This is a genomic window from Coleofasciculus sp. E2-BRE-01, from assembly GCF_040221695.1.
Lineage (GTDB): Bacteria > Cyanobacteriota > Cyanobacteriia > Cyanobacteriales > Coleofasciculaceae > Coleofasciculus.
This window is the reverse complement of record NZ_JAVKEA010000005.1, coordinates 1-57,671: the sequence shown is the minus strand read 5'-3', so window position 1 is coordinate 57,671 and position 57,671 is coordinate 1. Positions and strand designations below refer to the sequence as shown.

Genomic DNA, 57,671 nt, shown 5'->3' with positions numbered 1-57,671 from the left:
GAAGCGGTTAACTGAGGCGGGTGCGGATGGTTTAGTCTTTTTCAATCGATTTTACCAGCCGGATATTGATATTGAGGAGTTGGAAGTTTCACCCAATATCTTGTTGAGTACACCGCAAGCGATGCGCTTACCCATGCGCTGGATTGCGATTTTGTATGGTCGTTTGTCGGTGGATTTTGCTGCTACCAGTGGGGTACATAAAGGGCAGGATGTGATCAAAATGATGATGGCAGGGGCAAAAGTGACGGAAATCGTTAGTGTGCTGCTGCGTCATGGGATTGGCAATCTGCAAGAGATTGAGCAAGAGGTACGCCATTGGATGGAAGAACATGAATATGAGTCCATCAAGCAGATGCAGGGTAGCATGAGTCAAATTAACTGTCCTGATGAAAGTGGCTTTGAACGGGCGCAGTACATGAAGGCGATTCAGACATACAAGCCTCAATTGGTGGGGTTTGCACCGTAGGATAAACGCCAATTCATTAATTAGATCCCCGATTTCTTGAAGAAGTCGGGGATTTGATAGGAATAAATAATCCAGGAAACCGTAGGGGCGCATAGACGTGCGCCCGACTCAATTGCCAGATCTGATTTAAAACTGGATTATTTACCGTCAGTTATCCGATCAAGGGTTAGTTTTTCGGTGTGGTTCAAGGATTCTTCGGATTTTTTAGCTTTTTCGGCTTTTTCAGCCATCGAGTCTAATTTACGGCTTGCCTTTTTCCGTCCATGTTCAATCGCCTGTTTTCTTTTCTCGGTTTTGCCGATCAATTCCTTGGTTGTCTCTAAGCCCTCAAATGCCTTTTCTGACGCCTTTTTCGCTTGCTCACTCCCTTTGTCTAAATCGACAGATTTCTCAGATTGGGGATGGGCTGGGGTTAATTGGGCTATAGGCGTTAGAGGGGTGGCTAAGGCGTCGCTATTATTGTCTGCGATCGCTAATCCGAAAACTAGGCAAATTGGAATTAAAAACAAGGCTAGGATTTGACGCAGTTTGCTGAGGTGTAATTTCATTTTTAATAGCGGCATAGATAGTCTTTAATAGTCTTTAAAGGCAACAGGGAGCTAGGAAATGGTCAATACCCGATACTTGCACCTTTGTCAATAAGCCCCGACACTCGCCAAGAACTCAAGTTCTTGGCTAAAAGCGCAAGTCGTCTCAAGACGACTAAAACTCTTATTCAGTCAGCTAAGGCTGACTTGAGCTTTTGGTTGCTTGGGTTTCAACCCTAAGCGGTTGGTGAGACTCTGGGCATACTTTCCCATAGTGGCAATAAACCCCGACAATTTTCTTCATACTAAAGACAGAAAAACGACAATTTTGACCCTTTGATTCGCTGAAGGAAACCTGGTTTGTCGGGGCAGGTTTAGGGAATTACGTTTTGTGATTGAGGATAACGTTATCTCAAACCCTATCTCCCTCCGCTTCCCCAGCTTCCCTATCATCATCCTGTGAAACGTCAGCCCTTATCTCGTCCCCCAATTCTCAACCCACAAACGGTTTGGGGATTAGTATTTATCGGCGCGATCGCACTTTCTCTCTACCAGGCGGGTATCTGGGAACAGGATATCTTGAATCCAGGTGGATTTTCCTTATTGGGGCGATTTCTCCAAGCTAGTCTACAGCCGGAGTTAAGCCCGGAGTTTCTCCAATTAACCTTAGAGGCGACGCTTACCACGTTAGCCTATGCTGTCTGTGGTACGTTTCTCAGTGTAGTGCTGGGAATCGTTGGCGGAATTTTCACCTCTGAGGTGTGGTGGTTGGCGGTTTCTCCGGGTTCAATGGAGAGACATTCCTCTAAGATTTGGGTAAGTTTGCGGGGATTGTTGGCGGTTCCCAGGGCGATTCACGAGATGCTGTGGGGATTGTTTTTTGTGAATATTTGGGGACTTGATCCCTTAGTCGCCATTTTAGCGATCGCGCTTCCCTTTGGGGCAGTAGTGGCGAAGGTTTTTGCCGAAATTCTGGATGAGACGCCCCGTCAACCGCTAATCACGCTGCTGAATAGTGGGGTTACACCCCTAACAGCGTTTCTCTATACGCTGATTCCCCAAGCCTTTTTAAATCTTCTCTCCTATACGTTTTATCGCTTTGAATGTTCGATTCGTTCGGCGGCGGTATTGGGAATTATCGGGGCTGGGGGATTGGGATATGAGATTTTCCTGAGTTTACAGTCGCTGCGTTATCAACAGTTGTGGACGTTTTTCTATGCCCTATTTATCTTAAACGGGATGGTTGATTTGAGTAGCGCTTGGTTACGCGATCGCTTAGGCTGTAGCAGTCGGCTGGATTTAAATGCTGATCACGGTTCTACGTCTCAAAGGAAATTATATCAGCGTGATCCGTTGATTACTCTGGCGGGTATCGGGGGGGCGCTACTCATCCCCTTTTGCTTTTGGTATGTCCATCCTGACTTTACTCAACTTTGGTCACCCCGCACTGGGAAATTATTGGCGGATGCGATCACGGTATCCTTTCCACCGGATATCAGTTGGGAACAATTGCCAGAATTAGTCCGATTATCAACCCAAACCCTATCCATGTCTATTCTCGCGATCGCACTGGCGGGTATGGGTGGCATTTTACTCTCATTTCCGGCGACTCGTAATTTTTTCCTACCTGGAGGATTACTCAATCCCAGTCGTCACGGAAGAGGGCGAGGCGAGAAGATTTGGGTATGGATTACCTTTTTACTCACACGGGCGATTTTATTGGTATGTCGGGCAATTCCGGCACCAATTTGGGCGTTAGTGGCGCTGTTTATCTTCTTTCCAGGTATTTTACCGGGTGCGATCGCGTTGGGGTTGCACAATTTGGGGATTTTAGGGCGGCTGATGGCAGAAGTGACAGAAAATCTCCCCCAACCTCCATTACAAGCCTTAAAAGCTCAGGGAACCCCCGCTGCGTTAGTGTTTTTATATGGGGTGCTACCGATGACATTACCCCGTTTTCTGGCGTATAGTCTGTACCGTTGGGAAGTCTGTATGCGAGAAACAGTAATTGTGGGTTTAGTGGGGGCGGGTGGATTAGGGCGGTTATTGAGTGAACAATTGAGTAGTTTTGACGCGCCCGGTATTGTTACCACTATCGCCTGTTTAATTATGCTGACAATTCTCGTGGATTGGGTGAGTGGAATCAGTCGGCGATCGTTGCGATGAACTTGTTGGATCGCCGAAATCCTTGATATTCCCTAGGGTGGGCATTGCCCACCAGCATACCAGTCAGTACCATTCAGGTTGGGACATTCTTGACTGTTGCCTGTTGCCTATTGGGAGCAACTGATATCCTAACGCATCTCCATAGTGCTATAGTCGTTGACTATCATGCTTTTTGTATATACAATGTACACACATAGCTAACATCATCAAACTATAAAGTAAGAGCAACTATGGCGTTTCTTGATAAAACCAATAAAGACAAGCGCTCCCTTGTCGTCAATATGAGAGTTGAACCCAATCAGCTTGATCTGATAGACACAGCGGCATCTGTTTGTGGCAAGACTCGGAGTGCTTTTATGTTAGACGCAGCCTATCGAGCAGCAGAAGAGGCATTGCTAGATTGGAGATTGTTCCGCCTTAATGATGACCAGTGGAAGGCTTTTAATCAAGCTCTTGATATGCCACCCGAGAAAAACGAAAAGTTACATCAATTGCTTCAGGTAAAATCTCCTTGGGAATAATTATTATTCTGTGGTAATTACCTCATGAAGTATACCCCACCGGAACATATTCAACCAACCCATGATCTAGAGTCATTTGATTGTGGCGAGACAAGCTTAAATCAATGGTTAAAAACACGCGCTCTTAACAATGAAACCCTTGGTTCATCACGCACTTATGTAGTCTGCTGGGAAAACAAAGTAGTAGGATACTACTGTCTAGCTAATGGTCAGGTTTCCCATATTGAATCTCCAGGCAAAATCAAAAGAAATATGCCCGATCCAATCCCAGTCGTAGTAATGGGTAGACTGGCTGTTGATATTCGTCATCAAGGAAAGGGGATTGGTATGGGAATGATCAAAGATGCCGTAAAGCGTACTCTACAAGCATCAGAGATACTAGGGATTAGAGCGATTCTAATTCATGCCCTTAACGAGAATGTGAAAAATTTTTACGTGGAACGTTGCGGCTTTATGCCTTCTCCAATTCATCCTTTAACGGTCATGGTAAAACTTTCTGACATAAAAAAGAATCTTATTTGAAATGTATTATATTAACGCGATCGCACGATTGGTATAATCGGGGAGTTCAGGCGTTTTTCCATCCTGATCCGGAACCGCTTCGACAAAAACCTCTTTATAGTCCATCTGAACATTACCAAAAATAGTAGCAAAGGCTACGTCAGCCGCATCGCGCCCAATCCCAATCCGAATTAAGCCATTACAGGGGGCGAGTCGGGTAGGGTCAAATAAATACCAGCGATCGCCTAAATACGCCTCAAAATAGGCATGAAAATCTTGCGGTTCTAAATTATAGGCATATCCCGTCACAAATCGAGCCGGAATATTCAACGCTCGACAAAACGCAATTCCCAAATGGGCAAAATCTCGACAAACCCCTGCTCGTTCTGTCGCGGTATCATAAGCCGAGGTATGTTGATTCGTGCTACCCGATAAATAGGTGACATTATCGTAAATCCAGTTACAGATTGCCGTAACTCTGGAATAGTCAGGAATCAAATTACCAAACTCATTCTGCGCCAGACGCATCAGCCGATCTGACTCACAGTAACGCGATGGGTAGAGGTAATGTAACGTTTCTAACGGTAACTTATCCGGAGGATTTTCTGGAATCGAACTGGGGTCTTCATCCCGATAATATAAATCCACAGTTGCTTGATAGGACACCTGTAAGTCACCTTGGGGTACATGGACTCGTAGATATCGGTTTTCCATCCGAGGAGAAACATACTCCTCATAATCCATGGATGGTTCAATTCGCAAGCTTTCTTGCAGAATTTTTTGATGTTTTTTCTCAACGACGCTGATATTAAAAATAAAAGTGCTACTTGCCGCAACACTATAGTTTAATTGACAACCCAGCTTGAATTTCATAATTAATTAATTTAAACGAGGATTTGTTTGGTTTTTTCTATAGTACAGTAAATCTTCCATTATTTTATAGTTAAAGTCATCTAACTCAAGGAATAGTTTTATCGTGAACTCCATAGACTATAGTTTTGTCAAAACCAATTCTTTATTGAACAAATCACAAATAGCAAATGACATTCTAAGTACTTGGACACAAATTCTGTATCCTGTACTAAGAAATGTTAACAACTCTCAAACCCTTACTGTTTCCTGTTCCCTGTTCCCTAATCTCAACCGTTAACTTTAAGGCAAGTCCGACTCCTGATTAATAAGCTTGATGAGTCGGCTGTTTTGATGCTGAACCCGAACAGCGAAGTTGAGGATTATCAGCTAACACAGCAATGATTCCCAGCCTTTTAGTTTCTAAGGTAGTATCACTAAGCAAATCAACCACCTCTACTGCCAAAACGTCCTGTATTCGCTCTCTTAATAGAGGTTTAATGGCAGCATTCAAATCTGAGCGCACCTGCTGAGTTAGCGCTTCCTCTCCTTGATTGGCGAGTAACTGCTCGGGCTGAGTCACCGCATCTTCCAGAATCAGCGTAACTCTATTACCCTCAATACTGCTGGTTATTTTGCTCGGTTGATGCCCAAGTTGCTCACGGTACAGGGATTGTATGGCTTGAGAAAGGCGGCGTTCCAACTGCCCACGGGTCGGAAGTGCTTTTTTTGACATAAGACATAATATAATAACGGACGTAACGTAGAGGATGATAGCGATGAATTGGCTCAGATGGATGCTTGGAAATTAAGCGTACCACAAAATGTCACACCTGAAGCAGCAGGTAAGCATTGGCGTTAACTGAAGTTGAAAGCAAATTTTCCCGACACCCGACACCTCATACCCGACACCCCATAACCGACACCCGACACCCGACACCCGACACCCCGCCCCCTCAGCTATCACAGTAACAGTTGTTACAAAATCTTGACATTAGCTTTGTTAACCTGAGTAACAATGCCGAAAAAGGAAACAAAATGCCGTGGGAGCATCGGTTTGTATTCAGATTATCGAGGGGAATCCCCATTTGCGATCGCTGCTAGGTTGGCACTTGCAACAAGCAGGCTATTGGGTTTATCAATCTGCCACCCTCTATCAAGCCAGAGAGACATTCTATAATCGCCAACCCACTCTCGTCATTCTCGACTCTGACTTACCCGATGGTGATGGGGTAGAGTTTTGTCGCTGGATTCATCAGCAGCGACATTCGTTAATTTTAATGCTGTCTGCCCGTAATCATGAGGTTGATATCGTCCAAGGGTTAAAAGCGGGTGCCGATGATTATCTAACCAAACCCTTTGGGATGCAGGAATTTCTGGCAAGAGTTGAGGCGCTGATTCGGCGTATCCGGATGACGGCTGTACCAATGACGCTGGAATATGGTGATCTCAAAATTGATTTAGTTCAGCGCCGGGTGTGTTACAAAGGGGAGTTTGTTGATTTAACGCCTCAGGAATTTAGTTTGCTCTACGTCTTAACCCAAGCGGAAGGATTACCATTAAGTCGTTCGGAATTACTCCGTCGAGCGTGGCCCGATGCTATTGATAATCCCCGGACGATTGATACTCATGTCCTCTCACTACGCAAAAAAATTGAAACTGATCCCCGACAACCAAGTTTAATTCAAACGGTGCGGAATGTGGGTTATCGGTTTAATCCAGAAATGCTTGAACGCAGTCAATCAACTGGAGGAGAAGCAGATCATAATTATCCAACGTCTCGACCAGATGTTGCACCCGTAGCCGCGAGTACCGCTGGGCGACAATAGTGTTCTGGGTGTAGGGGTACAGGGGGTTTGGAAATCGACAGAGATTTTAATGACTCCATTAATTTGGAATGGTTCCGCCAGTTAGGTGGTGGTAGCCTGTGGACTGGTTGAGTGCCGTCACTGCCAGAGTGAAGCAGGAAGTAAGCATCAAAGTTAGGTCTGACTAAGGTTGACCTGCTTTGAGTAGGTCTTTCATAACGGATAAGGGAGTTCGGTCAAAATTGAGTAAGGGCGGGTTTTGTACAAACGTTATCATCAATCGCGATAAGAAAGTCCCTAAACCCGCCCCTACAAACCAGGTTCCCTCGAAGGTTGGCTTAAAACTCTTCCACTCCCCACTCTTGTGCCGCTTGCGCTTCGGCTTTGACTAAGGAATCTCGTAACAGGTTCCAGTCCAAATTAGTCGCTGATGTATCTTGCATGAGTTGACCAGTCTGGAGATACAATACCCGATTACAGAAGAGTTGAGCCATGTCTAACTGATGATTCACCATTAAAACCGTAATCTGATCCTGCTTTGCCATGTCAGCCAAGACACCCAAAACATGAGAAGCTGTCCCCGCATCGAGGGCGGATGTTGGTTCATCCAGTAAGATAATTTTGGGTTGAGAAATTAAAGCCCGTGCGATCGCAACCAGTTGTCGTTGTCCTACGGAAAGTTGTAATTCTTTGCGTTCCAGCCAATCTTCTGGGATGTGCAGCCTTTTCCGATAGGTTTGAATCCGTTGTGCGATCGCGGATTTTCCTAGTTGCTGTAACACCAATGGGTAAGCTAGCGCTTCCCGTACCGTCATTCCTAATAGCTTCGGTTCTTGGCAAACCAGCATAATTTGCCGTCGTAACTGCAACACGGGAATCGTCTGAATATCTTGATTCTCCAGATAAATCGTACCACTGGTGGGATTACTCAATCGGTTCAACAGCCGCAGCAGTGAACTTTTCCCCGCACCAGAGGGACCAATTAAGGTTACGCGATCGCCTCTAGCCACGTCAAAGGAAATATCGCTGAGAATCGTGGTTCCTGGAATCGCGCCTTTAGCTGATGTAACTAAACTCACTTGTTTGAGTTGGAGTTGAGCCAGCGTCGGGGATAATGAATCATCAGATACCGTGGGCGAGTTCATGGTTACCTTATCTTATTGTTCTCCTGATTCATCTATTTCTCTTATTTCTCGGATTTCTTTAACGTTTCCCAGTTGTACCGTCGTTTCCGCCCGGGCGATCACATCTTTCGCTAGTCTCTCACTAAAGCCAACTGTAAACGCGATCGCAAAATAAAATAATTCTTCTTTTCTCCCTTTCGTGTCTGTTGGATTCGTATCTAGGGGAATCAGTCCAGAACTAATTAGGGTATACATAAAAACGCCAAATGATGCCCCAATAATAGGCTTCACCGCCCCAATTAAAAAGGGGATGACTGGATCGAGAATTTCTCGAAACTCTACATCAAACTCCTTCAGGCGAATTAAAATACTGACCACACTCCCCAAGGCTCCCGATGCGCCAACCACAAACACTCGGAAAATAATTTGAGAATCTTCTGGTGATAAAGAAATTGTTTCTAAACCAAAGGGCAAACTTATCGTTAATTGTTTATCCGGTTGATTTTGTTCATCCATCACTTGAAGTTGATCCTTAACCTGCTCCTCAAGGGATGTCAAGGTTGATTCAATCTCACGGACTTGTTCTGCCATCGGAGTTGGACGGCTATCTGCACCTAATGAGTTTAAGGTTCTGGGTGGTTCCTCTATACCTGCTAATGTCTGTTTTATTGCTTCACGTTCATTACTGATAGTCTCCAATGATTGACTAACCTGTGACAGATCTGAAGTGGGCGTTCCATAGTTTAAAAAAGAGCGTCTGAGGATAAGAAAAAATGGTTCGTGTCTCCGTAGCGATCGCAACAGCCTAATTCGGGTCTGTTTGACCAGAGAAATACCCGCTTTGTCATCCACAACCGATTTAACCGCTGGAATTAAAACCTCAACGATACTGGTAAGTTCTAGAACTCTGGGTTCATGTCCTCGGTCAACTTGCTTCTTTTTTATACTTAGTCTTTCAATCCGTTGAATAAAAACTAAAATATTAGAAATCTCATCAAGAATTTTTTGGCGAGATTTTGATGATTTATCACTGATTTTCTGTTTATTAATTAATGCATCAACTAACTCCATAATTTCTTGCTTTTTTATAGCAAAATCATGCATATAGTCTTGAGTTGAATTCATTTTATATCAGAATAAAAAACTGATAGATTAGTATTTTCAGATAGCACCGACATCATCCATGTCTGAAAGCTCCAGATGTAGGGGCGGGTTTGACCGATAACGTTTTGTCACTGTCCCGTTAACTTGACTAAACCCGCCCTTCTACGGGATCAGCTAATTGCTAAAAACAAGGCTGAATAAGGTTTTAGATTAAGCTAATATCAATAACCGACGTGCGCCCATAAAACCGATAAAATCTACTGCACTTAAAAGTATCACGCCCCTCCAACCGTTGGATTGGTTAAAATTTTCAAGCCATCAAACCTTGACTAAAAACCGTCCAAATTGTCCAACCATCTACGAGTAATAGCAATAGCGTCAATCCTAACAAAATGAGATACATCCAGGGTTGTGCCAAGGGACGGATATCAGTGGTATCGATACCCGTATACGTTTCCACTAACTGAACTAACCGAGCAAAACCCACCACACGCATAGGTAGTAAATACGCCTGTTCCGATGACTGGCTTACAAAATAGTAAACCAATCCCCCTTGTCCCGTCGTCCGCATTTTTAAATCTTTAACATCCGCCCAAGGTAACTCCCAACCCTTACGGAAAAAACGAGGAACCCATTTAGGATAAGTCACCTGAATTTTCTGATCATCTACAATAACTCGTTCACTCAACGCCCCATACAACGCTAATAACCCCAAGCCAATTCCTCCCCACAGCAATGCTGGCGGTACGGGAGCATCAGACACTTGGGCTAAAAAGGGTAAAGGTACCGTTAGCGCCACGTATAAACTCAAAAGAGTAATCCGAATTAAGGGAGAGAGGCGAAACGTAGAAGGACTAGGTTGAACGTCTTGTTCTGATTTTGATAGAGTTTCAATGTTTGATGACATAGACTTAAACGTGCCTATAAAAATATTTTTTTCCAAATTTCACACACCAGCTAAATCAACTAGCCTTTTTAGCTTGTTATTGTACCATTTTAAAGTGCGACACTATGCTCCAGCAAGACTTTACGTAAATTAAGCGGTCATGCATTTAAATTGGGAATGGGTAGCGAGCAAGATGCTCGCACTACAATGATTCCCATGAATTTACTCTCAGAAAGCATTGTCAAGCTAAAATTGATCTGAGATTTACCCTTCACGGAGTAATCATTAATGGTAAGGTTAACAGATCATTGTCACATTGTCAGAAATGACGAAATACTGAATAGCGAACCCATTATCAAAGGCACCCGAACACCAGTCAGGGCAATAGTGGAAATGTGGCGTATCGGAGTTTCGCCGGAGGAAATTCCTCAGCGGTTGCCGCATCTTACGCTATCACAGGTATTTGATGCACTCAGCTATTATCTGGATTATCATGCAGAAATCAATGAATACATTGAGCGTAACCGTATTCCAGACGAACTAATTGATCCACGAGTTCGGAACGTATGACTGATATTTTTATTCATGTTTATTTGGACGAAGATGTTGACGTATTGGTCGTCAGTCTTTTGCAATCTCGTGGTTTCCAGGCAACAACAGCGCAACAAGCAGGACAACTCGGTGCAACAGAGGTTGCTCATAATCCTGGATTCCACCACAGCAGATGAAATGGAAAACCAAATTCTTTACATTTAACGATATAGACTTAAAAAAATGATCTGAATTAAGGGCAAGAGGCAAAACGTAGAAGGGCTAGGCTAAACTTATTGTTCTGATTTTGATAAGGTTTACATATTTGAGGACATCAGTTTAAATTTGTCTTTCTTTCCAAAATTCACAAGTAAAGAGGTGAGGGCGCAAGCCTTGCGCCCCTACAGCGTTTTTTAACTCCATGTAGTACATCCAATTTCTCTCAATACGGCTCGGATAAGTTCTAAGTTAATTTTTTCTTCCCCAGCTTCCTCATCTCCCTCATCTTCCTTCCGATGTCCAAACAACATCCTCCCCTTGTCCCCAAAAGCCGTCATACTTTGTCACTCGCACATCCCCTAAAACCTTAGTCTGACAGGCTAAACGACGATTAGCCGTGGGAGAATGGGGCGGCAGAGAACGTCTTGCCTTATCCTTCCAGTTCGCTTCTGAAACCTCCCCTTCTACCTCAACGGCACAAGTGCCACAACTACCAATTCCCATACAGTTGATAATTTTGGCATTGCCGTTGTAAAGCGCTACACCATGCTCCAGTAAAACTTTGCGTAAATTACTGCCTGGGTCACATGAAAACGTTTTTCCTTGAGCTGTTACGTTAGGCATTGATGATTTATCTATCGTAGTAGACTACACCCTTACTTTTTCTAGTTTACATTTCTTGACAATTTACACAACTATCTTTACTTATGACTTCCCAAACCCCCACCCCCATCTGGATTTATGACACAACGCTGCGCGATGGTTCCCAGCGTGAAGGACTCTCCTTATCCATCGAAGACAAACTCCGCATCGCCCGACAACTCGACCAATTAGGGATTCCCTTCATCGAAGGCGGTTGGCCCGGTGCGAATCCCAAAGACGTGCAATTTTTCTGGCGACTCAAAGAAGAACCCTTAACCCAAGCAGAAATTGTCGCCTTTTGCTCAACGCGACGCCCTCATAAAACGGCGGCTGATGATCCGATGCTACAAGCTATTTTGGCAGCAGGGACACATTGGGTGACTATCTTTGGTAAGTCTTGGGATCTCCATGTCACTGAAGGGTTAGGGACTACCCTGGATGAAAACCTGGCAATGATCCGTGACACCATAGAATACCTCCGCAGTCAAGGGCGGCGAGTGATTTATGATGCCGAACATTGGTTTGATGGGTACAAAAATAACCCAGATTACGCCCTGAAAACCCTAAAAACTGCTATGGATGCGGGGGCTGAATGGTTAGTCTTTTGCGATACCAATGGTGGAACTCTACCCCATGAAATTGGTCAAATTGTCCGAGATGTCATCGAAAGTTTAGAACTCAACCCTGAAAACCAAGGAAGGGGGGGTTTTGAACCAACGTTATCACCAACAACAGAACCAGATGAGACGCGCCATGGCGCGTCTCTACATTCACCTCGATTGGGTATTCATACCCACAACGACTCCGATACCGCTGTGGCGAATGCGTTGATGAGTGTGGTGGAAGGCGTCTGTATGGTTCAGGGAACGATGAACGGCTATGGTGAACGCTGTGGTAATGCGAATCTGTGTTCTTTGATTCCTAACTTACAGCTCAAGCTAGGGTATCACTGTATGCAAGAGGAACAATTAGCCACACTGACTCAAGTCAGTCGTTCCATTAGTGAAGTCGTCAATCTTGCCCCCGATGACCATGCAGCATTTGTAGGTCGGTCGGCATTTGCCCATAAAGGCGGGATTCACGTTTCTGCTGTTGAACGAAATCCACTCACCTACGAACATATTCCGCCCCAACAGGTGGGGAATCAGCGAAGGATTGTGATTTCTGACCAATCCGGACTCAGTAACGTTCTGGCAAAAGCCAAGAGTTTTGGACATGAACTCCATAAACAAGACGCTGCCTGTCGCCAAATCTTGGGACGCCTGAAAGAGTTGGAAAATGAGGGCTATCAATTTGAAGCCGCCGAAGCCAGTTTTGACTTACTGATGCGAGACGCCCTGGGGCAGAAGCAGCAGCACTTTGAACTGAAAGGGTTTCAGGTTCACAGTGACATGCTTCAAGGTATCGATACGCCTTACAGTAATGCGATGGCGACAATTAAGGTTACGGTTAATGGTGAGGATATTTTAGAAGTGGCTGAAGGTAATGGACCCGTGTCAGCGCTGGATGCCGCGTTACGGAAAGCGCTGGTGCGATTCTATCCAGAGATAGGAACCTTTTACCTGACTGACTACAAAGTGCGGATTCTGGATGGTGCGGCTGGCACATCAGCAAAAACTCGTGTGCTGGTGGAATCGAGTAATGGCAAGCAGCGCTGGACGACAGTGGGTGTTTCCGCCAATATCCTAGAAGCGTCTTATCAGGCGGTGGTTGAGGGAATTGAATATGGTCTGTTGTTACAGTCTGCCGTGAAGACAGCGGTTGAACAGAAGGTGTGAACTATAGGAGAATCTAAGCCAACTGACTTAGATTCTCTTAACCCATAAAGAAATCCTAACCTTTATAGCGACAGCTATAATTTTTTCTCCCCCAGCTCCCAGACGTGCCATGGCACGTCTCTACACTGCTTCCCTTAACGGCAGCCATTCTAGGGGCAATGGTAGTGATTTCCGTACATTTTTCCAAAAAGGGGTTGCGTAAATCTCCTCGGATGGGTTATAAGGGTAGGGTAATGCTTCCTTGCCGAGAGCCAACTCTACGAACCGGCAAAAATAAATAACAGGAAGCGTTTTTTTGATCCAAGCATTTGCAAAAGTTATTTCGAGAAAATTGAGAGTATGACTCAGCAAGTTACTCACCCCATGGTGAAGATGCAGCGTCAGGTGCGTTCACTCGTGGAATCCAAGATAATCAAACCCAGCGACAGTATATGGAAAATCGCCCTGCTTTATGGCGACGACTGGTCGTTCTGGAAAAAGGAACTCATTGAATTTGGCTTCACCATGCAAGATCCAATTGGTGACTTACTCGCCGTGGAAGCATGGGATGAAGAATAGATGTCCTGACGTTTTTGAACCGTTAATCGCGAAGCGATCGCGCCAGCAGAAGCTCTAGCGACAAGCGTCTAAGGCGTTTGCAAGCTCCTTCGCCGTTTGGTAGCGATCGCACACTTTGAGTTGGCATACCCGGTCGATTACTTCCCGTAACGCGGGAGTAATCGTGGGGGCTTTGGACAAGTCAAATCCATAGCCTAAACTACGGCGGCGATAAAATTTCAGGGGAGTCATCCCAGTTAACAGAAAAATCAGGGTCGGACCAATGGCATAGAGATCGGATTGAGTGACTGGAGTCCCTCGGTCTTGTTCGGGGGAGCTATATCCTTCAGCACCAATTCGAGTTCCTGGCATTGTCCCGATCTCCTTCACGGCGCCAAAGTCAAGGACAACAATGCTATTGTCTCGATGACGTACTATCAGATTCGCGGGTTTAATATCCCGGTGAATTAAGGGCGGATCGCTGGAATGGATGTAATCAAGAACATCACAGGTTTGAATCATCCACTCAATGGCTTGATTTGGGGTAACGGGTCCAGCCATCAAAATCCGTTGCTCCAAATCTTGTCCGTGGATGAGCGCCATTGCCAAATATTTTTTACCCCCTTCGACAAAAAAGTCATAATACTGAGGAATTCCGGGATGATGCAGGGCTTGTAAGGCACGCGCCTCTCGCTCAAACAGTTCTTGGGCTTTAGCAATTTGTGCCACATCCGCATTCATTTCTTTGAGGACGAGTAACGTGGGGCGTCCCTCGATTTTGCCTGTACTATCCCAGGCGAGATAGGTTGTCCCCATTCCTCCCTGTCCCAGAGTTCGTAACACTTGATAGTGGCGGATAACTCGTTGTACAGGGACTAAAGGTTGACCACAGTGAATACAAAATAAATTACCGGGAGGATTGCCCAGGTGAGTGCAAGACGGTTTAGATTTAGGCGTTGGCGAGACTAAGCCAGAATTTGGCACAGAAACCGGGTTCAGTTCAAATTTGAGCATCGGTCCTTCTCGAGCCAGCCGAATCAAGCCCTGATGCGGGAGTATCTCTCGTGATACCAGCACTCCATTCAGAAACGTGCCGTTGGTGCCCTGATTAACCAACTGCCACTTATGTCCAGATTGGACGACGGTGACTCTCAATTCGAGGTGATGCCGAGATACTAACGGATTGTTTAGAATCACGTCATTATCGGGCGATCGACCAATACGAATTGTAGACTGGTTGTGGAATTTCCACTGTTGTAATGGAGTGGATGCCTGCGGATGTAGAAGGGTCAGCGTGACCATAGTCCTCAGTTTTTTGTCCTTAACTCACAGGGCTTGCTTCAATGTATTCGCGGGAGTTCTTTGAGCCAACCTCTGGCTCTTGAAGTCCGGTTTAGTATCCGTAGTTGGCTATCTAGACGGATTACTGATAATCGTTGCATAGAAAATAATCTAGTCCTTTTTAAAGGTAGTCGCTCCCGTCCTTTTTTAGGATAGGAATTCCTCTAAGTCCTTGATGAACCTACCGATGCACCTGCCATAGCAGAAGATAGAAGGTTCCAGGGCAGAAGCCAAAAGGTTTCTTACTGGTACGTAATCGTTTCAGCCATTTAATCTGTCCTAACCTTTATGGCGACAGCTATATATAAAACTAATACAATTCCCCCATAGCCGGACATTGAAGTTTACTTACAGCTTCGACTAGGGCTGTTGGTAGCCTCCCAATACTGCTCGCATAAGCTCTAATTTAATTTTTTCTGCCAGACGTTCCACCGGAACGCCTCTACATGCACCCCTGCTCCCCTATCCCTTGCAGTATTGTCTCAATTCCTTGTTGGTTCATGCATTCGTAGGTAGGAACTTTAACACTTGCTCTAAACGTAGACCTCATGAGTCTTAGGCTGGTCATGTAGGCTTGCAAAGAATATTCGAGCGTGGCAAGAATAAAGTCTTACAAGCCCCCGCATTTATGCGTGGGGTTCATGACCAACTCCGTTGCTGAAAATTAGGTCGCACTTTTACTCGGATGAGTATCGCTGTGATGTTGTCGTGACCATTCTGCTCATTGGCTAGGTCAACTAACTGTAGGATACCCTGCTCAAGGTTAGCGCGAGAACTGAGCAAAGGAGCCAGGTGGGTCTGCCAGTTATTCTCGATAAGTTCATTATCGGACAACCCATCGGAACACAGAACGAATAAGGTATCCTCATTCAGTTCCAAAAAATTGATGTCAGGAGTAACAAACTGGTCGCTGCGTGGTCCTAAAGCTTGAGTAAGTTGATAAGCATCCGGGCGAGAATAGGCGATCGCTTCTTCTACGCCGCGTTTCATTTCCCGTTGACCGACTTCATGGTCTACGGTGAGTTGCTCTAAACCACCTTTGCGGGTTAACCGATAGAGACGGCTATCGCCAACATGGGCGATCGCGACGTTGGTATTCTGAATCAACATCATTGCCAAGGTTGTCCCCATGCGACCACTGCCTGATCGGGCATTTTGTTGGTTGACATCATAAATGTCCTGGTTAGTTAGGCGCACCGCTTCGCGAATTGTCTCTTCGGTCGGTAACTCATCCTGCCAATGGTCTTGAAAATACGCCTCCAGCTTCTCCACCGCCATAGAACTCGCCACTTCTCCGGCAGCATGTCCACCCATTCCATCACAGAGAATATAAAGACCGCGAGCGTCTAAGGTTCGACCTATGGGGGTTTCGTGCTTTTTCACCTGCGCCTGAATACCAAAGCAGTCTTCATTGTGATCCCGTTGACGACCAATATCTGTGCAGCCAACATCGTCAAGGCTGAGTAATTGCATGGGTAGAACAACCGTAGGACCACCATCGTCGTAGCTACCCACGTCTGCTGTGGGCATTTCCAGAAAACTCATCGCTTCTTCAGACAAGGGTTCAGCCATATCTAAGGTAACTGCCGTTGCCTGTTCTTCTTGTGCTTCTTCTTCCGCGTGAGCGATCGCTTCTAATTCGGATCGCAATTGGTCAATCGTGGTAATTTCCTGGGTACACATCTGCCGAAATACTGTCCCCAATGAGGTCAGTTGAGTCCGTTGTGACTGGTTAAATAACAGCCGCCACATTTGCCCTAAATCCTCTAACAGAGGTGGTTCATCTTCAGGATCAGGATAGAGGCGCTCTAGCCCCAACACCTGGTCTTCATCGACTCGTAAATTGGTAATTTCTAATAGACTTTGGCAACAATTCCAAGGTTCAAGTGCCTGCCAAAGTCTTGCCATTTCATCGAGCCAATACAATAGCTCTAAGGTCGATAACGCTTCACTTCCCCACAAGTCACTGAGAAGCTGCCAGCTTGAGCGATCTTCGAGCAACATCACTGATTGATTATCCTGCTGCCATGCATCATGAACCTCTGGCACAGTCGGATAATGGTTTTGTTTCAACGCTAAATAGGGTTGTGCGATCGCGGGAATTCCCAGGATTGGTGAAGATTGGGACGGGGATTGCTCTGATTGTTGTTCCAGTAGGGCTTCCAGAAGGGATTTCTGAAAGGGCTGGCAGTCCAACACTTTGACAAACGTTTCCGATCCGGCGGGGGCATCCGCTAAGGTGTCGGGATTTAGGGGTTCGATGAGTCGGTAACGTTGTTGAGCATCCAGATAGGCGATCGAGTGAACATTGTAAGCAGAACTTGCCTCAGACGTCGCTGTCGATGAGGCTTGAGTCTCTGGATCGGGTTCAACCGTTGATTGTGCCATCAATGTCTGACTCTTTGGCGTTTCGGGTTGATCCGTTTCCTGAGAAAAAGCCTCAGAATCGGTTTTGGCATCATCGGGAATTTCGGCAGAGGTTACTTCACTTTCCTTCGTTTGTGTCCCCTGGGCTGATGACTCTAGATCCGCTGGGCTAGCGATTGACTCAGAATTAGTTGAGGAACCTTCTGGATCAGGGGTTGAGGTTACGCCATACTCTGGCTCTTTGGCAATCATTGCCCACCAAACTGTTCCCGTAAACGCACCGCAATTATGACAGGTTTCAGCATTAACGGGAACTTGGGTATCGCATTCAGGACACACCTTATGGATCAAGGAAGTTCCACATCGCTGACAAAATTTGTGAGTATTCGGGTTTTCAAAATGACACTGGGGACAAATTAACATAACGGAACTTCCTCAATTCCTATCGGGTTTCTAAGGCTGGGATTATAAGCTAGCTGCCATCTAGTTTGCCACGCCAGAATCAAAGGTTGCAGCTTTTAAGGGAGTTGTGATCGAGTGCAAAGGCGCAGGAGAGCCGTATTGGCAAGGGAGTTACCTTAAAGTGGGTTTAGTGTAGAGACGCGCCATGGCGCGTCTGTATAAGGGATGTCTCCCAAACGTTATCGGTAAAACCCGCTCCTCCTTCTGGCATCATGTCTGGAACACTCAAAACTTCACCAGTTTCTGGAGACAGACAAGTTCCGGGGGCGTTAGATCACGCCACTGACCCGGTTGTAAGCCATCCAGACGCAGATGAGCGATCGCGACCCGGATTAATCGTAAGGTGGGAAATCCCACGGCTGCTGTCATGCGCCGTACTTGACGGTTACGCCCTTCGGTCAAGGTGATTTCTAACCAGCAAGTCGGTACACTCTTGCGAAAGCGAATTGGGGGATCGCGGGGGGGTAGATCGGGTTCTTGGGGTAATCGCTGCACTTGAGCTTTTCTGGTCTGATAATCTTTAATCACTACACCCTGGCGCAATTGATTCAAGGCAGCTTCATCGGGGATACGTTCCACTTGCACCCAATAGGTACGGGGATGTCTAAAGCGCGGATTAGAGAGACGGTGCTGCAAGCGTCCATGATTGGTCAACAAGAGCAATCCCTCGCTGTCTCGGTCAAGGCGTCCGACGGGGTAAACCTCCGACACCGGAATATAGTCTTTGAGCGTTCGACGGGGACTGTCCTCCCTATCCGTAAACTGACTTAAGACATCGTAGGGTTTGTAGAACAAAAGGTATCGATACACATTTTCAATCTTAACCGTTGTCAGTTAGAACCTTCATCTGGGGACGGGGGTAAATAATCATTGAACCGTTGTTGGTCATAGAAGTAAAGCGTGCGAATAGGATAGGGAATATTAATGTCGGCGTGATCAAAGGCTTTTTTAATCGCCATAATTGATCGAGTTTGCACCTGACGGACTCGTTGCTGCTGGGGTAAAGTCCAATAGCGGACAACGAAATCAATGGAACTGTCGCCAAAGCTGACTAAATCGATTTCTGGTGAGGGCTGGGACAAGACACCTTCCACCTGAGTAATGGTTTGCTCGAGCAGTTCAGCCGCTTCAGACAAGGGGGTATTATAGTCAACTCCAACACCTAAATCCGTTCGCCGTCGTCCGTAGGCGGTTCTGACTTGCACCGCACTGGTAAATACCGTTGCATTCGGCATGAGAATGCGTTCGCCTTGATAGGTACGAATTTGGGTGGTACGGATGTCAATTTTCTCCACCGTTCCTTCATAGTCGCCAATAATCACCTGATCATTGAGACGAAACGGTTCTTGTACCAGTAATAGCACTCCAGCTAAGAAGTTTTTGAAGATATCTTGAAAGGCAAAACCAACAGCGACTGAACCCAACCCCAGCGCTGCGATAATGTCACCTAGCCGTAAGCCAGGGAAGGCAATAACACTAGCGGCTAAAATGCCAAGAACCCACGTTGTCACATAACTTACTTTCGCCAGCAGCAGTTGCAGCGATGAGTTGCGGATTGTACGCTCTCCTATTTTAGCGGTGACTTGCTGGGCACCTTCGGCGGCGTAGCGAGTCAACAGGAGAATGATCACTCCGCCGATAAGCCCGGGCAAAACCTCAATAGTAGAGCCAAGGAGATTGAGCAAGCTGGATTGGATTTGTTGAATAAGACGGTTCACAGGTCGATCATAGACATATTTCTCTTGTTAACCTAGCAGCTATAGGGCATCGGGTTTATGCCAATGGCAAAATTTTGCTAAAATTCCGCTAAAATGCTGAGATAATCAGGTTAAATCTAGCGTCTCATTCTGGCATGAGCCAAGGAGGTTTCACTGGTAGTGGGTATTGTCTCTCTTTATCTGGTGTCTTGCCTGAGAGTAAATAGTAGGTAACACTTGCTGCCAGACAAAGCGGCTGGAGGAAAACCTGGGTTGGTCAAGACTAGGCATTCCTAATCCGCGCCTTATCCTTATTAATTAATGAGAGTCTAAAAACATGGGATCTCTTCTTTCATATTTTTTCGCACTGTTTTTAATCGGCGGCGGCTACTATCTCGGTTCAATCAAAGTCATCAATCAGGGCAATCAGGCGATCGTTGAACGATTCGGGAAATATAAGAAAACCCTACAACCCGGTCTCCGGCAGGTTTGGCTGGTGACTGAGCGCATTGCTGTAGAGGAAACGACCCGTGAACAAGTCTTAGATACTGAACCTAAACAGGCAATCACGAAAGACAATATTTCTGTGGAAGTCGATGCGGTGGTGTTCTGGAGAATCAACAACCTCTATAAAGCCTACTACGATGTTGAAGATGTCAAAGAGGCAATTACAAATTTAGTGCTCACGACGTTACGGTCGGAGATTGGCAGAATGGATTTAGATGAAACCTATTCATCCCGTTCTGAGATCAATGAGAATTTGTCTGTTTACATCAAGGAAGCTGCCGATAGCTGGGGGGTAGAGGTTATCCGTGTGGAAGTCCAAGGAATTAAACCCCCTCGGACTGTGTTAGAGTCCTTGGAACAGGAGCGAGCCGCAGAAAGTAAGAAAAAAGCGGCGATTTATGAGGCAGAGGGGGAAAGAGAATCCGCGATCGCTCAGGCGGAGGGGACAGTAAAATCCCTAGAGATGATCTCAAAAGCGCTGCTCGAAAAGCCGAACAGTCAAGATGTACTCAAGTATTTGATTGCCACTCGTTATGTAGAAGCAAACGAGAAATTGGGAGAAAGTAGCAACTCCAAAATCGTATTCATGGACCCCAAAGCCTTGACTGAAGCGATGACTGATTTAATGGAGACTCCAGAATTACCGATCAAGAGAGATGGCGGAAATGGCTCGAATTAAGTCTTCGGCTCAATAATTCAACCGAGGCATTTCGTTATCGAACTTGGTAACGAAAGTATCTTTACTTCCCCTGCTTTCCCCAGAAGGGCGGGTTTAGTTAAGTTATCGGTTTGTTGCCATAAGTTATCCGTCAAACCCGCCCCTACACCTCCTACTTTTCACCTTAAGTTGGCACCAATGGCGGCGGGTGCGAACCCCAATTGTAGGGGCGGGTTTAGGAACTACAATCAGCTATCCAGAAATAACTGAACAACAAAACCCGCCCTAGCTCACCCATAAATGAAGCACAAAACCCGCCCTTATTCATACGTCATAAAATGGAGGATGGACAGCTAAACTCTAGTCAGCGTCATCCTCTTCAGATGTTGGAGTATTCATCTCTTCTTTAAAACCTTTAAGCGTTTTTCCTAATGCGCGACCCATATCAGGGATCTTCTTGGGACCGAAAATTACTAGAGCGACAATTCCGATAATCGCTACTTCGGGCCATCCTAAGCCAAACATACTCGTCTACTCCGATCAACTCTGCTTACTTATATTGACATTCTTTCTGACTTCCTGATCTAGCAAAGGATCTGTAGCAAGTCGGGGATATCCATAATCGCTAACGGGATTTCCGGGTTCTTCGAGCCACCTTACACCAGCTAAGTCTTCGCTCTCCACCATCACACCATTCTTCCAGAGTTCATACTCGCTAATATCAATCTCCTCATTCCAGACAATTCCATATCCCTCTCGCTCAACCTTAAAATTCTTAAACAAAGCGGGTTGCCGGAGTGGAGAAAACATGGGGATATCTAAAAGATGACGAATATCGTATTTTTTAATCTCTTGATTGGTAAATTCAACAATTAAAGTAGTATCATTAGCGGCTTTAGCTTTGTGAATTCGGGGATATTTCATAGTATTACAAACCCTAAACTTACTTCATTACTTCACTTCAAAGGAGGTAGCTTACGGAATTCCTGGGTGTTCCACATTTGTAACAAATCTTGCTGATACAAATTTGCCCACTCTAACACTAGCTTTTGCGCCCGATTGGGTAGATCTCCTTCAATGATCTCAAGCGACTCAATACCGACTAAAGCGTTATATTCGCCATAAATTGCATGAAAATGGGGTGGAGGGTGATCACCAAAGAACACCTTGATAACAATTCCGTAGAACCGTGCAACTTCTGGCATAACCACATCTAGCAAGTAGCTGACCACTTCATTGTATCAAAGCCCTACCCTTACGATATCTACGCTGTGCGATCGCGGTTGACAAATGCTACAACCTATGAGTATACAGAGACAGGGATTAAGCTAAGACGCGCCATGTTCGGTAACGATAAAAAGCAGACAGATTAAGATTGTGACGATCTCAACGGAATCAGAAGCTGATATCCTATATCTACCACCCGATCCTGCCTGGTTTAGCGTTAATTGTTTAGGTTCAAGGAATGTCAGTAACCACCAAGCCTTCCCTGCGAGAGCAACAACACCCCCTCATCCACCAATTAGCCGACTGTATTGAAGCTAACTGGCGGCGTTACCTGGATTTGTCGCCCTATCAGCTACCCGCTGAGTTGGGTTATGTAGAGGGGCGTCTAGAGGGTGAGAAACTCACGATTGAAAACCGTTGTTATCAGACGCCACAGTTTCGCAAACTGCACTTGGAACTGGCAAAAGTGGGAACAATGCTCGATATCCTCCACTGTGTCATGTTTCCCCGTCCAGAGTATAATCTACCCATGTTTGGCTGTGATTTAGTCGGCGGACGCGGGAAAATCAGTGCCGCGATCGCAGACCTTTCTCCAGTGAATGCTCAGCGTATCTTACCTGACATTTACCGCCAACCATTACAAGCCTTACCAACTCCTCATTTCCAAGACGTCCGGGAGTTACCAGAGTGGGGCGATATTTTCTCTGAATTTTGCATTTTTATTCGACCCAACACCCCGGAAGAGGAACACCAATTTTTATCGCGAGTAGAGAATTTTCTCCAAATTCATTGTACTCAGGCGGTTAATGCGACACCTGTTTCGGCTGAAGACCAAGCAGAAGTTTTAGCGGGTCAGCATTATTATTGCACCAAACAGCAGAAAAATGATAAAACCCGTCGTGTGTTAGAAAAAGCCTTTGGTACGGATTGGGCAGAGTATTATATGACAACGGTATTGTTTGACTTGCCATCGGTGTAATTCGTCATTTGTCATTTGTCATTTGTCATTCGTCATTCGTCATTTGTCATTCGTCATTTGTCATTCGTCATTTGTCATTTGCGATAATTGAACGGTTAGGTTGGGGCGGGTTTTGTTACATCAGGGTGAAAACGAAATGTTAGTAGTAAAACCCGCCCCTACAAAAGATGTTTCATCGGAACGCCTATTCTCCCCCTGCTCCCCCTGCTTCCCCTGCTCCCCCAGCTCCCTCTGCTCCCTCTGCTCCCCCATCCTATTAGACGTGTCTTACTCCTAGCGTCTATAACTGAAGGAGGGGCGCGAATTCTAGAGATTAATCCTATTTATCTTAGGACGATATGGGGTATAAACCAGGGATGGACGAAGGACTACTTTCAAAACCAATAACTCGTTGGGCGATCGCGCTGGCTGTGGGTGGAACTCTGGCGACTGGAATTGCTGCCGTTTACAGCCTAAATCGGACTCAACTGCGTCCAACTCAATCACATTCACAGCCGACGGCGACACCTGCAATCGAAGCTGTAACTGCCTTAGGACGCTTGGAACCCGTTGGCGAAGTGATCACAATATCCGCTCCCACATCACTGGAGGGCGCTAGTGTAGTGAAATCATTACTGGTTTCGGAAGGCGATCGCGTGCGGGAAAATCAAGTGATTGCGATTATGGATAACCGCGATCGCTTGCAAGCGGCTGTCGATCTGGCTAAAAAACAAGTTGAAATTGCTCAAGCGAATCTAGAACGAGTGAAAGCAGGTGCTAAAGCGGGTGCAATTCAAGCCCAACAGGAAACCATTAATCGCCTGGATAAAGAATTAGAGGGAGAAACAAAAGCCCAACAGAGCAAAATTAATCGCTTAGAAACTGAACTGAGAGAAACCACCAAAGCTCAAGAAGCCACGATTCAAGCCCAACAAGCCACCGTTAAAGGTCAAGAAGCTACGATTAGACGACTCGAGGCAGAAAAACGTAACGCTGATAACGACTTTGCTCGCTATCAGCAGTTAGCCGAAGATGGAGCCATTTCTACCTCAGAATTAGAAAGCCGCCGTTTGAGGGTGGAAACAGCCCTAGAACGCCTGAGTGAGGCACAAGAAAACCTCAGTCAACAGCAGGCGAATCTAATTCAAGCCGAAGCAAACAAAGCTCAAACCATCGCTAATCTTAACGAACAGCTTGAAGAAGCCCGAGTCAACCGCAATAAAACAATCGCCATTCTAGAAGCTCGGATTAAAGAAGAAGAAGCCCGCCTAGAAGAGATTAAAGAAATTCGTCCGGTTGATATTAAACAAGCCGAAGCTGAAGTGGAAAGTACATTAGCTGCCGTTGAACAAGCCCAAGCTGATTTAGACTCATTAGCTTACGTGCGGGCTTCAGAAGATGGTCGAATTTTAGATATTAATACTTGGGCTGGGGAAACCATTAAAGAAGGGGAAGGAATTGTCGAACTGGGAAAAACAGACGAGATGGTAGTGGTTGCCGAAGTCTACGAAAGCGATATTAGCCAAGTCCGTCTCGGACAACGTGTTGCCATTCGTAGTGAAGGCAAAGCATTTGAGGAAAAACTGCAAGGGAATGTCAGCCAAATTGGACTACAAATTGGCAAAAAAGATATTCTGGATACCGATCCGGCTGCTGATGTTGATGCCAGAGTCGTGGAAGTGAATATTCGTCTCCGTCCAGAAGATAACCAAAAAGTTGCTGGCTTAACTAATTCAAAAGTTATCGTAGAAATATTCCTTGAATCAGAGTCGAATTAGTTTACAACTTAGTCAGGGTGGGTTTATTTGCATTTGGGTTATGTCAGAAAAGATAGTAGTAAAACCTGCCCCTACACAAAATTGAAAACTTAAAGCTTAAATGAAAATTCCTCTTGCTTGGTTACAACTAAGCCGCGAAAAAATCAGATTATTGGTCGCGATCGCGGGAATTGGCTTTGCTGATATTTTAATGTTTATGCAGCTTGGTTTCCGCGATGCCTTGTTTGAAAGTAATGTAACCCTACATAACAAGTTGAAAGGTGACATTTTTTTGATTAGCCCTCAATCCACTGCAACTATCGCCATGAAAAGTTTTCCCCAGCGGCGATTATATCAAGCTTTGGGTTTTGAGGGCGTTCAGTCTATTAGTCCACTCTATATGGATTTTGGCTTATGGAAAAATCCGCAAACTCGAGCAACTCGCGCCATTATGGTTTTGGGATTTAATCCAGCTAATCCAGTCTTAGAACTACCTGATGTTAACCAAAATTTGAATAAGATAAAAATAGAAAATGGGGTTTTATTCGATGATACTTCTCGACCCGAATATGGTTCAATTGCTCAACTATTTCGTCAAAACGAAGAGGTAACGACAGAAGTAGAAGAACGTCGTATCCGGGTGGTAGGATTATTTAGTCTAGGGGCTTCATTTGCGGCTGACGGGAATATTGTCACCAGTGATCTTAATTTTTTGCGGATTTTTCCACGACGAGATAAGGGACTGATTGATATTGGTATAGTTCAATTACAACCTGGAGCAAATCTCAAAAATGTTTTAACTGACATGAGACAGGAATTTCCTGATGATGTCACAATTTTGTCCAAGCAAGAATTTATCGATTTTGAAAAAAATTACTGGCAAACCAGTACCGCGATCGGTTTTGTCTTCACTTTGGGGACAGTAATGGGGTTTGTTGTTGGTACGGTGATTGTTTATCAAATTCTTTATACCGATGTTTCCGATCATTTACCCGAATATGCCACACTCAAAGCGATGGGCTATACCCATCGTTATTTATTGATGGTGGTTTTTCAAGAAGCGCTTATTCTGGCAATTTTAGGATATATTCCGGGAATGGTGATTGCGTCTGGATTGTATGGTTTAACAAAAGCCGCAACTCGTTTACCAATGACAATCACCTTGACTAAAACGATAACGATTCTAATTTTGACAATTATTATGTGTTGTGTATCGGGGGCGATTGCTGTGCGAAAACTGAAAGCAGCTGATCCGGCTGATATTTTTTAGAGGGTGAATAAGGGAAAAGTTGGTCAGTTATTGGTGGAGAAGGGCGGGTTTTGTTTTTCCGTTATTGGTGGATAGCTAAATTTAGTCCCTAAACCCGCCCCTACAATTGTCCCTAAACCCGCCCCTACAATTGTCCCTAAACCCGCCCCTACAATTGTCCCTAAACCCGCCCCTATAATTGTCCCTAAACCCGCCCCTACAATTGTCCCTAAACCCACCCCTACAATTGTCCCTGAACCCGCCTTTAAACCCTTGCTGTTCCCTGTTCCCTGTGACACACCGAGCGAAGCGTTCGACTGAGCGCTCACGCCGAAGTCCGAGGTGTTCCCTAATCTCAACCGTTAACTTTAATTATGTCCACCATTTATGACTTATCACGTATTACGTAAATCTCCTGTTGTCTCGATTAAAAATCTCAACCATTACTTTGGTAAAGGTTCTCTACGTAAACAAATTCTCTTTGATATTAACCTAGAACTATTATCTGGAGAAATTGTCTTAGTTACGGGTCCTTCGGGTTCAGGGAAGACAACCTTATTAACCCTAATTGGCGGCTTACGTTCACCCCAATCGGGTCAAGTTCAGGTTTTAGGACAGGAACTTGTCGGTGCGACAGAAGCAAAACTGGTACAAGTGCGCCGTCATATTGGTTATATCTTTCAATCTCATAACTTGCTCAAGAGTCTTACGGCGTGCCAAAACGTGCAAATGTCAGTGGAACTTCACCCGGATATTTCTCCCGTCGAGGCGGTAGCGAAATCAACAGCACTATTAACCACAGTCGGTTTAGCCAATCATCTTAATCACTACCCCGATAACCTTTCTGGCGGACAAAAACAGCGAGTTGCGATCGCGCGGGCGTTAGTGAGTCGTCCTCAGTTAGTTCTAGCCGACGAACCCACAGCAGCTTTGGATAGTCAATCTGGACGGAATGTAGTGGAATTAATGCAACAGTTAGCCAAAGAACAAGGATGCACCATTCTACTTGTCACCCACGATAATCGGATTTTAGATATTGCGGATCGGATTATTCATATCGAAGATGGACATATTCACCGAAGTAATCAGCATGTTCTTGAGCGAAGCGAAGGGTCATAAATAATACATATAAAATTGAAAAAAATGTGGCATCAGTTATTTGAGTTAAGAACAACGTTGAAGTTTGAGCAAGTTTATCTCATGATTGAGAGCCAGGAAATGAGTTCAGTGCATCCGCGCCCGATTTGTTCTTAAGGTCACATTAACCCCCTCACTGGATTGCTGAAGCACCAGTAAAGGAGTCGGTTTAGCTTTTTGATCCCAGTGAATTGAAACAATTCGTCCTTGAATCGTGGGTTGCCAGCTTTCATCCTCTGGACTGAGAAAAGTTTCGATACAATCAATAATCTGGCTAATCGTGGCTGAGGTGGCTTGAGTGGGTAATTTAGTCAACTTGATTTGAATCCGGAACAGCACTCGCATGGTACGTTTACCGCTGCTTTCCGTCTCGTACTTGACATCAAACAGTTCATCAACTTGCCTCCCCGTGGTACTAGCAATCCCGACCGCGCCTTGAGTCGCCTGATTCGGTCGTAGCGCCACACTGATGATTTGTTTAACCTTGATTTTGATTTGATTCACAATGGCAAAATGGAACACCTCTTCTTCCATCCGCAATCGCAGATAGTCTAAATTGAACTCGCGAGAGTGAACCAAATCCGGATTCGTTTCCATTTTACGGATCGTGTTGAGCGCCAACTTTAACTTTTTCTGGAGATCTTTGGTTTTAAACTGCTCAAATTTCAGCTTTTTCGTCGCGGCATTCAATTGCATTTTGCCATAGACCAGTAAGCCGATCATGAGTAAGAACAGTCCCATGGAGACAAACATCCAGGGTGATCCGAAAGACTGATTGTTTGGGGGTGAAGGAGAGACAGCCGTGGGTGACGGCTGAGAAACTTGAGCTAATGTAGATTCTCTAGGGATAATCGAACTGGACATAATGCCTGCTGGAGAAAACGTAAGAGTTATTTCTAGAATGCCTTCCAGGGAGTGCATCGGGTGCAATCTCGCCCTTGCTAAATCTGCTGGGGTATACCGACAGCCATTTTTTGTCGGTGGGGAAAACACTGTACCGAGTCGTAAACTCTTGCGAAAGTCCCCTAGGACTCCGCCATGAATGTTAGATTGTTCTGGATTTGTGTGGTTGATTGATTTGTTGCTTCAATTACAGATGCACCCATGCAGATTTTGAATTACAGTCCTGGAAAAAGGTAGCAGCAAACAGAGGTGTTCGTGCTGAATGTTACCCTTAGTGGCGCCAGCGTGCCCGGTAGCTGCGAGCATCAATGTGGCACAAATTAGGAAATCGAATATAGCGACCTAAACCACCGGGCCACCACGGTTCCAGAGACCAATAAATCTGATTACCACTTAACCCTTCACACACAAAATCCATGGCATCTCCCACCAGATGCCGACTATACTTGGCACCCCCAACTGCTCGATTAATGTGAGGGGGGCGATACCAACTGGTGACGATAAAAGGTCGCCCAATGCGATCGCGTGCCCGTTGTGCCAGTTTCGCAATGCGAATCATAGCATCCACTGTAGCTTGGTTCGGGGGCATACGTGTACCTCCATGGGTGGCTTCTGCCCAGGTAAAGTTACCATCGGGAATAATTGGTGCTAATAGCTGAATATTGTAGGGTGTCCACCGTTCAGGACGTTTGGGAATGACTACAGGTGTGGGCTTGGGCGGTGCTTCTTGGGCTTGGCGGCGGGCTTCATTCATCCGTTTTTGGTCGTCCAGGAGAGATTGCACTGCCTGATTTCGGGTGGGCAAATCTCGCCAAAGTTGTACTAGACGGATTAATGCTTCCCGTTGGTTGTCCTCTTCTTTATAGTCTTTGGGTATCTTGCCGACAAAGCTGATCAGTTCTCGATCCAGTTCTGCTGCCAGTTTTTGCATCGCGGTGGGATCAGTGGTACTCGCTTGGAGGATGTCTGGATTAATGCCCAGATGACTTAATACCGTGGCGCGGGAGTCGAATTGATTCCAGAGTCGAAAACCTTCGGTGAGGGCATTGCGTTGGCTACCTTGTCCCTGGTAGAACTTCGGTATACGCTCGACAAAGGCAATTAGCGCCGGATCAATAATATCGAGATCTTCTTCGGGGGAGGCACTTTTTTCCAAAGACGCGATCGCTTCTTCTCGGGTTCGCAGTTGACGCCATAGTTGACTTAGGCGCAGCAATGCCTCCCGTTGATGGGGATAACCGCTATAGTTGGCAGACACCCGTCCCATAAATTGCTTGAGGGGAATATCCAATAGGGATTCATCCTCACGCGCTGATTCTACCTGATCCGTTGGCACTAACGAAACAATAGCAGCATCCCGTGTATCCAGTTCCCGCCACACTCGCACCCCTTCGACCAACGCATCCCGTTGATGAGCTAATCCCCTATAATACTCTGGCAGTCGATCCACAAGTGTCAGTAAGGCTTTATCCAGATAGGCAAGGTTTTGGGGCAGGTTTTCACTGCTAAAGTCGGCGGCTAAATCAGCTAGATAGGCTTGTTTGAGGGACTCAAAGTTACTCGGTTCTAAACGTGCCATATACGGTTGACTGGCTGGCGGTACATATCCTCTAGCCACGTTTTGCAGGAACTTGTCACTATAGCGTCCCTGTTCGGACAGCCATAAATCATTTCCCCGTTGTCTCTGAGCAATTAAACTATCAGTTAGCGATCGGATAGCATTAGCAGCATATTGTACTTGTTCGGGGAATGTATCCACCTGATCGGGTGATACCCGATTGGCAGGCGAGATGCCTAATCCCGTTTCTCCATCAGCAAACGTCGGAGACGAATGAACCTGATAAAGAGCCGCCAAAATTGGCTTGTGAATTCCCGCTCGTTCGGCGGCTAGAAGGTAATAATAATTCCGTTGGTCTGGTGAGAGTATTGCCATGACGAATTTTGATAATCCAAGATATAGCACCCATTACACAATAATCTATGGCTTTTTCATCGATGAACTCCGCAATAGCCGCCCATTGCTGGAAAACGCTACGTCTGATTGCCACGGATATGGATGGTACGCTAACACGACAGGGTAAATTTAGTGCCGATTTGCTGCAAGCGTTGGAACATTTAAGTGCAGCGAATATCCCGGTACTGATTGTTACAGGGCGTTCCGCAGGTTGGGTCAGTGGTTTGGTCAATTATTTACCCGTACAGGGCGCGATCGCGGAAAATGGCGGATTATATTATCCAGCCGATAAAGAGCAACCTGTCTTTTTATCCACAATTGCTGATATGACCACCCATCGCCAACAATTAGCGGATACCTATCAATGCCTCAAATCCGAATTTTCCCAGATTCACGAATCGGCTGACAATTGCTTTCGTCTCACCGATTGGACGTTTGATAATCGCGATCTCACCATCCATCAGCTAGAACGCCTTAACGCCCTATGTACGTCAATGGATTGGGGTTTTACCTACAGTTCGGTACAGTGTCACATTAAACCCAGATCTCAGGATAAAGCCACTGGATTAATCCAAGTGTTACACGACTACTTTCCCCAGTATCAACCGGAACAAGTGCTGACAGTCGGTGATAGTCCTAACGATGCTAGTTTATACAATCCTCTCTATCTGTCAAACCCAAAAATTGAACTGATCCCGGCATCGGCGGGTGGGCTACGCTGAGATTCGGATAGCCTATTAGCCGCCCTACTACATTTTGTCAACCCTATCAACGTTAAATCAACGTTAAATCAATGACTAACCTACGATACAAAGTTAAACTAAAAGAATTGCTTAAAGAAACTAAAACGTCTCAAAGAGAGTTAGCAAGGAAATTAGATACAGATGTCATGGTTATCAATCGAGCTTGTCGTGAAATTCAACCTTCTATAACTGAAACGCATCTTAAGATTGCTGATTATTTTGGAGAAGACATTAAGGACTGGTTTGACGTTATCATAGATTGACACCAACACTCTTTTTTATCTTAGCAGGGGGTTTGGGGGAGTTGTAAGACCCACGCTGTAATTTTAATTCAGCGTTGGGATACACAACTCCCCAAGTGAATTTTAGGGATTCAATATCCCTAAAATTAACATTTAATAGTACGCCACTAACTAATAAATGTTATATAATAGAGGTATGCTGACATTTAACTATTGTTACCGAATCTATCCAGATACCTCTCAAGAACAACAGTTGATTGAGTGGATGGAAACTTGCCGCAGTGCCTATAACTATGCATTGAGGGAAATAAAGGATTGGTGCAATAGTCGCAAATGTTTGATTGATAGATGTTCCCTGGTGCATGAGTATATCATCCCAGCAGATACCCCATTTCCCGGTGAACTACGGCAGCTTAATAATTTACCTAAAGCTAAGAAGGAATTTCCTAAGTTAAAGGATGTTCCTTCTCAAGTTCTCCAACAGGCAATAAAGCAACTGCATAAAGCTTGGGATTACTTTAAATCTCGCGGGTTTGGCTTTCCTAGGTTTAAGAAGGTTGGGCAGTTTAAGTCGTTGCTGTTTCCTCAATTTAAGGAAAACCCAGTAACGAACCTTCATATCAAACTACCAAAGCTAGGGACAATCCCAATCAACCTACATCGCCCTATTCCATCTGGGTTTACAGTAAAACAGGTGCGAATTACAAGGAAAGCCGATAAATGGTATGCGTCAATCAACATTCAATGTAATGTCAGTGTCCCTGACCCTAATCCTCACGGACACCCAATCGGGGTAGACGTAGGGTTAGAGAAGTTTTTAGCAACCAGCGACGGCGTTGTTGTCAAACCACCTAAGTTTTTTAAGACACTACAAAGCAAGCTTAGATTGCTGCAACGTAGACTGTCTAGGAAACAAAAGCGGTCTAAAAATTACGAGAAACAACGGCTCAAGGTTGCTCGACTTCACCACTATATTGGTAACATCAGGAAAGACTTTCATTTCAAACAAGCTCACGCCCTTTGTGATGCTGGGGATATGGTTTTCATGGAAGATTTAGACTATAGAGTTAGCGCCAAAGGGATGTTAGGTAAGCAGATGCTTGATGCGGGGTTTGGTCAATTCCGTACCATTACCCAATATGTGTGTTGGAAGCGTGGAAAGTTTTTTGCTGTTGTTGATGCCAGAGGCACTTCTCAGGAGTGTCCTGAATGTAAAGGTGAAGTCAAAAAAGACCTGAGTGTTCGGGTACATGATTGCCCTCACTGCGGTTACAAAACCGATAGGGATGTTGCCAGTGGTCAGGTAATCAGAAACCGAGGAATAGAGCAAATTAGTACCGCTGGGCTAGCGGGAAAGGAAACTGCCTGTGCAGTCGATCTACCGGGGGTTGAGGCAACTCAATCTAGGCAAGTGGCGAAATCCCAAAAGGGAGTAACCAGGAAATCTTCAAAGTGATTTGAGGAAGCCTACACCATAATCTTTGATTTGGTGTAGGAGGATGTCACTTAACCCACAGCTATTTCCCCTATCAGTAGGCGTTGCTAATGTTCTGGATTATACGGATGAGCTGGATTATAAACCCGCTTATGTAACCGTCGCTACAGAAGGCGAGGGATTTTGTGAGTTAGTAGAGTACCTGCATCAGGTAGGAGGCTAATTGCTGCCTGACTCTTGACAAATGACAAATGACAAATGACAAGGTGTAGGAGTAACATTTATGGTGCTGGTTGTCCAAAAATACGGTGGAACCTCGGTGGGGTCAGTTGAGCGGATTCAAACCGTTGCCCAACGCCTATTAAAAACAGTTCAAGCCGGTAACTCATTAGTCGTCGTCGTGTCAGCCATGGGTAAAACGACGGATGGGTTGGTCAAACTGGCGCACGAAATCTCCGCCAATCCCAGCCGTCGGGAAATGGATATGTTACTCTCCACTGGAGAACAAGTTTCCATCGCGCTGCTAGCAATGGCGTTGCAGGAATTAGGACAACCCGCAATTTCCCTGACTGGCGCACAGGTGGGTATTGTCACGGAAGCCCAATATAGCCGCGCCCGAATTTTTAGTATCCACACCGAACGGATTTCTCGGCATATCAACGAGGGTAAAGTGGCTGTGGTAGCGGGGTTTCAAGGGATCAGTAGTCTGACTGACTTAGAGATTACCACTTTGGGACGCGGCGGATCAGATACCTCAGCCGTGGCGTTAGCAGCATCATTAGGGGCAGATCGGTGTGAGATTTACACGGATGTCCCGGGTATTTTAACCGCCGATCCGCGCTTAGTCTCCGATGCTCAACTCATGGACGAGATTACCTGCGATGAAATGCTGGAATTAGCAAGCTTAGGGGCGAAGGTACTGCATCCGCGTGCGGTGGAAATTGCTCGAAATTACGGGATGCCTTTGGTTGTATTATCCAGTTGGACGGATGATCCGGGGACAAAGGTGATTTCTCCTACGCCACAACCCCGTTCGTTAGATGATTTAGAAATTGCTCGATCGGTGGATGCGGTAGAATTTGATACCGATCAGGCAAAAGTGGCAATGCTGCGGGTTCCCGATCATCCGGGTGTCGCCGCCCAATTATTTGGCGAAATTGCGGGTCAAGATTTGGATGTGGATTTAATTATCCAGTCGATTCATGAAGGGAATACGAATGATATTGCCTTTAGTGTAAGTAAGGGTATTCTCAAACGGGCTGAAGCCGTCGCCGAAGCGATCGCACCTGCGTTTCGTAGCCCGACTAATCCCAGTGATGATGAGGCGGAAGTCTTAGTGGAATCGAATATCGCCAAAATCGCGATCGCGGGGGCGGGGATGATTGGACATCCCGGTATTGCGGCGCAAATGTTCACCACATTGGCAAATGCGGGGATCAATATTCAGATGATTTCCACCTCTGAGGTAAAAGTAAGCTGTGTGATTGATGCGGCTGATTGTAATCGTGCGATCGCGGTTTTGTGTGACCAGTTTAATATTAAGAGTTCCCCCGCCCGTTTACCAACAGAGTTAACCGATAATTCCCTTGCAGCCAGCGGTGTAGAGACGTTGCATGCAACGTCTCTACATTCAAACCCCGTTCGAGGGGTTGCCCTTGACCAGAATCAAGCCCGTTTAGCTATTCGCTATGTTCCTGATCGTCCGGGTATGGCAGCTCGCATATTTAGTATCTTAGCCGAGCAAACTATTAGCGTGGATATGATTATTCAATCTCAGCGCTGTCGCGTGATTGATGGAATTCCCACACGCGATATTGCCTTCACTGTCGCCCAAGCTGAGGCGGAAACTGCCCAGACAATTCTCCAGGAGGCTGCATCTATTTTAGGGTACGGCGAGGTTCTCCTTGATGCTGATATTGCTAAAGTTAGTATTGTTGGTGCAGGAATGATTGGACAACCCGGTGTAGCGGCGCGGATGTTTGCCGCTCTTTCTCAACACCAAATCAATATTCAAATGATCACTACGTCAGAAATCAAGATTAGTTGTGTGGTGAATAAAGAGCAGGGGGTGACAGCATTACAAGCCATTCACCAGGCATTTGGTTTAGCCGGAAATCAGCAAGTTGAAGTTCCAGCATAGGAGGTATCCTACAGCTTCTTGTTTCCACTTCAGGTTACTATCCTTGCCTCTGAATTCACTCGGACGCAACCTGGCTTAAGTTGACTCCCATGACATCGATGCTACTCGAAAATAATAACCCATAAAATTAGGGGTGTCGTTTGGGAATATCCGTTATTGTGATAGTCTATAAGTCTGAGGATCAAATAATACTTCTGTACTGAGTGTCCATTTTATGTTGTCTGCCTTATCTCTTTTCTCAGGTGCAGGTGGGATGGATATCGGTGTCCGTCAAGCTGGCTTTGAAATACTAGCTGACATCGAAATTGACCCATACTGCTGCCAAACCCTCCGCAGCGTAATGGACAGAGATAATCTGAGAACTTTGCTTCTTGAGAAAGATATCAAGCAAGTTGATCCCTGTCATTTAATGAGAGATTTAAATATACAACCTGGTGATTTAGATCTACTCTTTGGTGGTAGTCCTTGTCAAAGTTTTTCTCAAGCTGGCAAACGTGGTTCCTTAGATGATGAGAGAGGTTTACTTTTGTTTGAGTTTGTTAGATTTGCTAAATATTTTCAGCCCAAAGTTATTGCGATTGAACAAGTAAAAGGTATATTGAAGGCTCCAGGTAAGTCGGGAAAAAATGGTGGTGCTTTTCAAAGTCTGAAAGATCAACTTGAGGAATTAGGATATTGTTTCAGACAGCAAATCCTTAATTCAGCAGACTATGGAGTCGCTCAAGTTAGAGAAAGGGTATTTATAGTGGCGACAAAAGCTAAGCATAATTTTAGCTTTCCCTTACAAACTCATAGTAAGTTTGATTCTCAATTATCATTATTTCCGCTTAATCACTACGTTACAGTTGGGCAAGCTCTAAAGGGATTAGATAGTCCTTCAAATGACAAGGGAAATCTACCTAAAAATAGCCATATCGATATTACCCCAGCAGGCGATAGAAGACGTATTCAGGGAGTGTCAGAAGGCTCTTTTTTGGCGGGGGAACTTCATCTACCCGCAAGTCAAAGAGGTAAATTGACGAAAAAAGATACAACTAAGTTTCGTAGACTTTCATTTTCTGAACCGTCACTGACTCTACGGTGTGGAGAAATTTTTTTCCATCCTGTTGAAGATAGATATCTAACTCCACGCGAATATATGCGTATTCATGGATACCCTGATACTTATCTTCTGAAAGGTCCTGTTCGAGGTCGTTCAGGTAGAGTCAGATACTTAGATCAGCATCGTCAGGTTGCTAATTCTGTTCCGCCGCCTGTTGCTTATGCTATTGCCAAAGAAATCGATAAATTCCTTGCCTCAATGCAGAAAACTGACAAATATTTTTAGCAAGAGCTGATCCGTTTATAAACACTAATTATCACCAGACTATATCTTCGCTTATGCCTACCATATTTGAGCTATTCGGCTTCCCTGTCAATGACCGTAGTCAAGATGTAGAGATGATACGAAAGTCTCGTCAGTGTCCATTTATGGGCGCAACTTGTGACGGAGGTGGAAATCGCTATCAAACCAAAATTAAGCTCACATCCCAAGAACCTTTAACTCAGTACTTTAATCGTGATGTTACTGAGGTTATACCTGGTGTATGTTCGATTCAAGCAGGCGAAGATATTTGGGTTGTTTGCCCACGTCGTCTGTTTGCAGCAAAATTCGATGGACAAGGTATACCTCCTGCTAATCATTCGATACATCCGCACGAACTTAACTTACTAATTCAGTCGGGCTTACTTACAGACATTAATATTGGTACTTGGGCAGAAGTATCCTTTAAGCATAGAGTAGCAGATGCTGAAATCAACTATCATTTTGACTATGTTATAGCCCCGTTAATTCTAACGTCTCTGAGACAGTTACTAAAGAGTAGTGATTTTTTAGAATCAACACCAGAAGATTTAAGGGAACTTGTGAAATTAGCGAAGAAGAGTGGCTATTTTCAGGATGAAAGGCAACATCTAGCCGATATGTCGATTAATTTACCTGATCTATCAAACTTCTTCATTCTGGAAGTCATGACTGCCAGTACAAGTGGTTCTAGAACTGAAAATTCTACAGATATGCGAAGTGCATTTCGCAATTCCTTGATTAAGTCTGAACATACTAGCCCAGGCATTAATAAGCGCCAAGTTTGGGGACGCATGGTGACGCAATTATTCGCGAAAACAGCATTAGCTAATAAATGGAATGGAAAAACAATTTGGATTCTTCAAGATACGTTGCTTAAAAACATTGAACTTACTACACGTTTAAGAACCGTTGATATACAAAATAATCCACGACGCAATATTAGTTTGGCAATAATGGATTATTCAGCTAGCGTGGATAATACAAAAGAGATGTCGTTTAAATATACTCTTGATGGAGATGCTGGAATAGACTTTGACGGTAGTAATAGTTTTACCGATATTCTACTGCCTAAAATAGTGCCTCCAAAAGTTGAACTACTTAAGGCGATCGTTAGACGTAAATTGGATGCAATTTTCAGGCTTTGAACTGACTTTTTTCAGGACAAAGCAACGTAATATTTACCTACTGAAATAAGCCAGAAATAACTGAGCAAATCACATCTCCCGCCGCTTCAGCGTGTCTACGAATCTGCTCAAGTATTTCCGCCGCGCTGCACTAGCCGATAATTCTTACCAATGATTCTCTTAGTACATCGATATCAAAGGAAATGGAACTAGGATAACATCTCCAAAATTATAGCTGGTCATATTCAGCATCATCTGGATTATCCCAGACCTTGGCAAATGTCTTTTCCGAAAGTGTAACGGATTCTCGAACCATCGTCTGATGCTGTTCGCTGCGTCTTAGTAAAAAATCGACAAAATCGGCGACTTCTTCAACTTTACCAGGAGGTAAGTCGCGGATTTTTTCAATTAGCTTCTGTTCAAAATAATTGAGGATAACTGTATTATTCATATTTTAATATCGGGTAAGTAGTCGGACAAAAGAAAACGTTACTGTATCAATTTTTGCAAATTTCTCTCAAACCTTACTGTTCCCTGTTCCCTGTTCCCTGTTCCCTGTTGCCTATCCTCACCACAATACTTATTCAGCAACCCCTACTCAAGGTTTTTGATCTAAACGAATCGCCCGTTCCAACGCTGTTTTTTCCCTTGCTCGGCGAACATAAGGTTCTAATTGTTTTACATCTAAACCGCTTAAAATACTTAAATCCTCCACATTCATCCCTCGCATTAACAGTTCCACGCACCAGGTCTGTCGCGCTTGCTCAATTGAGGGAGATGGCGTTTCCAACTCAGCGGTAAAGTTACGCCATGCAGCTCTTAATTCTGGCACAGACATCCGTTCTAAAGCTTCATTAACAAACAGGGGTGAGCGATCATCTTTACGACTTTTGAGCCATTGGTTTAAGGGATTGCGGGTGTAAGAACCATAGCGCTTGCCCATAATCCACTGATTGACAGGGACTTGGCGCACGTTACCGTGAGTCACTTTTAATAAGTGTCTATGGGCGTCACTAATTTGGTGCGATCGCTCTAAGGCAATAATTTCTTCTATCCGCAACCCCGCACCAAAGAGAATATAGGCGAGAGCATAATCCCGTAAGCCGCTTTTTTTGGCTTGTTGCAAAATCGCATGAACTAAGGATGCAGGTAAATCGGCTACTGTCTCAGAGGAAATCACCTGAGAAGGCGCATTCAGTGAAGAATCGGGGATAGGCTGGCTCACTATCTCCCCTGTATCGCCGCTTCCTAGCTCTTCCTCCGCCTCTTCCCGTCTCTGTGCCTCTTTCCGTCTCTGTAGCTCTCCGTCTGCAAAAGCTCCGTGTAAGATGAGTTCGATCAAACTTTGCAAAAACTCCTCCTGATTCTGCCAAAGCCTGTGGAACTCGCTGGTTAGTTCAATCACCAAATACCCAAATAACATCCCATTAACCAAACTGGCTAATTTTTCCGCTGATAAACGTAAATGTAAGCGATCGCGTTGAATCACGGTGGTAAGATAATCAGCAAAGTCCAGGTTGGCTTGAGTCACACCTTCTCCTAACGCCTGACGATGCTCAACCGTATATTTTCCTGACTCCCCAACCACAGAGCGCAGTAACTCGGGCATTTGCGTGAGAACCTGAAGGCGATCGCGTCCATAGTTAATTAGCGCCTGCTCAAACGTCGTTGTCTGATCGACTTGCGCTCTGAGTGATTCACCCAGACGGGTAAACACCCCAGAGTCTTCGATCACCGCTAAGAGTAATCCTTGTTTGTTACCAAAGTGACGGAACAGTGTGACTTCATTAACCTGGGCTAATTCCGCAATCTGACGTGTGGTCGTCTCGGTAACCCCCTGAACGGTAAACAACTCAAGCGCTGCTTGAATCAAACGCGCTCGTGTTGTAGAACTGGTACGAGACATAGTTTAGTAATGTAAGTAACACTTGCATTTTGATGGATAAATCGTTAAGCTGATGGTAGAAGTGTAAGTAACACTTGCACATCAATTCCTACTGTAACGATTCTCAATGACTAATCATTCAATCTCAGTGCCTCCTCAAAGTCGCACTAACTTACCCTTTCATTGGCCCAGTCTGCTATTTTTTGGCACGATTCACGCTTTGGCACTGCTGGCGCCCTGGTTTTTTTCATGGTCAGCCTTGGGAGTAATGATACTTCTCCACTGGCTCTTTGGCAGTATTGGCATTTGCTTATCGTATCATCGGCTTTTGACCCATCGGAGTTTTCAAGTGCCTAAGTGGTTAGAATATATCCTGACCACCATCGGGGCTGTAGCTCTACAAGGGGGACCAATCTTCTGGGTAGCAGGACACCGTCAGCATCATGCTCACCCTGATGATGCAAACAAAGACCCTTACTCAGCACGACATGGGTTTTGGTGGAGTCACATGCTTTGGCTGTTCTATCACAAACCCGAATTTTTTGATTACGACGTGTATCAAAAATACGCTCCTGATATCGCTAGAGATCCTTATTATCGCTGGTTAGATCGCTATTTCTTATCGCTACAAATTCCTCTGGGTCTATTGCTTTACCTAGTAGGGGGATGGCAATTTGTATTCTGGGGTGTCTTTGTCCGAGCTGTCGTACTGTGGCACAGCACCTGGTTAATTAATTCTGCCACTCACCTGCGCGGTTATCAGACTTATGAAGTTAATGATGGTTCTCGCAATCTCTGGTGGGCAGCTATCTTAACCTACGGAGAAGGTTGGCACAACAATCACCACGCTCATCCCAATGTTGCTCCGGCTGGACGTAAATGGTGGGAAATCGATATGACATGGTGGGCAATTCAACTACTACAAGGAGTGGGTTTAGCCAAGAAAGTTGTTCTACCACCCAAAAAGACAGCCTAGTAAAACCCTTGGGAAGTTTGTATGCTCTTGAGGATCGCGAAGGGTCAAAAGTTTGTTTTCATCAGATTTTTTGAAGAGTTAGCCAACGTAGGTATTGTTCTACTTTAGATTATTAATTTGAAGATAGCCTGATGCTAACTCAATTAATAATTGAATTTAATATTCATGAGTTACATTGAACCGCATGACTTGACAAGCTTAGGTTATGCGGTTGTTTTGTAGGTCAGAGTAGTGTCTCGGTAATAGGAAAGTAGGGGCAGGTTTCATTAACGGCTTATTCAACCATCCTTTTAGGACAATAGAAAAAAATGAGGCAGTATTCTCCACTGACAATTATTTCTTATCTAATCGGTCCGACGCTGATTATCTTTAGCCATATCGGATCGTTACTTGTTTTAATCACGGGTTTATCGTGGGGTGCTTGCCTATGGATCATATTTTTATATGTCATCCGTATGCTGGCAACAACCGGCATCTACCATCGACTACTCACCCACAAAAGCTATCAAGCTCCGGCTCCAGTTCTATGGGTGGGAAGTATTGTGGCGGCGGCGGCGGGGCAGATGGGTCCAAGTTGGTGGAAAGCACACCATATAGCCCATCATAACCATGTCGATCAAGATCTCGATCCCCATTCCCCCTGTACACCCGTTCAGGGGATCAGAGGATTTTATTGGTCTCAAGGGGGTTGGCTATTATCTCCCCGGTTCTTTCCTGCCAAGCTACCTGCTGATGTTGAGAGTGATCCTGTTTTAAAGGTAATTGATCGTTTGCACTTTCTCCCTCTAGTAGCACTGGGAGCAATTTCTTATCTCATCGGTGGTGTTGAATATCTGGGTGCTTTTTTTCTCAGCACAACCCTGCTGTTTCATGGCGTGCAAACCGTCAACTCCCTTTGCCATATTGTGGGTAAACAACCTTTTATAACTGACGATCTCAGTTGCAATAATCAGTTTGTAGCATTTTTAACTCTGGGTGAAGGCTGGCATAATCTCCATCATGCCTTTCAGTCATCCAGTCGCCAGGGGATAACCATTCGTTCTGGACAGGTTGTCTATCTTCCAGATCCCACGTTTAGCTTCATTAAAATGCTTGAGTTCTTCAAGTTAGCGTCAAAGCTTAAAGTGCCTACTGAAACCAAGCTGCTGGCGTGTGCCAAGGTTCTAAGCGTTCAACCGTCAGAGTTGCCATCCGTCGTAACGACATCAGTGGATTTAGAATAACCTTGAGGTAAGTTGAGGTAAGCCTTACATTGTTTTGTTTTGGGGAAACTTCACTCTAATTCCACGTATTCGGCTAAGTTTTCAATTTGGGGATCAGGAAAGCGATAAAGTAAACGCCATAGCACTGTATAACTCCCATCTAAACGTTGGTGAACAGGTTGAAAAGCAACAATAACATCACTGCTCGGTGTATTGAGGATTTCGGGTAAATAGCGGCGCTGCGATCGTGAAATTGGTTCTCCTTCCAGTACAGCTTCAGATAACTGGAATTGGATTAATCTGACCAAATAGGTGTTATTTAATCCTACCTCTGAACCTGTAGCCGCAGGTGGACTGAGAGGAGGGACAAACCCGATACCAGCCTTACCTGTATAAAAGCGCCGTTGATCGATTTGTAAGGCTTCTACTTCATTGGGTGGACGATAATTTAGGAATAAATCTCGTTGTTCGGGTGTCAGGGTGGGAATTGTTTGTAGATTGGCGTTGATTTCGTCTAAAGAAACATCACCCAAATTGACGATAAAACCATAATCCAGCCCCTGCAAAGGAATGGTGAAGTTTCCATTTTCAATCTCCAGCGCCAAGCTAGGAACGGAATCCGTCGCCGATTCAACCCCAGTCGTTAAGGGAAAGGGTTGGGGGAGAGGAGATTGCAGGCGGTTTCGTAGCTTATTGGGATCAGGTTGATAGCTTTCGGCGAGAAAGATACGGGCAATTCCGGTGTTGGGTTGGTCAAGAAAGTCGGTGTATCGCTGGGGTTCTAAAGGTAAAAGACCCAAAGTACTTTGGGTGGGAATCACAGAGTAAACACCAGGATCAACGATACGAGCAGAGTCGGGAAATGCGGGTAATGCGGGTAATAGTTGTTCCCGTGCGGCTAAAAGGGTTTGAGTCACCGCTTCCGGAGGCGCGATCGCAGGTTGTAACGGCTGTCTCTGATAGTCTGTAAGGGGGCGCTTTGTTGGCATACCCAAGACAGGCGGTTCCGGTTCGGGGAAGTCGGGTACAGGTGCAAATTCAGGACGAAGTGGTGTGGCTAAATTCAACCGCAAGCCTGGACGTTGATCATCTAATGGTATGGTACTGGGTGCAGCTAACCCAGCTAGCATCGGTAACCGCATATCCAACAGATCAACCATTGGTTCCAGCTTTTGGGTAGATACATAAAGATTGCAGTATACCTGTCGCTGGGGTAAGGTTAACGGTGCAGGAACATCGGGATCAGGCGTTCCGTTATTACAGAGAAACTGGGGAATTCGATACTGACTATTCAAGAAGCGTTCCACTTTGCCTAGGTGTAAGAAAAGTTGCGATCGCGTCGCTTCTACTTGATATACATTAGGACTGTAGAATGCCCCCTCAATCCGATTAATCAAATTCAGTTGTTCTTGAACCAGTCCTTCGGCTGGACGCCAAAATCCTTGGGCAAAGCTAGATTGTGCTATTGTATCTTGGGCATTTGCCGTTGAGGGCGAAAGTAGCGGGAACGATAGGGATAAGGATAGTAACACCAATAAAGATGAGTAGTGCATAAACTGTAGGGGCTTATTGCTTTGCGCCCGATTTAACGGTAGAATCTACTCCACCATTTTAGCTGTGTCACGTTAGTAGTGGCTCGGCACACCTTATTTGATCAATTAACCATTAGCCCCGAAACTGTAGGGGCGCAGGTTGTGCGCGTTCAATCGTCAAGTCTCTTCTTCGCTAATTGGGGTTACTTAAATTACGGAATCAAAGCACTAGCGGTTGCGGTTAATCATCGCTTCCGTATTTTCAATAGCTTTTGTCGCATAGCTATCTCCTGGTCTTTCATCCAATGCTCTTTTGAAATTGATTAAAGCTGTTTGATAATCTCCCTGGTCGAAAGCCGCATAACCAATCAGCATATATTGAGTATAGTCGGGTTGTGCAGCAGGGGATGACGTCGTATTTGGTGCAGGAGATACAGGGGAAGTCGGAGATGGAGATACCGCCACCCCAGGAGTAGGAGAACTAGCAGGTGTTTGGGTTGCAGATGACTCTTGTTCTGTATCTATAGATGCCTCTGATTCTGGCATTTCTACAGAAACGTTATCCTCAGATAAGGGAATTGTGGTATCTGATATAGAGTCAAAGGCAGAGAGTCCGCCAAGCCATATTCCTAATCCGATTAACGGTAAACTGGCAAGCCATAGGAAGACAGAACGCCTGACTGATTGATTACTCCATTTCATGATAATAAACACTAGACCGGCGAAGGGAATGAATAAATAGGCTAATCCCCAACCCCAGTGATCCATGAATGCGAGGATTAGCGTCCAAAACCCGCCAATAATCGCCAAGAGTAAACCGATGGCAAATAAAGCAATTCCGAGTAACAAGTTCATCAGATGACCTCTTTAACTATTTTGTTCACAAAGCAGAGTTATTCTTGGTGTCCGTGTCAGATGTCTGATGTGACGGAACCGCTCTGCGAATTGCGACAGCTTAACCGTTCATTGGATTACTCGGGCTGAGGGGGAAGATTTTACGCAATCGGTCAATTTTTATTACAAAACTTTATGTTAATGTCGGCTGGGACAGTTGGTTATGTGGATGTTCATAAGTTTTGTTAACTATTTGGATTTCCGGCAAAGAAACGTCTATACTCCTCAACTAGACATCGATGTTCTAACCTTACGGCTACATAAGTAAGGTTAAATTCAGGTTAATTTTTGAGGACTTACGCCCGAAAGCGGAAACCTTCCAGATACAGTGTTTCGTTGCATTAGTTTTGACTTACATTCATTAAGCGTGAAGGAGTAAATCCTGTGTCTGACCGTTCAGTTTTTGTAAAGTTTTGTCAAAAAAATCGTTCATTCGCGTAAAATTCGCTGCCCAATCCAGAGTAGTCAGTGAAAGTTCACTAGTTGCAGCGAATCGACTGGAGTGAAATAGCCACTTGCTCGGATTTTCTAAGAAATTTTGTTTAAGGAGTGAGAACGATGTCAGTTAACGATGATTTGTTGGATCTATCCGAAAATAGCCAAGTTGAACTCAATGGCTCAGTAGACTTAGAAGACGAGAGTACGAATCAAGACGAGACTACGAATCAGGTAGCCGTTGCGCCTAAGCGAGAGATGGAGTCACCTGAATTCCAAGCCTTAGTGCAAGAACTCTCTAGCACCATGGGTGTAGAAGGAACAAACTACGCCCCCAATGAGCTGATTGTTAAAGTTAATTTATCGATTCCCACGAATCAAATTAACGCTTTCAAAACTAGCCTGGGAGTCCAGGTAATAGAGTCCACTCAAACCTTGGGAATTGAGCGTTGGCAAATCCAAGGGATGAGCGTAGTTGAAGCCATGGCGCTTTATAGCAACGATCCCGCCATTGAATATATCGAACCCAACTATATCCTTTCTACCACTACCACTGTTCCCAATGACCCCGAATTCAATCAACTTTGGGGACTCAACAATACGGGACAAACCGGTGGTACGGCTGACGCGGACATTGACGCTCCCGAAGCCTGGGATATTGAAACCGGAAACAATATAGTCGTTGGTGTGATTGATTCAGGGGTGGATTATAACCATCCTGATCTCAATGACAATATGTGGACAAATCCGGGAGAAATTGCCGGAAATGGAATTGATGATGATGGTAATGGCTACGTCGATGATATTTACGGTTGGGACTTTGTTAATAACGATAACGACCCCTTTGACGATAACAGTCACGGCACTCACGTAGCCGGAACCATCGCTGCGGAAGGAAACAATGGTATTGGTGTGACGGGTGTCAGTTGGTCGGCTGATATCATGGCGCTAAAATTCCTAAACGCCTCGAATACCGGCAGTACCTTCAATGCGATTCAAGCCGTCGAATATGCCACGATGATGGGCGCTGACTTGACCAACAATAGTTGGGGGGGCGGCGGCTTTTCTCAGGGGTTGTTGGATGCGATCGCGGCGGCGGGTGCTGCCGGACAGTTATTTATTGCGGCGGCGGGCAATGATGCTGAAGATACTGACTTCTCCCCCCATTACCCTTCCAGCTATAACCTCGATAACATCATTTCTGTCGCTGCCACTGACGATGACGATCAACTCTCAAGTTTTTCCAGTTACGGAGCCACATCTGTAGACTTGGGCGCACCAGGCTCTTCTGTCTATAGCACGATTCCTGGGGGCGGATACGGTTTCAATAGTGGAACGTCCATGGCAACCCCCCACGTATCAGGGGTTGCCAGTTTGATTTGGTCTGACGACCCCACACTAACCGCCCAACAGGTCAAGGATCGTATCCTAGCAACCGTTGACCCAATTCCAGCATTGCAAGGAAAAACCGTTTCAGGTGGGCGGCTCAATGCCTACAGCGCCCTGACTGGCAGCATCCCTCTTCCAGTGCTTCCCGTACTCTTTGATGACTTTGACCCAGACATTGACAATAGCCAATGGTCAACCATCACTAACGGTACAGCCAATAGTAATTTTGTTGGCAGTGATGGGAACTCCCTATGGTTTAACGGAGGTTCTCCTGGCGGTAGCTCTCGTTTTGCCATTACCAATCTGGTAGATGTCGCTAATGGCGGTACGATTACCTTTGACCTGATCTTTGGCGATAACTTCAATGGTGGCGAAAATGCCGATCCAGGGGAAGATGTGGTGCTGGAATACTCCACAAACGGTGGCAGCACTTGGAACCAGTTTGGTCTTTACGATACCGAAGCCTTTACCAGTTGGACAACCCTAACGGAGACGATTCCTACGGCGGCTCAGACGAATAGTACCAGTTTCCGCTGGCGGCAAATCGCTCACAGTGGCAATAATTTCGATAACTGGGCAATAGACAACGTAACTGTTGGACCACCGATCCTCAACAGCGTTGTTGATGACTTTGACCCAGACATTGATAATAGCCAATGGTCAACGATCACCAACGGCACAGCCAACAGCAACTTTGTCGGTAGTGATGGGAACTCCCTGTGGTTTAACGGTGGTGCTTCTGGCGGGAACTCTCGCTTTGCCACCACGAACTTTGTCGATGTCTCCAGCGGCGGTACAGTCTTCTTCGACTTGATTTTTGGCAATGGCTCCAATGGCGGAGAAAATGCCGATCCAGGGGAAGATGTAGTACTAGAATATTCCATCAATGGTGGTAGCAGTTGGACTCAGCTTGGACTCTATGACACCGAAGACTTCACCAGTTGGACAACACTCATCGAAACAGTTCCCACCGCCGCCCAAACCAGTAGCACCAGTTTCCGTTGGCGTCAAGTTAATCACAGTGGTAATGGCTTCGATAACTGGGCGATCGATAATGTATTTGTCGGAGTACCTCAGCCAGGAGAAATCAGCGGCAGTAAGTGGAATGATCTTAATGGAGATGGAACACAAGATGCCAATGAGCCAGGTTTGGCGGGTTGGACAATTTACTTAGACGATAATCAAAACGGTCAACTCGATCCTGGTGAGACATCTACGAAAACCGATATCAACGGTGACTATACCTTTACTAACCTGAATCCAGGTACTTACACCGTTGCCGAGGTGCTAAAACCCGGTTGGGAGCAGACTTTTCCGAATTTGAACGGTGGTTTTGAAACGGGAAGCTTTGATCCGTGGCAAACAACGGGTAACACTACTATCGAGACAGCTACCTTTGGTTCGGGTCCAACGGAGGGAACCAATCAAGCGTTACTCACTAACGGAGGTAGTGCTGTAAGCGATACCCAACTAGAAACTTTCTTAGGGTTGACTTCCGGAAGCCTAGATGGTCTGGGTAATGGCAATGCTACCGTTGGTTCAGCAATCAAGCAAACAGTAACAGTATCGGCTGGCACTCAATTGAGCTTTGATTGGAACTTCCTCACCAACGAAGGTACACCCACTTCCTTTAACGATTTTGGCTTCGTTTCGATTGTGTCAAATACGTTGGACACGCTAGCGAATACCAATAGCTCTTTCGGATTCTCTCCTACCATTTTCAATGAAGAAACCGGATTTGACACCTTCTCCTATACCTTCCAAACCGCCGGTACTTTTACCCTGGGAATCGGGGTTGTGGACGTGGGAGATACCGTTGTTGACTCAGGATTGCTGGTTGACAACTTATCATTCACGGGTAATTCATTTCCTATCGGTGGTAGTCAGAAGGTAACTCTCAGCCCTGGTGATACAGTCACGAACATCGACTTTGGCAACCAAAAGATTCCTCCACAAACTCTATTTGGCACTTCTGGCAATGATGTTTTCACCATTACGGACAGTCCAGTCATCGTCTTTGCACTTGCTGGTAATGATCAGGTTGATGGCTCAGGAAGCGCTGGTGGTAATCAGTTCTACGGTGGTAAAGGTGATGATACACTGATTGGCAACAGCTACGACCAATTATTTGGTGAAGCTGGCGATGATCGCCTGGATGTATCCAATGGTGCGGGAAACAACCTACTCGATGGTGGGAAAGGCGACGATGAACTGTTAGCCAACCTCAACGATCAGTTGTTTGGCGGCAAAGGTGATGATATCCTTGACGCTTCCAGTGGTGGCGGTAATAACTTGCTTGATGGGGGTAAAGGTGACGACAACCTCTTGGCTGGCTCAAATGATCATCTGTTGGGTGGTAAAGGCGATGATAACCTGGATGCTTCCAGTGGTGGCGGCAATAATCTGCTCGATGGAGGCAAAGGTGACGATGTTCTGTTAGCTGGCTCGAATGACCAACTGTTGGGCGGTAAGGGTGAAGATATCCTCAATGCCTTAAATGGTGGTGGGAACAATCTGCTCGATGGTGGAAAAGGTGACGACAACCTCCTGGCTGGCTCGAATGACCAACTGTTGGGCGGTGACGGCGATGATATCCTTAACGCTTCCGTTGGTACAGGAAATAACAGCCTAGATGGTGGCGATGGCGACGACAATCTCTTAGCTGGCTTCAATGACCAATTGTCTGGTGGCGATGGCGATGATATTCTTAATGCCTCGTTCGGTTCAGGCAATAACAGTCTGGATGGCGGCAAAGGTGATGATATCCTGATTGCTGGTTTCAATGACCAACTCTCAGGCGGCGACGGCGATGATCTATTGTTCGGTGGTTATGGGGGTAGCACCATGACGGGTGGCAATGGTGATGAGCAGTTCTGGATTGTTAATGGCTTTGTCCCCAGTGCGGTTCACACGATTACCGACTTTGAGCTAGAGATTGACCGGATTGGCATTCGTGGTTTGGGCATCACGTTCCAACAGCTCGACCTGATTCAAGATGGTAATGATACTCGCATTAGTGTCTTCAATACAGACTTAGCTATCTTGAGTGGGATTCAAGCGAGTGCCCTCAACAGTAGCGATTTTATCCTCGCCTAGCCGGACATCATATTAATTGGGCGGTTGTAGACGCGGAGCGGCTTCCCATAGGGTAACCGCAGCTACACAAACGAAACCCGCCTGCGCGGGTTTCCACAGGTTGAGATAAAATCCGTTAAATTTAATTAAGCGATCGCGTCCTTGAACCTTCCCACTCAGGCGCGATCGCTTTTGTGTAATTTCCCTTCTGATGAACCTACTGTACGATTAAGTTGAGAAAGACTATATCCTTGCACCCAATTGCCCAATCGGATGATGGCAAGGTTAATCGGGTTCGCTAGGATAAGTTCCCAATCATCAACAGTACCTTAAAATACTGTACAAACTCACTCGTTATGAGGACTGTACTATGCAAGCGCTTTTTAATCCGGAAACGACATCAAAGGTTAGACTCACCGCTAAATCGTCGGTTCAAAAACCCATACTGCAACTGGGTTCGGTGGGAGCCGAAGTTTTAGAATTGCAAAAGCTTTTGGCTCATTGCGGCACTTATTATGGTCCGATGGGAGGGTATTTTGATCGCTCGGTTCATGATGCTGTGATGGAATTTCAGCAAAGTATGTTCCTCAAAGCGGATGGTATTGTCGATTCTCTGACGTGGCAAGCTCTTTATCAAGGTTCCCCGGTTAATATGCCTGTACTCAATCGAGGTAGCAGACATGATATGGTGATTCCTGTACAGTGGGTGCTGCATCTGACTCAGGATTATTCAGCGCCAATTGATGGTGATTTTGGCGAACAAACAGAACGCGCTGTGCGATCATTCCAAAAACGTCATGGCTTAGTGGAAGATGGAGTGGTCAGTGAGCAAACCTGGTATGCTCTTAGTCAGGTTCATGTCAGTTTGCTCCATAACCGTTATCAAGACGCTTTGGTGGCAGTGTAGTTCATGGTTCATTTTTCTGAAATACGCGATCGCTAGCAACAGTAATCCAGTAATCACACCTAATTCGGATGATTAGCAAATTGTCTGTAATTTATGCTACAAAGAGACGCGCCATGGCGCGTCTCTACAGGAATGCTTAGGCTAATTGCTTGCTCACCTCATCAGCTAGCTGCTCTATATTGACAGCAATTTGCTCCCCGGTTTTCAGGTTTTTCAAACCGCATTGTTGAGCGGCTGCTTCTTCAGAGCCAATAATGACACACAAGGGAATTCCCCGTTTATCAGCTTGCTGTAACTGTTTGCCCACAGAACGCTCGTCAAAACTGGTTATTGTACTAATTCCCGCCTGACGCAGTTTCTGAGATACGTCTAAATACAGGGGCATCAGGTCACTTTGCATATTCACCACCATCACTTGGGCGGGTGTAGACGAGAACGACTCCAGAATCCCGGCTTGAATCAACCGACTCATCAATCGAGTTAAGCCGATGGAAATGCCCACTCCTGGCATTTTATCCCCAACAAACATACCCACGAGTTCTTCATACCGTCCCCCGGAACAAATACTGCCCAAGGCTTCATGACCAACAAGTGTTGTTTCATACACCGTTCCCGTATAATAATCTAATCCACGGGCAATGGAGAGGTCAATGCAAAATACGCGATCGCTCACCCCCAAATTCCGCACTCCGGTAATCACCGTTTCTAGTTCAGCAATGCCCGTTTTCAATACCTGAGCGTCTGGTTTATCCTCAAGCATGGCGTTTAATTGTGCCAACACGTCATCTACTGACCCCTGAATCTTGGTGAAGGTAAGAATTTGTTCGACTTGTTCATCTGATAACCCTTCAGCCAGGAGCGCTTTTTTAACCTTCGTTTCGCCAATTTTCTCGGCGGCATCCACAATCCGGATAGAGGGCATAATTTTGCTCTCATCTAAACCAATCGACTCAAAGAACCCACTGAGAACTTTACGATTGTTGATGCGAATCAAAAACTCTCCTATATTAATCGCCGTAAAAATTTCGGCAATAATCGCTGGAATTTGGGCATCATAGAGCAAACTCAGCTTATTACGACCCACTACATCAATATCACATTGGCGAAATTGGCGATAGCGTCCGGCTTTTGCCCGTTCTCCCCGAAATACCACATCTATCTGATAACGGGCAAAGGGGAACTGAAGTTCATTCAGGTGACGGGCAATATAAGCCGCTAAGGGAACCGTCTGATCAAACTTTAATGCTCTCTCTTCTGAACCACTTTCTCCTGCCTGTTCTTTTTCGGCTTGGCGATTGGGCGGCAAAATTGGTTGCAATCCGTAAATAATATTATCCCCTTGATTTCCTTTGGCTTGCAGGACTTCTAATCGCTCAACTGCTGGAGTTTCGATGGGGGTGAATCCATATCGCTCAAAAACTTGGCGGATGGTATCTATCAAATACATCTCCAGGCGTTTTTCGCCGGGGAGAAATTCGGGAAAACCACTCGGACAAGAAAAGTTTATTTTGTCAGCTTTTGCCATTTTTCAGGGAATAGGGAACAGGGAATAGGGAATAGGGATGTAGGGGCGGGTTTTACCGCTCACATTTTGCCATAAACCGATAATTTGACTAAACCCGCCCTTCTAGGGAACCGGGAATTAAAATTTCTAATGGCTAATCGTTAGGTAGTGGAGACTAAAGAGATGATCAGCATCTGTCCATACCTGTTGAGCATCGAATCCAGCATAATTTGCCATATCCTGGAACTCTTCAATGCTGTATTTATATGAATTTTCGGTGTGAATCGTTTCATCTTGACGAAAGTGGAACGGTGTGCCATCGATAACGACGCTTTGTTCCTTGAGACTAACTAAGTGCATCTCAATGCGGCTTTTATCTGGATTATAAAAAGCCCAGTGGCGAAAGTGGGATAAATCAAAATTAGCGTTTAACTCCTGATTAATCCGCTCTAGCAGGTTGAGATTAAATTCAGCAGTGACTCCCTGGGCATCATTATAGGCAGCATTTAAAATAGCTGGGTCTTTTTTCAAATCAACACCAATTAACATACCATCACCTTTATCCAAAAGACGACGCGACTGTTTCAGCAGATGGATGGCTTCCTGGGGATCGAGATTGCCAATCGTGGAACCCGGAAAGAAAATTAGCTTGTGATTAACAGGTTTTTTGCTGTAGGGCGGCAGTTGAAAATTTTGGGTATAATCCGCACAAACGGCGATCACATCCAAGTCAGGATAGGATTGTGCTAGTTCTGCTGACGCTTGCAGCATGTGTTCTTGGGAGATATCGATGGGCATGTATCCAGCTAGATGCGGCAAGGCATCTAACAGAAGGCGGACTTTGGCACTACTGCCACTACCATACTCGATCAGCAAGCAATCTTGACCTACGAGTTGGGCAATATCCCGGCAATAGGTTTTTAACAGATGAATTTCTGTCCGGGTGGGATAGTATTCCTCCACCTCACAGATCTGATCAAACAGTTCTGACCCACGTTTATCATAAAAGAACTTGGGCGCGATCGCTTTTTGGGGTTGAGCCAAACCCTTGAATATCTCCTCACGTAAGCTGCTTAGGTGCGGCTTATAATCGTAAAACTCTAGATTACTCATCCACCTATCTATCGTTCAATCTGCTAACCACCTACAGGGTGGATTCCTCTCCTATCATCTACCGCCAACGATCCTTTTTGCAAGTTATCTCATGTCCGGTTGAATACTTACACTTTGGTGGGAACAAGGCAGAGTGCAGATAGCCGAGGGCTTCAAGGAAAAAAGCAAGGATGCCAGGGAAAAGGAATTTATGACTGTTTAGACGGACAGGATGTCAGAGGCTTCTGCACGTTTATATCCTCATCCCTCATCCATCGGTCAAAAAATTCTCGCACTTGGATAAGGTGGGTTGAGGGACATCAGGGTGAAACCTGCCGGAACAACCGACCAACCTAAAAACGGTTTCATTTTTTATCCTTTGTCCCTGATTCCCTTACTTTTTCTTGCCGCCAAACAATCCTCCAAATAAACCCCCGCCACCCGATTGCTCTTTCGGCTTTTTGCCTGAACCCGATTTCTGGGTTAATTTGTCGATATATTGTTTCCCTTTCAATGCGTTTTCTTCCTGCGGATTTAATTGCAAGGCTTTATTAATGTGAACCTTAGCCATGGACACTTGATTTTGCTTTAAATAAGCTAACCCTAATAAGCCATGACATTTGCTATTGGTTTGCTCTAATTTGAGGGCTTCTCGTAATTCTAAAACAGCACCCGCAAAATTGTTTTTCTGCATGTAGCTGTCGGCACGACTGATATAAGCAGCAACTTTTGAGCCTTCTTGAGTTCCACCCCCCTTAGTTGAGGCATCATTGGTAGCGGCACCAGCTTGGGTTTTCTTGACCGCCTTACCCGGTCCTGCTGTTTTGGAAACGGCTGTTCCTGGAGAGGTTTTGCCGATGCCGGATTTGGATGTTTTTCCTTTAAGCATCAAGTAAACTAAGTTGAGTTCACTGATTTCGCCAGTGACGTCCACAACTCGATCAAGAGATTCGTATTGCTTAGAAGCTAGCGATTTCAAGGAGTTTCGATAAACAGCATCGGCATTTGCACCAGCTTTTGCCAATTGTTTAGCCACGTCACTGTAAATAGAAATTTTTCCTCCTTCTGCGGCTAGACGCTTGCCCATGTGTCCTAAACTGATCTGATAGTCGCGACTGCCGCGAAACAGTTGTTCCTTGGCAGGATTAACGAGTTTGGTTAGCAGTTCATTGGCTTGCTGTTTTTCCTCATCTGTTTTGAATTTGCTGCTGTCAGGGTGGAGACGGCGAGTTACTTTGAGATACTGCTTCCGGACTGTCTTCTCATCCGCATCGACGGGAACGCCTAGAATGGCATGATAATCCGTGAAATCATACTTAAAGAGTCCGCGTTCAATTTCAAAAGCCATAGGGTGCTGTCCAATTGCTGTGACGAAAGAATAATTTTATAGTCTGTCTTAGAGATGAGAGACCCCCTTGACATCCTCATAGCTATTGTAGAAAATACAATTCCCAAGATAAGGGTACTCTGGCTTCCCCATGGAACAAAAAGCGAAGCATCCTTTGGCTTCCCCCATGGAACAAAAGCGAAGCATCCTTTGGTCTCCCCCTTTTGAAGGGGGACGGGAGGGGGATCTATAAGGGGAACGGAAGGGGGCTAGGGATTAGGTTTTCCGAATTAGCCGACGACATCCTTAAGTGCTTGGCGGATGCCGGGGCTGACTGAAAATGGTGTAAGAGTTTAGTTTAGACGGACTTGCTCTCAATTCCAACTGGACAGGGGTGGTGTTTTTAACAGTTCCTGGCTGAGTTGGTCATGAATTTGACCATTGGTGGCGAGAATTCGTCCAGATTTTAGGACGAGGGGGCTACCATCATAAGCGGTGACTGTGCCACCTGCCTCTTGCACTAATACTACACCAGCCGTAATATCCCAGGGCGAAATTCCCCGTTCCCAATAACCATCTAAGCGTCCACAAGCCACATCTGCCAAATCCAGTGAGGCTGAACCACTGCGGCGAACGCCTTGGGTGAGGTGAGTTAGGTGACAAAACTCGGCATAGTTATTATCTGGGGTTTCGCGACGGTCATAGGCAAAGCCAGTTACCAGCAAGCTTTGATTGAAAGTCGATGTGTTAGAGACGTGAATGGGACGGCGGTTGCAAGTCGCCCCTAATCCCTTAGCGGCGCGAAAGAGTTCATTGCGAAAGGGATTATAGATCACTCCCACTTGCGGGATTTCGTCAATGAGTAATCCCACTGATGTAGAGGCAATGGGGTATTGATGAGCATAATTGGTGGTGCCGTCGAGGGGATCAATTGCCCACCGGTATTTACTCTCTTGATCTCCCCCTTGACCCGATTCTTCTGCCAAAATAGCGTGATGAGGGACATGACGCCTTAAAACTTTTAAAATGACGGCTTCTGCTTCTTTATCGGCAACGGTGACTAAATCACCCGGACGCCCTTTCTCTTCTACGGCATCTAGTTTACCCCAGTAGGTTTGCAAGATTGCCCCGGCTGCCATGGCGGCTTCTGTGGCGATATCAAGAAAGATTTGCAGTTGATCGGGTGTGGGTTGGCTCATGGTTGGTGATTAGAGTTTTCAGTTTTTCGGATAGTCGGGATGGGTTTGACTATTATTGGTTATTTTTCGACGCCAAGCACCATTCTCAACAGGACGATTGTAGACAGGTAGCCGCTTATGTTTGAGTAATCACAGCTACAGTAATAACATCTGACTGGAGTAGGTTTCAAACTTCTCGATTTTATCCTAGTTCGCCTGTATGGACTTGGTTGACCATGAATTAAGCGTTTATAGTCACTAATAAAGCACTTAAGAACTTGCGGCTTAATCATTTACTAATCCGGCTTGGCTGAATTCATAAATACAGCTTTCCTTACATGAATTAGCCCTGCTACCCTAAGCAAGATCTGTACCTAAGTCCTAAAACGTTGACACCAAAATCCGCTAACATGGCAAACGAGTGACTCAAACCTATTGATGGCTAAGACTGTGAAACGAGTAGGGGTAATCGGTGGTGGACAACTGGCTTGGATGATGGGAGGTGGGGCTAAATCATTGGGTTTGGATTTGGTGATTCAAACACCCCAGCCTACTGATCCAGCCGTTAGTGTTGCCTCCGATACCATCTTTGCCCCGATTGATGACGCCGCCGCGACTGCAAAGTTAGCTGCCCATTGTGATGTGATCACATTTGAGAATGAATTTATTAATTTGGATGCGTTGTTCCCCTTGGCAAACCAAGGTGTCTGTTTTCGCCCCCGCCTAGACGCCTTAGCCCCCCTACTCGATAAATATCACCAACGTTGCTATTTACGTGACATTGGCTTACCCCAACCTGCTTTTAACTTACTAGAGACACCCCTCAACCCCGATACACTGACATTTCCCCTGGTTCTCAAAGCGCGACGCCACGGCTATGATGGTCAAGGCACGTTTATTTTTAAGGATAGAGAGAGTTTCCAGGAACTCTGGCAAAAACTTGCCGATACACCTCTACTCGTCGAAGAATTTATACCCTTTGAACGAGAATTAGCTGTCATCGCGGCTCGTTCTGTAAGCGGTGAGGTAGTGGTTTACCCGGTTGTCGAAACCCAGCAGGAAAATCAAGTCTGCCGTCGGGTGATTATTCCCGCCCCGATTAGTCCAGAGACAGAACAAGAGATTAACGCGATCGCACATACCTTACTCAATAGTCTACAAGCCGTAGGCGTGTTTGGGATTGAACTCTTTCTCACCGCCAATAATCAGGTATATGTCAACGAAGTCTCCCCTCGTACCCACAATTCTGGACATTTTAGTCTAGATGCTTGTGAAACTTCGCAGTTTGAAATGCATTTACGGGCAGTTGCTGGATTACCATTGACAAAACCAACGCTTAAGTGTAAAGAAGCGGTCATGGTTAATCTATTGGGTTACGAATATTCCCAGAACGACTATCTCGAAAAACGGCAAAAACTCGCCAGCCAGCCGCAAACTTATGTGCATTGGTATGGGAAAAAGCAATCCCGCCCTGGGCGCAAACTCGGTCATGTCACCGTTCTCCTGGATTCTAACTCAGGGAAGAACCCCCAGGCGATCGCACAAACAATAGAAACCCTGTGGTACGGGTAATGACAAATCATTCTAATTGGGAAATCCCCTTTAAAACAAAGTCACTTTGAGCTTGAGCCATAATCTGAATCATCGCTTTGAAATCAGCATTTCGTTGGCGATACTTGGTAATTAAATCCTCTGACTGGACTCTAACACCTAACGTTTCTAGATAATCTGCCTCAATGTGTTGAAGTTCCTGTTTATAGCGCTGCTTAAACGATTGCTCAATTTTTGCCTTATCCTGCTCTGGAAGAACGTTGAGGTGGATAACGACAGTACCTCGATGCTTCGTTTCAATCGCTTGAATAGAAACCGGAAAATTCTCGTTTTCCTTCTCCAACTCTTGAAAAGCAACCAGAAAAGCCTGCCAATCAATCCCCTTGCGGAAAATCAACTCAACGGTTTCCAGCGTTTTTTGGAAAAGCTTTGTAAACTCACCCGGCTCAAATGTACCACTATGAGGACGGCGTTCTTGCAGTACATATCGTTTACTCTTAGGAGAATATCTGGATTTAAGATAAACATAGTCGCAGATAACTCCAGTTAAGTTGGTTGTACTATCAATATTCCAATCTTCTAAGCAAACTCCTGTAAATATGGCTCTCTCAAAGTTTGTACCTAACGCTTGAGTTCTAATCAATCGGGCTTCAGATAAATCAGCGCCGCTTAAAAGAGCATTTCTAAAATCTGCGCCTGTAAAATCAGCTTTTCTAAGATTGGCATCGGTCAAGTCGGCTTCAAGCAAATCCGTGCCAAAGAGGTTCGCCCCTTGAATGTTAGCCCCTCTCAGGTTAAACCCACTCAGATCCAATAAATTTAGGTTAGCACCCTCCAGCATGGGAGTAACATCAGGATGCTTCTCACGCCAACTGTTCCAGTGGAATAACCCCAGTTTGACAAGATAGGAATGGGGTTCGCTGTACACCATCTGACCATAACCCCGAACATCATACATAATTTGCGATCGATGACACTCATCAGTTTAGCTTAGAGCGACAGCCCATGATTAGACATGAACAGCAGACTGTTTCATGGCGCACGCCATGCGCCCCTACAGAAGGTGGCGATACGGGACAGTAGACATCTGAAAATAAATCGTTAGAATAGGGATACAGGTTCTCACTGGGACGTTGGTGACTGCCAATAGTGTTTTTTGATCTTGTCTGTATGTAAAAGGGAATCGAGAGACCTTGTGGCAGTAGACCGGGCATGAACCCGGAAACTTAAAACGAGTGTCCACGATACCCACCTGGTTTTCCAGGTCATAAGCTGAGGCAAGACGGCGTTCTGGTGAACCTGCAATAATTCGCAAAAATTTCCCCCTGTCTTAGGTGACTGGGGGATTTTGCGCTTTGGCTTAGGTTGACACGGATGACGGATCTTCGGTACTTGTGGTGGAAGCCCTAAGCAATGCCATACCCAGTATAAGGGCGTTTGTAGGGCGGATGTAACCCTAATATAATGTCTTCTTTAGGAATGCCCATTTCCTGCAATTCTTGACCCACATCGATGTCAGTTGTGTTTTGCTGCAGCCAAATCTTGCCGTCTTTAATATCAAAGTGCAGGACAGTGTGATAGACTCGCTTTAAGCCGTTCCAACCTACTCGCATGAGTTGATAATGATCTCGCACGGAGTCAAAAAATAGCTGGCTTTCTACATCTTGGTCACGGGATTTATAGCAGATTGCGAAAGTATGGGGTACAATGTTTGAGATAAAATTATCTTGAATTTCTAAACATGAAAGCCTATTCACTAGATTTCCGAAAGAAAATCTTGGACACCTATCACAATACACCGATATCTCAAAGACAATTA

53 protein-coding genes, 1 other RNA gene and 1 pseudogene (1 of these 55 running past the window's edge) are annotated in these 57,671 nt (G+C 45.5%); 27 read left to right on the top strand and 28 right to left on the bottom strand.

The features are described 5' to 3' along the window. A protein-coding gene (locus RIG66_RS00865; protein ID WP_446374309.1) for a dihydroorotate dehydrogenase-like protein crosses the window boundary here: on the top strand, positions 1-466 show its final stretch. It extends 551 nt beyond the left edge of the window; 466 of the gene's 1,017 nt are visible here — the last part of the coding sequence; the start codon falls outside the window, past its left edge; its stop codon occupies positions 464-466. 137 nt (positions 467-603) lie between these two features. Here RIG66_RS00865 and RIG66_RS00860 read toward each other — a convergent pair whose 3' ends face one another. Next, positions 604-1,029 carry a hypothetical protein gene (locus tag RIG66_RS00860; RefSeq protein WP_446374307.1) on the bottom strand — a complete coding sequence of 142 codons (426 nt, stop codon included), beginning with the start codon at positions 1,027-1,029 and terminating at the stop codon, positions 604-606. A gap of 423 nt (positions 1,030-1,452) precedes the next feature. On the opposite strand from RIG66_RS00860, the gene RIG66_RS00855 reads away from it, so the two are divergent. From RIG66_RS00855 to RIG66_RS00845, 3 genes are all read left to right on the top strand, one after another. Then, positions 1,453-3,159, top strand: a complete 1,707-nt coding sequence (locus tag RIG66_RS00855; RefSeq protein ID WP_446374305.1) for a PhnE/PtxC family ABC transporter permease — start codon at positions 1,453-1,455, stop codon at positions 3,157-3,159. A gap of 230 nt (positions 3,160-3,389) precedes the next feature. Next, positions 3,390-3,680, top strand: coding sequence for a type II toxin-antitoxin system TacA family antitoxin (locus RIG66_RS00850; RefSeq protein WP_006100934.1), 291 nt, complete (start codon positions 3,390-3,392; stop codon positions 3,678-3,680). Between the two features lie 24 nt (positions 3,681-3,704). Next, the gene (locus tag RIG66_RS00845) at positions 3,705-4,202 is read left to right on the top strand and encodes a GNAT family N-acetyltransferase (RefSeq protein WP_446374303.1); all 498 of its coding nucleotides are present in this window, start codon (positions 3,705-3,707) and stop codon (positions 4,200-4,202) included. A 6-nt stretch (positions 4,203-4,208) separates the two neighbouring features. Here RIG66_RS00845 and RIG66_RS00840 read toward each other — a convergent pair whose 3' ends face one another. The 3 genes from RIG66_RS00840 to RIG66_RS00830 form a co-directional block, all read right to left on the bottom strand. Further along, positions 4,209-5,054, bottom strand: a complete 846-nt coding sequence (locus RIG66_RS00840; RefSeq protein WP_446374301.1) for a transglutaminase-like domain-containing protein — start codon at positions 5,052-5,054, stop codon at positions 4,209-4,211. 301 nt (positions 5,055-5,355) lie between these two features. Further along, a complete protein-coding gene (locus RIG66_RS00835; RefSeq protein WP_446374299.1) occupies positions 5,356-5,766 on the bottom strand; it encodes a DUF2294 domain-containing protein in 411 nt (136 codons plus the stop codon). A gap of 72 nt (positions 5,767-5,838) precedes the next feature. Then, positions 5,839-5,997 carry a hypothetical protein gene (locus tag RIG66_RS00830; protein ID WP_446374297.1) on the bottom strand — a complete coding sequence of 53 codons (159 nt, stop codon included), beginning with the start codon at positions 5,995-5,997 and terminating at the stop codon, positions 5,839-5,841. A gap of 76 nt (positions 5,998-6,073) precedes the next feature. On the opposite strand from RIG66_RS00830, the gene RIG66_RS00825 reads away from it, so the two are divergent. Further along, positions 6,074-6,859, top strand: a complete 786-nt coding sequence (locus RIG66_RS00825) for a response regulator transcription factor (RefSeq protein ID WP_446374295.1) — start codon at positions 6,074-6,076, stop codon at positions 6,857-6,859. A 317-nt stretch (positions 6,860-7,176) separates the two neighbouring features. Here the strand turns inward: RIG66_RS00825 and RIG66_RS00820 are convergent, their stop codons facing one another. The 3 genes from RIG66_RS00820 to RIG66_RS00810 form a co-directional block, all read right to left on the bottom strand. Continuing rightward, positions 7,177-7,983: an ABC transporter ATP-binding protein gene (locus RIG66_RS00820; protein WP_446374293.1), complete on the bottom strand. Its 807-nt coding sequence runs from the start codon at positions 7,981-7,983 to the stop codon at positions 7,177-7,179. A 12-nt stretch (positions 7,984-7,995) separates the two neighbouring features. Next, on the bottom strand, positions 7,996-9,087 hold the full coding sequence (locus tag RIG66_RS00815; protein ID WP_446374291.1) for a hypothetical protein: 1,092 nt from the start codon (positions 9,085-9,087) through the stop codon (positions 7,996-7,998). Between the two features lie 289 nt (positions 9,088-9,376). Next, positions 9,377-9,973 (bottom strand): hypothetical protein, encoded by a 597-nt coding sequence (locus RIG66_RS00810; RefSeq protein WP_446374289.1) that lies wholly within the window; start codon positions 9,971-9,973, stop codon positions 9,377-9,379. 267 nt (positions 9,974-10,240) lie between these two features. Between RIG66_RS00810 and RIG66_RS00805 the strand changes: the two genes are divergently transcribed. Then, entirely contained in the window at positions 10,241-10,522 is a 282-nt protein-coding gene (locus RIG66_RS00805) for a DUF433 domain-containing protein (RefSeq protein WP_446374287.1), read from the top strand. Further along, positions 10,519-10,680, top strand: a complete 162-nt coding sequence (locus tag RIG66_RS00800) for a hypothetical protein (protein ID WP_446374285.1) — start codon at positions 10,519-10,521, stop codon at positions 10,678-10,680. The genes RIG66_RS00805 and RIG66_RS00800 overlap by 4 nt, the downstream gene beginning before the upstream one ends. Before the next feature lie 304 nt (positions 10,681-10,984). Here RIG66_RS00800 and RIG66_RS00795 read toward each other — a convergent pair whose 3' ends face one another. Beyond that, a complete protein-coding gene (locus tag RIG66_RS00795) occupies positions 10,985-11,326 on the bottom strand; it encodes a 2Fe-2S iron-sulfur cluster-binding protein (protein WP_446374283.1) in 342 nt (113 codons plus the stop codon). An 83-nt stretch (positions 11,327-11,409) separates the two neighbouring features. Here RIG66_RS00795 and cimA point away from each other — a divergent pair, with 83 nt between their 5' ends. Together cimA and RIG66_RS00785 are read left to right on the top strand one after the other, a co-directional pair. Then, entirely contained in the window at positions 11,410-13,122 is a 1,713-nt protein-coding gene (cimA, locus tag RIG66_RS00790) for a citramalate synthase (RefSeq protein WP_446374281.1), read from the top strand. A gap of 339 nt (positions 13,123-13,461) precedes the next feature. Continuing rightward, a complete protein-coding gene (locus RIG66_RS00785) occupies positions 13,462-13,680 on the top strand; it encodes a DUF4327 family protein (RefSeq protein WP_446343381.1) in 219 nt (72 codons plus the stop codon). Positions 13,681-13,734: 54 nt separating this feature from the next. Here RIG66_RS00785 and RIG66_RS00780 read toward each other — a convergent pair whose 3' ends face one another. From RIG66_RS00780 to RIG66_RS00765, 4 genes are all read right to left on the bottom strand, one after another. Then, positions 13,735-14,961, bottom strand: coding sequence for a protein kinase domain-containing protein (locus RIG66_RS00780; RefSeq protein ID WP_446374279.1), 1,227 nt, complete (start codon positions 14,959-14,961; stop codon positions 13,735-13,737). A gap of 678 nt (positions 14,962-15,639) precedes the next feature. Next, entirely contained in the window at positions 15,640-17,790 is a 2,151-nt protein-coding gene (locus RIG66_RS00775; protein WP_446374277.1) for a serine/threonine phosphatase, read from the bottom strand. Positions 17,791-18,054: 264 nt separating this feature from the next. Beyond that, positions 18,055-18,624, bottom strand: coding sequence for a pseudouridine synthase (locus RIG66_RS00770; protein ID WP_446374275.1), 570 nt, complete (start codon positions 18,622-18,624; stop codon positions 18,055-18,057). A gap of 35 nt (positions 18,625-18,659) precedes the next feature. Next, positions 18,660-19,547, bottom strand: a complete 888-nt coding sequence (locus RIG66_RS00765) for a mechanosensitive ion channel family protein (protein WP_446374273.1) — start codon at positions 19,545-19,547, stop codon at positions 18,660-18,662. A 316-nt stretch (positions 19,548-19,863) separates the two neighbouring features. Between RIG66_RS00765 and RIG66_RS00760 the strand changes: the two genes are divergently transcribed. After that, entirely contained in the window at positions 19,864-20,712 is an 849-nt protein-coding gene (locus RIG66_RS00760; protein WP_446374271.1) for an SPFH domain-containing protein, read from the top strand. A gap of 339 nt (positions 20,713-21,051) precedes the next feature. Here the strand turns inward: RIG66_RS00760 and tatA are convergent, their stop codons facing one another. The 3 genes from tatA to RIG66_RS00745 are packed head-to-tail and all read right to left on the bottom strand — an operon-like array spanning position 21,052 to position 21,896. Then, positions 21,052-21,216: a twin-arginine translocase TatA/TatE family subunit gene (gene tatA, locus RIG66_RS00755; RefSeq protein WP_006100800.1), complete on the bottom strand. Its 165-nt coding sequence runs from the start codon at positions 21,214-21,216 to the stop codon at positions 21,052-21,054. Between the two features lie 15 nt (positions 21,217-21,231). Continuing rightward, on the bottom strand, positions 21,232-21,615 hold the full coding sequence (locus RIG66_RS00750) for a DUF2442 domain-containing protein (RefSeq protein WP_446374269.1): 384 nt from the start codon (positions 21,613-21,615) through the stop codon (positions 21,232-21,234). Positions 21,616-21,647: 32 nt separating this feature from the next. After that, positions 21,648-21,896, bottom strand: a complete 249-nt coding sequence (locus RIG66_RS00745) for a DUF4160 domain-containing protein (protein WP_446374332.1) — start codon at positions 21,894-21,896, stop codon at positions 21,648-21,650. Between the two features lie 260 nt (positions 21,897-22,156). Here RIG66_RS00745 and RIG66_RS00740 point away from each other — a divergent pair, with 260 nt between their 5' ends. From RIG66_RS00740 to devC, 3 genes are all read left to right on the top strand, one after another. Further along, entirely contained in the window at positions 22,157-22,897 is a 741-nt protein-coding gene (locus tag RIG66_RS00740; RefSeq protein ID WP_446374267.1) for a phycocyanobilin:ferredoxin oxidoreductase, read from the top strand. A gap of 338 nt (positions 22,898-23,235) precedes the next feature. After that, a complete protein-coding gene (locus RIG66_RS00735) occupies positions 23,236-24,654 on the top strand; it encodes an HlyD family efflux transporter periplasmic adaptor subunit (protein WP_446374265.1) in 1,419 nt (472 codons plus the stop codon). A 100-nt stretch (positions 24,655-24,754) separates the two neighbouring features. After that, on the top strand, positions 24,755-25,903 hold the full coding sequence (gene devC / locus RIG66_RS00730; RefSeq protein ID WP_446374263.1) for an ABC transporter permease DevC: 1,149 nt from the start codon (positions 24,755-24,757) through the stop codon (positions 25,901-25,903). Between the two features lie 23 nt (positions 25,904-25,926). Here the strand turns inward: devC and RIG66_RS00725 are convergent, their stop codons facing one another. Beyond that, the gene (locus RIG66_RS00725) at positions 25,927-26,181 is read right to left on the bottom strand and encodes a hypothetical protein (RefSeq protein ID WP_446374261.1); all 255 of its coding nucleotides are present in this window, start codon (positions 26,179-26,181) and stop codon (positions 25,927-25,929) included. Between the two features lie 88 nt (positions 26,182-26,269). Between RIG66_RS00725 and RIG66_RS00720 the strand changes: the two genes are divergently transcribed. After that, positions 26,270-27,001 (top strand): DevA family ABC transporter ATP-binding protein, encoded by a 732-nt coding sequence (locus RIG66_RS00720; RefSeq protein ID WP_446374259.1) that lies wholly within the window; start codon positions 26,270-26,272, stop codon positions 26,999-27,001. A 105-nt stretch (positions 27,002-27,106) separates the two neighbouring features. Here the strand turns inward: RIG66_RS00720 and RIG66_RS00715 are convergent, their stop codons facing one another. Further along, a complete protein-coding gene (locus RIG66_RS00715; RefSeq protein WP_446374330.1) occupies positions 27,107-27,883 on the bottom strand; it encodes a hypothetical protein in 777 nt (258 codons plus the stop codon). A 310-nt stretch (positions 27,884-28,193) separates the two neighbouring features. Continuing rightward, positions 28,194-29,855: a D-Ala-D-Ala carboxypeptidase family metallohydrolase gene (locus tag RIG66_RS00710; RefSeq protein WP_446374257.1), complete on the bottom strand. Its 1,662-nt coding sequence runs from the start codon at positions 29,853-29,855 to the stop codon at positions 28,194-28,196. A gap of 47 nt (positions 29,856-29,902) precedes the next feature. Between RIG66_RS00710 and RIG66_RS00705 the strand changes: the two genes are divergently transcribed. The 7 genes and pseudogenes from RIG66_RS00705 (at position 29,903) to RIG66_RS00675 (ending at position 36,926) form a co-directional block, all read left to right on the top strand. Further along, positions 29,903-30,598 carry an HAD family hydrolase gene (locus RIG66_RS00705; protein ID WP_446374255.1) on the top strand — a complete coding sequence of 232 codons (696 nt, stop codon included), beginning with the start codon at positions 29,903-29,905 and terminating at the stop codon, positions 30,596-30,598. A 71-nt stretch (positions 30,599-30,669) separates the two neighbouring features. Then, positions 30,670-30,882: a hypothetical protein gene (locus tag RIG66_RS00700; protein ID WP_446374252.1), complete on the top strand. Its 213-nt coding sequence runs from the start codon at positions 30,670-30,672 to the stop codon at positions 30,880-30,882. 175 nt (positions 30,883-31,057) lie between these two features. After that, a complete protein-coding gene (locus tag RIG66_RS00695; RefSeq protein ID WP_446374250.1) occupies positions 31,058-32,317 on the top strand; it encodes an RNA-guided endonuclease InsQ/TnpB family protein in 1,260 nt (419 codons plus the stop codon). A 64-nt stretch (positions 32,318-32,381) separates the two neighbouring features. Further along, positions 32,382-32,519: pseudogene (locus RIG66_RS00690) on the top strand (HAD family hydrolase); the annotation flags it as partial. A gap of 60 nt (positions 32,520-32,579) precedes the next feature. Beyond that, complete coding sequence (locus RIG66_RS00685) at positions 32,580-34,436, top strand: aspartate kinase (protein WP_446374248.1); 1,857 nt, start codon at positions 32,580-32,582, stop codon at positions 34,434-34,436. Positions 34,437-34,650: 214 nt separating this feature from the next. Then, the gene (locus RIG66_RS00680; RefSeq protein WP_446374246.1) at positions 34,651-35,763 is read left to right on the top strand and encodes a DNA cytosine methyltransferase; all 1,113 of its coding nucleotides are present in this window, start codon (positions 34,651-34,653) and stop codon (positions 35,761-35,763) included. A 53-nt stretch (positions 35,764-35,816) separates the two neighbouring features. Continuing rightward, entirely contained in the window at positions 35,817-36,926 is a 1,110-nt protein-coding gene (locus RIG66_RS00675; RefSeq protein WP_446374244.1) for a hypothetical protein, read from the top strand. Positions 36,927-37,134: 208 nt separating this feature from the next. On the opposite strand, the gene RIG66_RS00670 is transcribed toward RIG66_RS00675, so the two are convergent. Further along, positions 37,135-37,356, bottom strand: a complete 222-nt coding sequence (locus RIG66_RS00670) for a DUF2281 domain-containing protein (RefSeq protein ID WP_446374242.1) — start codon at positions 37,354-37,356, stop codon at positions 37,135-37,137. Between the two features lie 147 nt (positions 37,357-37,503). Further along, positions 37,504-38,811, bottom strand: a complete 1,308-nt coding sequence (locus RIG66_RS00665; protein ID WP_446374240.1) for a TetR family transcriptional regulator — start codon at positions 38,809-38,811, stop codon at positions 37,504-37,506. 106 nt (positions 38,812-38,917) lie between these two features. Here RIG66_RS00665 and RIG66_RS00660 point away from each other — a divergent pair, with 106 nt between their 5' ends. Both RIG66_RS00660 and RIG66_RS00655 read left to right on the top strand, forming a co-directional pair. Further along, positions 38,918-39,766: an acyl-CoA desaturase gene (locus tag RIG66_RS00660; RefSeq protein WP_446374238.1), complete on the top strand. Its 849-nt coding sequence runs from the start codon at positions 38,918-38,920 to the stop codon at positions 39,764-39,766. A gap of 308 nt (positions 39,767-40,074) precedes the next feature. Next, a complete protein-coding gene (locus RIG66_RS00655; RefSeq protein ID WP_446374236.1) occupies positions 40,075-40,989 on the top strand; it encodes an acyl-CoA desaturase in 915 nt (304 codons plus the stop codon). Positions 40,990-41,039: 50 nt separating this feature from the next. On the opposite strand, the gene RIG66_RS00650 is transcribed toward RIG66_RS00655, so the two are convergent. Both RIG66_RS00650 and RIG66_RS00645 read right to left on the bottom strand, forming a co-directional pair. Further along, positions 41,040-42,521 (bottom strand): hypothetical protein, encoded by a 1,482-nt coding sequence (locus RIG66_RS00650; protein ID WP_446374234.1) that lies wholly within the window; start codon positions 42,519-42,521, stop codon positions 41,040-41,042. 207 nt (positions 42,522-42,728) lie between these two features. Then, positions 42,729-43,355, bottom strand: a complete 627-nt coding sequence (locus tag RIG66_RS00645) for a hypothetical protein (RefSeq protein WP_446374232.1) — start codon at positions 43,353-43,355, stop codon at positions 42,729-42,731. A 597-nt stretch (positions 43,356-43,952) separates the two neighbouring features. On the opposite strand from RIG66_RS00645, the gene RIG66_RS00640 reads away from it, so the two are divergent. Both RIG66_RS00640 and RIG66_RS00635 read left to right on the top strand, forming a co-directional pair. After that, entirely contained in the window at positions 43,953-48,314 is a 4,362-nt protein-coding gene (locus RIG66_RS00640; protein WP_446374230.1) for a S8 family serine peptidase, read from the top strand. A gap of 349 nt (positions 48,315-48,663) precedes the next feature. After that, the gene (locus RIG66_RS00635; protein ID WP_446374228.1) at positions 48,664-49,200 is read left to right on the top strand and encodes a peptidoglycan-binding domain-containing protein; all 537 of its coding nucleotides are present in this window, start codon (positions 48,664-48,666) and stop codon (positions 49,198-49,200) included. A 136-nt stretch (positions 49,201-49,336) separates the two neighbouring features. On the opposite strand, the gene hisS is transcribed toward RIG66_RS00635, so the two are convergent. The 4 genes from hisS to RIG66_RS00615 form a co-directional block, all read right to left on the bottom strand. Next, positions 49,337-50,725 (bottom strand): histidine--tRNA ligase, encoded by a 1,389-nt coding sequence (gene hisS, locus RIG66_RS00630; protein ID WP_446374226.1) that lies wholly within the window; start codon positions 50,723-50,725, stop codon positions 49,337-49,339. A 126-nt stretch (positions 50,726-50,851) separates the two neighbouring features. Then, a complete protein-coding gene (egtD, locus tag RIG66_RS00625) occupies positions 50,852-51,817 on the bottom strand; it encodes an L-histidine N(alpha)-methyltransferase (RefSeq protein ID WP_446374224.1) in 966 nt (321 codons plus the stop codon). Positions 51,818-52,190: 373 nt separating this feature from the next. Continuing rightward, the gene (locus RIG66_RS00620; RefSeq protein ID WP_446374222.1) at positions 52,191-53,144 is read right to left on the bottom strand and encodes a J domain-containing protein; all 954 of its coding nucleotides are present in this window, start codon (positions 53,142-53,144) and stop codon (positions 52,191-52,193) included. Positions 53,145-53,497: 353 nt separating this feature from the next. After that, positions 53,498-54,322: an inositol monophosphatase family protein gene (locus tag RIG66_RS00615; protein WP_446374220.1), complete on the bottom strand. Its 825-nt coding sequence runs from the start codon at positions 54,320-54,322 to the stop codon at positions 53,498-53,500. A 417-nt stretch (positions 54,323-54,739) separates the two neighbouring features. Between RIG66_RS00615 and RIG66_RS00610 the strand changes: the two genes are divergently transcribed. Continuing rightward, positions 54,740-55,873: a 5-(carboxyamino)imidazole ribonucleotide synthase gene (locus RIG66_RS00610; RefSeq protein WP_446374218.1), complete on the top strand. Its 1,134-nt coding sequence runs from the start codon at positions 54,740-54,742 to the stop codon at positions 55,871-55,873. A gap of 7 nt (positions 55,874-55,880) precedes the next feature. Here RIG66_RS00610 and RIG66_RS00605 read toward each other — a convergent pair whose 3' ends face one another. Further along, positions 55,881-56,783, bottom strand: coding sequence for a pentapeptide repeat-containing protein (locus tag RIG66_RS00605; protein ID WP_446374216.1), 903 nt, complete (start codon positions 56,781-56,783; stop codon positions 55,881-55,883). A gap of 188 nt (positions 56,784-56,971) precedes the next feature. Between RIG66_RS00605 and ssrS the strand changes: the two genes are divergently transcribed. Further along, positions 56,972-57,153, top strand: a non-coding RNA gene (ssrS, locus tag RIG66_RS00600) — 6S RNA. 105 nt (positions 57,154-57,258) lie between these two features. Here ssrS and RIG66_RS00595 read toward each other — a convergent pair. Further along, on the bottom strand, positions 57,259-57,561 hold the full coding sequence (locus RIG66_RS00595; RefSeq protein WP_446374328.1) for an element excision factor XisI family protein: 303 nt from the start codon (positions 57,559-57,561) through the stop codon (positions 57,259-57,261). Positions 57,562-57,671: the final 110 nt, after the last annotated feature.

Bases quoted from the DNA above. Each gene is read 5' to 3' on its own strand.
- RIG66_RS00860 (WP_446374307.1), bottom strand. From the start codon at position 1,029: ATGCCGCTATTAAAAATGAAATTACACCTCAGCAAACTGCGTCAAATC.
- RIG66_RS00605 (WP_446374216.1), bottom strand. From the start codon at position 56,783: ATGGTGTACAGCGAACCCCATTCCTATCTTGTCAAACTGGGGTTATTC.
- RIG66_RS00640 (WP_446374230.1), top strand. From the start codon at position 43,953: ATGTCAGTTAACGATGATTTGTTGGATCTATCCGAAAATAGCCAAGTT.
- RIG66_RS00750 (WP_446374269.1), bottom strand. From the start codon at position 21,615: ATGAAATATCCCCGAATTCACAAAGCTAAAGCCGCTAATGATACTACT.
- egtD (WP_446374224.1), bottom strand. From the start codon at position 51,817: ATGAGTAATCTAGAGTTTTACGATTATAAGCCGCACCTAAGCAGCTTA.
- RIG66_RS00795 (WP_446374283.1), bottom strand. From the start codon at position 11,326: ATGCCTAACGTAACAGCTCAAGGAAAAACGTTTTCATGTGACCCAGGC.
- RIG66_RS00650 (WP_446374234.1), bottom strand. From the start codon at position 42,521: ATGCACTACTCATCTTTATTGGTGTTACTATCCTTATCCCTATCGTTC.
- RIG66_RS00810 (WP_446374289.1), bottom strand. From the start codon at position 9,973: ATGTCATCAAACATTGAAACTCTATCAAAATCAGAACAAGACGTTCAA.
- devC (WP_446374263.1), top strand. From the start codon at position 24,755: ATGAAAATTCCTCTTGCTTGGTTACAACTAAGCCGCGAAAAAATCAGA.
- RIG66_RS00700 (WP_446374252.1), top strand. From the start codon at position 30,670: ATGACTAACCTACGATACAAAGTTAAACTAAAAGAATTGCTTAAAGAA.
- RIG66_RS00785 (WP_446343381.1), top strand. From the start codon at position 13,462: ATGACTCAGCAAGTTACTCACCCCATGGTGAAGATGCAGCGTCAGGTG.
- RIG66_RS00610 (WP_446374218.1), top strand. From the start codon at position 54,740: ATGGCTAAGACTGTGAAACGAGTAGGGGTAATCGGTGGTGGACAACTG.
- RIG66_RS00815 (WP_446374291.1), bottom strand. From the start codon at position 9,087: ATGAATTCAACTCAAGACTATATGCATGATTTTGCTATAAAAAAGCAA.
- RIG66_RS00615 (WP_446374220.1), bottom strand. From the start codon at position 54,322: ATGAGCCAACCCACACCCGATCAACTGCAAATCTTTCTTGATATCGCC.
- RIG66_RS00805 (WP_446374287.1), top strand. From the start codon at position 10,241: ATGGTAAGGTTAACAGATCATTGTCACATTGTCAGAAATGACGAAATA.
- RIG66_RS00780 (WP_446374279.1), bottom strand. From the start codon at position 14,961: ATGGTCACGCTGACCCTTCTACATCCGCAGGCATCCACTCCATTACAA.
- RIG66_RS00715 (WP_446374330.1), bottom strand. From the start codon at position 27,883: ATGTCCAGTTCGATTATCCCTAGAGAATCTACATTAGCTCAAGTTTCT.
- tatA (WP_006100800.1), bottom strand. From the start codon at position 21,216: ATGTTTGGCTTAGGATGGCCCGAAGTAGCGATTATCGGAATTGTCGCT.
- RIG66_RS00685 (WP_446374248.1), top strand. From the start codon at position 32,580: ATGGTGCTGGTTGTCCAAAAATACGGTGGAACCTCGGTGGGGTCAGTT.
- RIG66_RS00850 (WP_006100934.1), top strand. From the start codon at position 3,390: ATGGCGTTTCTTGATAAAACCAATAAAGACAAGCGCTCCCTTGTCGTC.
- RIG66_RS00635 (WP_446374228.1), top strand. From the start codon at position 48,664: ATGCAAGCGCTTTTTAATCCGGAAACGACATCAAAGGTTAGACTCACC.
- RIG66_RS00620 (WP_446374222.1), bottom strand. From the start codon at position 53,144: ATGGCTTTTGAAATTGAACGCGGACTCTTTAAGTATGATTTCACGGAT.
- RIG66_RS00645 (WP_446374232.1), bottom strand. From the start codon at position 43,355: ATGAACTTGTTACTCGGAATTGCTTTATTTGCCATCGGTTTACTCTTG.
- RIG66_RS00775 (WP_446374277.1), bottom strand. From the start codon at position 17,790: ATGTTAATTTGTCCCCAGTGTCATTTTGAAAACCCGAATACTCACAAA.
- RIG66_RS00760 (WP_446374271.1), top strand. From the start codon at position 19,864: ATGGGATCTCTTCTTTCATATTTTTTCGCACTGTTTTTAATCGGCGGC.
- cimA (WP_446374281.1), top strand. From the start codon at position 11,410: ATGACTTCCCAAACCCCCACCCCCATCTGGATTTATGACACAACGCTG.
- RIG66_RS00670 (WP_446374242.1), bottom strand. From the start codon at position 37,356: ATGAATAATACAGTTATCCTCAATTATTTTGAACAGAAGCTAATTGAA.
- RIG66_RS00695 (WP_446374250.1), top strand. From the start codon at position 31,058: ATGCTGACATTTAACTATTGTTACCGAATCTATCCAGATACCTCTCAA.
- RIG66_RS00835 (WP_446374299.1), bottom strand. From the start codon at position 5,766: ATGTCAAAAAAAGCACTTCCGACCCGTGGGCAGTTGGAACGCCGCCTT.
- RIG66_RS00660 (WP_446374238.1), top strand. From the start codon at position 38,918: ATGACTAATCATTCAATCTCAGTGCCTCCTCAAAGTCGCACTAACTTA.
- RIG66_RS00675 (WP_446374244.1), top strand. From the start codon at position 35,817: ATGCCTACCATATTTGAGCTATTCGGCTTCCCTGTCAATGACCGTAGT.
- RIG66_RS00840 (WP_446374301.1), bottom strand. From the start codon at position 5,054: ATGAAATTCAAGCTGGGTTGTCAATTAAACTATAGTGTTGCGGCAAGT.
- RIG66_RS00745 (WP_446374332.1), bottom strand. From the start codon at position 21,896: ATGCCAGAAGTTGCACGGTTCTACGGAATTGTTATCAAGGTGTTCTTT.
- RIG66_RS00710 (WP_446374257.1), bottom strand. From the start codon at position 29,855: ATGGCAATACTCTCACCAGACCAACGGAATTATTATTACCTTCTAGCC.
- RIG66_RS00735 (WP_446374265.1), top strand. From the start codon at position 23,236: ATGGGGTATAAACCAGGGATGGACGAAGGACTACTTTCAAAACCAATA.
- RIG66_RS00740 (WP_446374267.1), top strand. From the start codon at position 22,157: ATGTCAGTAACCACCAAGCCTTCCCTGCGAGAGCAACAACACCCCCTC.
- RIG66_RS00655 (WP_446374236.1), top strand. From the start codon at position 40,075: ATGAGGCAGTATTCTCCACTGACAATTATTTCTTATCTAATCGGTCCG.
- RIG66_RS00720 (WP_446374259.1), top strand. From the start codon at position 26,270: ATGACTTATCACGTATTACGTAAATCTCCTGTTGTCTCGATTAAAAAT.
- RIG66_RS00705 (WP_446374255.1), top strand. From the start codon at position 29,903: ATGGCTTTTTCATCGATGAACTCCGCAATAGCCGCCCATTGCTGGAAA.
- RIG66_RS00800 (WP_446374285.1), top strand. From the start codon at position 10,519: ATGACTGATATTTTTATTCATGTTTATTTGGACGAAGATGTTGACGTA.
- RIG66_RS00845 (WP_446374303.1), top strand. From the start codon at position 3,705: ATGAAGTATACCCCACCGGAACATATTCAACCAACCCATGATCTAGAG.
- hisS (WP_446374226.1), bottom strand. From the start codon at position 50,725: ATGGCAAAAGCTGACAAAATAAACTTTTCTTGTCCGAGTGGTTTTCCC.
- RIG66_RS00820 (WP_446374293.1), bottom strand. From the start codon at position 7,983: ATGAACTCGCCCACGGTATCTGATGATTCATTATCCCCGACGCTGGCT.
- RIG66_RS00665 (WP_446374240.1), bottom strand. From the start codon at position 38,811: ATGTCTCGTACCAGTTCTACAACACGAGCGCGTTTGATTCAAGCAGCG.
- RIG66_RS00680 (WP_446374246.1), top strand. From the start codon at position 34,651: ATGTTGTCTGCCTTATCTCTTTTCTCAGGTGCAGGTGGGATGGATATC.